This window comes from Thiomicrorhabdus cannonii (genome assembly GCF_013391695.1).
GTDB classification, from domain to species: domain Bacteria; phylum Pseudomonadota; class Gammaproteobacteria; order Thiomicrospirales; family Thiomicrospiraceae; genus Thiomicrorhabdus; species Thiomicrorhabdus cannonii.
Map to the genome: position 1 here is coordinate 1 of NZ_JACBGH010000011.1, position 57,671 is coordinate 57,671.

The following is a 57,671-nucleotide window of genomic DNA, read 5'->3' on the forward strand; positions in this document are numbered from 1 at the left end:
ACTATATTGAGTACTATAATCACAAACGCATCAAGCAGAAACTCAAAGGCCTGAGTCCGATAGAGTATCGAAATCAGGCCTTGGGTACCGCTTAACTAAAATGTCCAAGTTTTTGGGGTCACTTCATTTTAACTATTAGTTTGCCGGATCAACAATTGTAGTTTGTACATATCTACCTACACCACCAACAGATGTACTGACTTTTACTTCAATAACACCTGACTCAGGGTCAGCATTATCATCTGCAGACGTGAGCATAAAACTAAACTGCAATGCGGCTAACTGATTAGGAACAGCAGAATAGGGAATCGTCGAAAGGGTTCCGACCTCACTTGAAATCGAAATCGAAGCACCTGTAGGCGCTGACTGGCGCACAGCAACGGTACAAGCAGCATCATTCGGATCGGTCACACCAGCAATCCGATCACCAGCCGCATCCAAACACTTAGCTGCAGAATCCTCTACCAAAACCCATATATTTTTAACGTCCAGCCCAGCTGAGAAGTTAGATATAGCCTGACATCTTGTAACTAAATCAATTTTGCCATTTGCATCTAGGCACGATGTATTCACACCTACTAACTCATACATATATACGTTTGGTGAACTGCTCGCCATGATAATAATGCCATCATCACGAACATTCGTTAGGAAATTGGAGCGACCAGCAATATTATTAGCATCTACAGGACAATCCGTTGAATGATCACAAGGCACACCATTGTAAACACCGTCTGCGGCTGTATAAATAGCATTGTCATCATAATCTATTAATTTTTCATCAATACTGAAGCCATTACCAGAGGCCGGATTATACGTACCCGACTCATCATCATCACGAAACGCCTCACCAATATCATCAAAGACATCGCCGTCATCAAAAACGCCGTTTGCATTGTAATCATAAAAAGTCTCATGCCCGATGGCATAAGCCGATACGCTAGAACGATGATCGGCAGGACGAGGATTCTGACTTCGCCACACAACAGAACATGCACTATTTGAAGTAGTACAGGTCGAATCAATCAATCCACCTTCGGTTGTAAAATTCACCACTGTGCCATCAGGAACCGGATTATTAAAACGATCGCCTAGATTCACCGTTACAGTAACGGTTTCACCATCGTGCTCTAACCCCTCGACCGAAAATTTATCAAACGACAAACTAATACTGTTTTGGTCCGGAATACCCGTAGTAACAGTCAATAAATCAGATTGTACATAAATCAATTCGCCATCGGACAAGGTTACAGAAGCACCTACTCTCACAGGCGTTGAAATAGTCCCTGCCTGAATCGTTGTTGTAACCAAACCCGAAGCATTAGAACTGCCAGATGAAGGTGATAAAGACAAGCCGCCAACCGTCGTAGAAAGATTAAAACTGACAGTCGCGCCTTCTATTGGATTGCCGAACTTATCCACTACTTTAAAGGTCACCTGAGACGTCTCTCCATAACCTACGCCACCTGTTCCTTTTAGCGACATAAAGGTGGGAGACGCATCAATAAACTGGATCGAACCCGCAGAAGACGTATTGGCGCCACCATCACTAATAGTAGCTGCAAATTGATAGTTAAGAGAAGTTGAATTAGGGTAAGCCGTTGATGCTGCAGTTAAGGTACCCGGTGCCGTACCCGATGCAATATCTGGAGAATAAATCGTAACTGACGCTCGACCCGTATGATCAGTTAAGACGGATGTCTGAGAAAGTGTTCCCGACGTAGCAGACAAACTAATAATTTCATTTTCAACCGGCATATTTCCATCATCTAAAAATACAATATCAACTTTCGCATCATCGTTAGACGGAATGGTTGTAGACTCCTCTCCAGTCGAGGAGATAGTCATTTTCAAGTTAATACCTGGCTGATAAAACTGCGCCGAATCGCCACCTCCAGCACTGCCCCCACAACCACTAACCAACAGCATAAGGAGAAAAATACTTAACCATTTAATTGACTTAACCATGACGCTATACCTCTTTTCTAGCGATGAATGCCTGTGACAATGTTCCACTATCGATGTACTCAAGTTCTCCACCCATTGGAATTCCTTGAGCTAACCGCGAGACTTTAACGTCACAACGTTTAGCCATCTGTTGAATATAATGAGCAGTTGCCTCACCTTCAACTGTCGGATTGGTAGCAATAATCAGTTCCTGAACCTTACCTTCGTCTTTTTGCAACAAACGCAATTCTAACTGATCCAACCCCAGCTCTTGCGGCCCGATACCATCAATCGGCGACAAATGCCCCATCAACACAAAGTACTTCCCACGAAAGATACCAGACTGTTCAATTGCCATCATATCAGAGGGCGACTCAACAATACAAAGTTCTTCGCCATTTCTCGTACTAGAAGCGCATATTGCACAAATATCTTCTTCGGTGAAAGTTCGACATGATGCGCAATGATGTACCTTGGCGATCGCCGATTCCAACGCCTTCGCCAACTGCGCACCGCCCTCCCGGTTCTGCTCCAATACATTGAACGCCATGCGCTGTGCCGTCTTCGGGCCTACACCGGGAAGCACGCGGAAAGCCTCTATCAGCTCTGCAATTAACGGGCTATACATGCCGAAACATCCTGTTTAACAATCTCAACAGGCCGGCTTAAAAAGGCATCTTCATGCCCGCAGGCAGGTTCATACCGGCTGTCAAACCTCCCATTCTTTCCTGCGTCACCTCTTCGAGACGGCGCGATGCGCTGTTGACCGCGGCGGCAAACAGATCTTCCAGCATCTCTTTGTCATCCATCAGGCTGTCGTCGATTTCGACCTTGACCAACTCATGCTTGCCCGTCATCGTCACCTTGACCATGCCGCCGCCGGCTTCACCATTGACTTCCATGTTCGCGATTTCTTCCTGCGCCTTCTGCATATTCTTCTGCATCTCCTGCGCCTGTTTCATCAGGTTGCCAAGTCCACCTTTTCCACCAAACATCTTCTGTTCCTTTATATTGCTTTGATATATTGCTTTAAAATTGTCTATTAAACCGGTGCGATGGAAGCGGCAATCACCTCCATCCCCAATTCCGCCTGCAACATGGCCACGTTCGGGTCATTCTGAATCGAGACCACCGCCTGCTGCTGGCGGTATTCACTCTGCTGCAGCGCATATTTGGCCGGCGTATCATGCCTGTCAAACGAAGCAAATTGCAACTGAATTTCCCCGCCAAACGTCTGCTGAATGCACTCTGTCAAACGCAACACCGCCATGTCGGTTTTGGCAAACTGCTGTTCGGGATCGACGCTTAACTTCCAGACTTGCGGCGAATAACTCACCAACACGCTTTGGCGCGCCAGTTCGGCCGCCATGCCCTCCGGTTGAAGCCGCTCAAGCAATTCCAACCAGACTTGGGTGCGATTCGCATCGGTCAATGTATGATAGTCCAATCCCTGTGGCGCATTCAAAGGGTTCTCCGCTGGCGGTGCGGAATGCAACCCGGCCTGCTGAGTTTGCGGAACACTTTCCGAAACAGCAACGGCTTCAGCCTCTGATTCCGGCAACTCCATCCACGGCGGCAACGCCTCCTGCAAATCCGGCTCTTCCAGATCAGAAACAGGCGGAACATCATTCACAGGCACAGGCGACATGGACCATGCCGGCTGAACGGTTGACGCATCGGATGACCATGAAGGCTCTGCCACATTTTCGGTTTGAGGAGATTCATGGCGCGATTTGAGCGGCTGCTTCAAACGCTGCTTAATCAGCGATAGATGATCGCTTACCTCAACCGCAGGCGGCTCTTCAACGACCGTAACGACCTCCGCAGAGCGGGTTTCTTCTACCATGACCTCCGAGAAGACAGGCGGCACGGGTGGCGGGCTTTCACTAACGACTTCAGGATTTAACGGTTTTTTTTTTGAAATCAGATCACGCGCCGAAGACAGCCCAGCCAGCACCTCCTGCGGACTGAGCCCTTCCTCCTCGGGCAACGCAGGCGTCAGCCCGTGCTGCGCAACCACAGCGGGCTGAAACGCCAACATTCGCAACAATGCCATCTCAAACCCGATGCGGATATCCGGCGCCAGCTGCATATCCTGTTTGGCAAGCAATGCAATCTGATATAGCAGCTGCACCCGTTCAGGCGGAATTTGCCCGGCCAGCTCTTCTATCACCGCCTCGGGCAGCAAGGCACTTTCATCAAACTGCCCCAACACCTGCTTAAACGCCAAGGCATGCAAAACTTCAATCAACTGCGCCAGCAAGGCTGCGTAATCCACGCCCATCGAAGCTAGTTGCTGAATCACCTGTTTCAACATGGCGGGCGAATCCGCGGCCAACGCCTGCAAAATCGCCAAGGTGAACTGCTGATCCACCAGCCCCAGCATGGTTTGCACAGGTTCATAATGAATTTCGCCGCCACCGTAAGCAATCGCCTGATCGAGCAAACTTAACGAATCGCGTGCCGAGCCGTCTGCGCTCTTGGCAATCAGCGCCAATGCGGCCGGCTCAAAAGGCAGCCCTTCTTGCTGAAGAATATATTCCAAATGGTTTTGAATTTGGGTCTGCGTCAAACGCATCAGATTGAACTGCAAGCAGCGCGACAACACGGTAATCGGCAATTTGTGCGGATCGGTTGTCGCCAACAGGAATTTCACATGTGCTGGCGGCTCTTCGAGGGTTTTCAACAAAGCGTTAAAACTGCTCTTGGAGAGCATGTGCACTTCGTCGATCAGATAGACTTTGTAGCGGCCTTGGGTCGGTGCAAACTGCACGTTATCGAGGATTTCGCGGGTATCATCCACTTTGGTACGGGAGGCCGCATCCACCTCAATCAGATCGATAAAACGACCTTCGTCAATGGCGCGACAACTATCGCACACGCCGCACGGCTTGGAGGAAACCCCCTGCTCGCAATTCAATGCCTTGGCAAAAATCCTGGCGATAGTCGTCTTGCCCACCCCGCGGGTACCGGTAAAAAGATAGGCATGGTGCAAACGGTTTTGATCCAACGCATTGGACAAGGCCTGCATGACATGGCTTTGGCCGACCAATTCGGCAAAGTTTTTGGGGCGCCACTTTCTCGCCAGAACGGTATAACTCATGTAATTCCCGGTTTGCAGCAGACACTCAAAGAGCGTGTTTTAGTAAATCAAACGAGGTCTTATTTTAACGTGAATAGGCAAGAAAAGAGAGGAATTATCCAATCAATTTATGAGGATGGGAAAAGCGGAAACTTCGAAATAGTGGAGGCAACCCTACCCGCCTTACCTCGGCGCACACATCAGTCGGTACCGTTGCTTCCTTCCGGACCTGGCGGGGTTCCCGACCTAGCGTCGCGAGGGGACGGATAGAGTCACCATATTGGAAATGCATCAAAAAAATAATGGCGGAGAGCGGGGGATTAGAAGAAGCCCGTCTTGCCTAGCACACAGAGCACACCTTTAAAAACATACTCACTTTTGTACTCACTTTCAGAAAAGTCATTCCGAAACAGAACGGGAATTATACACAGTTCATGAACCTTAATCCAGCCGTTTTACAAATGATTGAATCGCACTCAACCACGTAAAACCCTCAATTCCTTCTGAAACAAGACTAAAGCCTTTCTTCCACAAAGACAAAATAAGACAATCTCTTAAATAACAATTGTCTTGTTTTCAGAAAGCATAGTTAAAAAGCTGTCCGTTGTTTTTATCTGAATATCAACTTGAAAAAAATTAGCTACATTATGAACATGCTCATTAAGAGCCATGCCTTCTTCAACTGATTCATCAAGGCTATCAATAACACTCAAAAACTGAGCTTTCTGATGCGCTAAATTCTGTATAGATTCAGACGCAAACATATCTGTATTCTCTTTTATATTCTGAACCCTGAGTTGAAATATTTCTTTAATTCGTGCTGCACGGATTTCACCTTTAACCGAGAAAATATCGATTTCATTCAAAATCCATACCACTAAAGTTGAAGCGATGCCTGATAAAATAAGTGTGGCTACCTCTCCAAAAACTGGAATTTTACTTAATACCTCTTCAAACTGAAAAATCAAGATCGGAGTTATTGATGTTGCTATCAGCTTGGTTATCGCATCGGCTTTTTGTAGTGAGCTGAGCTTATTTCCATTTGCATCCTTATCCTTCAATAGGATTTTGATTGCTTCCTTGATGGCGAAAAATCCATCAGAGATCATAGATAGTATTTTTTTAAAGAAACCTTTAACGAAATCTAATAACTTACTAATCAACACAGAGATTAAGTTAGTAAATATATTCTTCAAACTCCCTTTGAGGGTAGAAAGGATATTGTCTTTAATATAAGCAACAGCTCGACGAACCCTAAAAATAACAGCCTCTATTTTGTCGGCCGTATTTTGCTCAAAACCATACAAAACGCCTTTGGTTACCATCTGATTAACTTCAAACCAAATTGGCTTGAGCGAATGGATAATAAGATCTCCTAAAACCTCCAAGCCAACGTTTTTAGCCATCAATTTTGCAGCTTCTTTATTTGTGTCTTCTTCCGCTTGCCTCTGCAGCTCTAATGCTCTCCTTTTTTCTTCATCAGAAAGATGGGCCAACCTACCATTTTCAATCGCTTCTTTAAACGTAAAATCTAGTTTTGCCTGATTAACTGATGAACTAATGTATGCTTCATTGCTTGGAAGTCCTACTATTTTTTCTATATCATCACGATAAAGATATGGATTATTTTTAAATAGTTTTCTTAGATAATTAATGGGTAATACATGATCCATATTGGCTTGCTGGACGCCCTTCTGTTGAGCCCCAGCTCGAGTCAAGTCCAAATCCTCACCAGTAATTTCATCCTTGACAGTGGTTGTTTTTACAGTCTTTAGCTTTCCTTTTCTGTTCACATAAGTGACAGTTTGATCTCGAACAATGCCTTTGTCTTGTTCCGTATTAGATCTTGGCTTTGTATCGTAGAATTTATTTCTATGAAATCCGTTAGAGTCGTAATAGGTTTTCTCTCCTTGCATAGAAGCAACATCGTCGTTCCAAGAGGATTCACTAGATTCAGTATAAGAAAATGCCATAACCTCATTTACAATTCGCGAAGGTGTGATTTTAGTTTTTCTGAAGCCTCCATGCAGCTTTGGGTGCTTTACTAAACCGTCAGCCAAGCTTAAAAGCAAAGGCTGCATAAGACTGTCAACCAACGATTCTTTACTCTCAAGCTGTTCGTGAATTTGATTTAAAACTTCAAGGGAGTCATTTTGGTCATTGATTTCATAACTAATCAACTTTTTGCTCATTTGAAGAGGTGAGGTGTTATTTAATTCTTCTCTAAACTCATCAAGAGAGATTTTCTGTCCCGCTAACGTATGCATCCCCACTCCTTTAAGCAACTAAGATATTTAAATTTTTTAAAGGTTCTTTAAACATTTCAAGTGTCGAAAGATCCTGATGTATAACTTCACCTTGCTCGGTCAAATACCCCAATTTAGACATTTCTTTTAACACTATGGATAAATTGAATAAAACATAAAAATTCTCGAGATGAAAATTTGGCAACCGTTTAAAGCTTATTTTTCCATCGACCAAATCATCACCGCCTAAATGGGCTTTATTAATTTGAGCTATTACTCCATACTCAAATTTGGACAAAAGCGCTTCGTAAGTTTTCAGCAGTCTATCAAAGTACATGACAATCATCTCGAGTGAATCCTTAGCAACCCTCGCCTGATTTAACTGAGTGGTCATTTCCTGTATTTCACAATTTATTCTCTCCTCTTCAATCATAACTTCTTGAAGAGTTTCTTTAGCCTTCTTCCTTGAATAAAAACCCCAGGTGAAAATACTAAAAAAGTATTCTTTTAACGATAGGTTATTAAAATCAATTTTGAATAGCTCACTATCAGACCTAATGCCGGTAATTTTTTTTCTCTGGAAAATCGACTCATCAAAGAAGTCCAGAAAATTAACCCCATTTATCTTTACGTCATGAACACGGTTTACGATTGAAAGAAAGCTTTCAAAGTGACTTTGATAAATATCAATCTTAAATTGATTGATCGATTCCACTTTAATCGCCAAATCTTCAGCTATTAAAAGCATTTCTGATTCATATTCAGTCTTAAAACTTTCGTACTTTACAGAGATAGCATTCAATCTCTCTTGAGCCTCTAAAAAATCGGCCTTACCGGTAATATTGTTCCATACATTAGTTATCTGACGCCTTACCGAATCCGATTCACCTTCCGACTTTCGGCTTATTTTGCTTGATGGTCCCCACGCAAAAGATAACATTACACACCTACCTTTTAACCGATTAAGTTTAAGCCTTCTTCTACCAAATCATTCATTGCCTCTACCCAACGAATGATTCTTTTCAGCATAAAGCCGTCAACATCCAGTTTTGCTGCAAGCTCTCCAAAAAACTTGGACTCTTTTTCACAAACTTCATTATCCGCGCTAAGAACGCCATACAGTTCAATAAGGACAATTTTCTTAACTTTGTCTGTAGACTTAGTAAAAGCCTCAATAATTGCTTCTATTTGATCTTGCCGCGACGCAAGATAATCTTCTAAATGACACTCATATTTATAATTGAGCAATACCTTTTCTTCAGAATCCTTATATTCGCCATTTAACCCCATGGAATATCTGGCCAACTCTAAAAAATCTTTTTGCTCTTCTTCATTCAAAAAACTTAAATACAATTTCGTTCTCCAATAACTAAATACGTTGTCAATTTTAAAATTGGCTATTCAATCACTAATGATTTTTGTGAATTACTTTCTCAATAACGTTGCTATCATCGTCATACGTGTATTCCACAACTTGTTTAACTTCACCTGCTTCATCATATTCATATTCACGAGACAGATTTAAAGATTCAAACTCCATTCCAACTTCTACAGAGCCGTTTTTATAACTAGCTAAATACTTTAACGTACCGTTATCATTAGCATACGTTCTAGCTTCTGTAATATCGCCTTTTTCATCATAGTTAACCGTTGTTGTTGTATCCGCTATTTTGTCCACAATCTCCACAACTTTAGAAAATCCATAACGCTTAAGATAGTGCTCATCCTCTTCAATAAATTCTTTGTTCGCGCTTAACTTACTATCTAAACCAATCAAGTTTTCAACACGTAATCGGCTAATTAAGTTAACTAAGCTATTAACACCTTTATCCGTAGAGTCTCTCATTAATTCGCATGAAACGTTTAACTTGTCAAAGTCTGATTTAACTCCTGAAAAATAACCGTCCAATCGTGCATTTAAATCAATATTATTTTGATTTACGCGTTTCATCATCACGATAAACAAAACGACCAAAACAACAGAACACAACAGATTGAAAGCCAACACCAATTCAGACAACATCTAGACTCCTTAATAAATAAAATTACTGATTAAAAATGTAAAGCGATGCAATAATAAAAGCAATCAACCTTTTCACCGACAACGATATTAACTGCCTTGAATTCAACTAACAGTTGCAACACCCACTTGGCATTTGCATCTTTTTAAGACCTCCAACGGCGATTTAAAGCCATGCCGTTTTCGAAGTCGGTTATTGAGTTTATCTTCAACCGCTTGAATTTGTTCATTCGTTCCACGCTCCCAGCTATGGTAGGGACGCGCAAAATAACATTTGCAGCTCAAGGCTTCACTGACCTTATGATGATGCTCGAATTCCTTGCCGTTGTCCGCGGTGTTGGTTCTGACTACCCATTCCTTAAGGGCGCCCATCATCGCTGTCGCCGTCAATTCCGCTGTTGCTCTGCTGACTTTGAGCATTTTGAGTAGTCCCGTTTTCCTCTCTACTACAGTGACTAGCGCCGCCGAGTTTTGCGCACTTTGTGGCGTAGATGCTTATATAGCTCGCCACCTTGCGCTTTGTCTTGAGTAGATATGGTAAATCCACTCGTGACTAATTCGTTTTTTGTGCGCCCTCTCCAGGTAACCAGCGATCTGTTGAGGTGACCACTGATACTCCGTTAAATAGTGCTTCACCCGACCAATGATCCAGGTGTCACGCATACCGTACTTAGAGGCTGTCGTCTATGTACTGTGTATTACTCAGCCAGTTGAGCCCAGTATTTGTTGGGAGGGGGGCTGGATGTTGCGTTTATTATCTGAACTCAGGGATTTATAAGCTAATAACTAATCAACAGACCAGCCAACCTCACCTATTTTTTTAATGATGGCTCTAACTGGAGTTTTTGAACTGTTAACGACATCGCATTTTCATTCAAATTAGACACAACTATCTATATTTAAAAAAACTTCTAGTTACTCTTCTTACCCTTGCATCAAACGATTTAACCTCATCAAAATAACCCAATTTTTCAAGAATTTCTGCGACCTTATCCAACTCTGAAGTCGAGGCTCGATCATTTAAAAAATAAACAACCCCACCTTCTTGATCGGCTTTAAAGTAATGCTTCATTACAAAATCATATAAAGGCTTTTTAGTCGGTTCTTTACTTAATTTATAAAAGCCATATTGATACAACTTTTTCGGACACTTCGTTCTACTTACCGAGTTTTCGAACCTATCAGCTCTATCACTAATTTTCTTTAATGCAGCAACAAATCTGGAAACCTTATCCTCTGCTATCAAAAGTTTTTCACGATTTATTTCTGATTCTGCCATCGTTTCATTTAATTTGGACACTAGATAGTTAATATCCTCAATGACCTCTTTAATCGTTAAATGGGTTTGCTTTAAAGCCTCATTTAGCATCATCTGTTTGACTTTGAACTTATCTAGCTCGCTTACTCCAGAAACATGCCTAACCCCTGCATAAGTCAAGAAACCAACGGCACCCAATACAGCAAGCCCCCCAGTCACCCCCATTCCCAAACCAAGCGTAGCCAAGCCTGAAGTTACACCCGCTGCTGAAAGACCCACTACTGAACCCGATATATAGACAGCCGCAATCGGTGCCCCAACAGCTGCGGCAGTAGCAGCTAATTTCGAAGCACCTTCTCTGATCTTATTATCATCAACATTCTCATCTAAAATTTTGAATCCATCTAGCACCGCCTGATAAGCAAAATTAATTTCCTTTTCAGACAAGCCAAAAAGCTCTTTATTAAGGGCAACAAAGGACACATCACCATCAAAATTCTTTTTAGACGAATAATGAGCATTAATAATATCTTTAACCAGTGAAATCATTACAGATTGATGCTGGCTCGAATCACTTAACTCTTTTATCTCAGAAATCAGAGTCTTGGTAGCTATTTGTGTCTCTTCAGAAATACTGTCAATATACGTACGAACATCAAACCTAACTTCTTTGGAAAGCTGAAGTCTTGTCATCAACAACAAAATTTCTGAAAGTTCATCTGCATCAATATTTTTATCGTCATCAAACGTCATATTGACGATAACTTGCACATAAGCTCTCTTAAACTGATCTGACATTTCTGTGAGAACCATGACTTGAAGCTCTTCTTTAAATTGATTATTCATTTTTAAAACCCCATCCAAGTTTAATGCAACCATTACATATTACCACGTATTTATTAGCCAAAATTCTAATGGCGACATTAGTTGTCGCATGATTTTGTATGATTAACATCTAAACAACACTCTGCAAACAACCAAAATGTTCCATTTCGATCCCTTCAATGAAGGGAATAATATTTTCATAAAGCATTGGATTCTTTTGTTTTAGGATTTCTAATCCCGACTTTCTCTCCTGTGCAGTGGGCCGATTGACATAACTCAACGCAAGGCAATACAGCATCCACTCTGGTGTTGTCGTGTCGGTTGACTCCTTTATCACCAAAGGCACATAGGAACGGTCCCTTTTTACCTTCATCTGCCCTTCATTGAACGCCATCACACTGCGCACTCTTTCTTCAAAACCCTGTATGATCATGCCTGCTATCCTCAATGCGACAATTCACTCATAAAACCAATTCCCGTTCTTTTTACATAACCGGGCTTGAACTGGCACTCCTGCTCCAAAGCAGAAAGCAGCGTGCCTGGTTCAGGTAACATCCCGCCGATACTCAGCCTCCTCATAACAGCTGAAAAATCACCAGGAGTAAGCACTTTCATGCTTTTTAGTTGCTCCCATATACAGTCCTGATCGTACTGATGGATTTCGTATTGACGGAAGATCGCTTCAATCATTGACCAGGCCTGTTCAGTTTTTAGGGGCTTGAATTCAAGCTTAAAGTCAAAGCGCCGTAGGGCCGCTTGATCAATGTTATTCATTAGGTTGGTGGACGCGATAAACACCCCTTCAAAACTTTCCATCTGCGTGAGCAATTCATTGACCTGCGTGACTTCCCAACTCCTCACAGCGTTTTCACGGGATTGCAAAAAGCTGTCCGCTTCATCAATTTGCAGAACTGCCCCTTCTCTTTTAGCCTCCTTGAATGCACGTGCAATATTCTGTTCAGCCACACCCACATACGGAGATAGCAGGTCAGAAGCGCGCTTAATCAACAGCGGTCTATCTAACTCTTTAGCCAGGAAATTGCCAAAAGCCGTCTTACCGGTTCCTGGCAAACCATAAAGACAGAAGTGACCTCGCTGCGAGTGCTGCATCCCCATTACAAGCTGCTCGATATCCGCATCGGTATTCACGTAATCTAGGGAATAACCTAAACCGGTTTTTAGGCTTTTCAATTCCAAAGACGGGTGTCCCTGCGCTTCCAGCGTTGAATTGATTAGCGTAAGCATATGGTTTTGAATGGCCTCTCGAGGCTCGTCGGGCTTGGCTATGGTCTGCACCACTTTTACTGCACGACTAATCACTGCTGGCACCAACTGCTTATGATCGGCCAATTGCTGAATCCAATCCTGACTGACATCCACGCCTTGCAAGGCATTTTGGATAATCTCGCATCGCACGCTTCTGGGAGGAGTATCAATTTCAATCACCAAATCAAAACGGCGAATATAGGCTGAATCAATCTGCCCGATCGAATTACTGATCCAAAACGCAGGCACTGGGTTTTCTTCCAATAACTTGTTAATCCATCCTTTATTTCCACTTTGGCTTTTTCTCTCCATAAACAATGAAATGCTATGCGGGAATACATCCTCCACCTCATCAAAGAGCACCAAGCTTTGGGTATTTTTTTGCAAGGCGCACTGGGCTAACTTGTAAAGCTCGACTCTTCTTCCCTCAATTAATCCCTCTCGGCCCTTATCCTCACTAGTTATCTCATACAGGGGATATTCAAGAGATTCTGCAATCGCTTTAACCCACTCGGTCCTACCAGTACCTGGCGGCCCATACACTAGGACATTGGTTCCTATACGAGACCTCTGCCCCTTCAAATACCTTAACAAACGCTTAGATTGATCTCCTAAATGAGGGAAGTTTTCCAGGGTCAGCGATGCTGGCTTACTCAGAGAAAAATACCGTTTCAAAAGCTCGATAGGATCATTACACTCGACTGTTAACACATCCTCGAGTCCTTCTAGTAAATCCACCTTATTGCTTAAAGTGTTATGCATACGAACATCTATCCTCAAAAGTCCTGACGACGCTAACAAAGACTGACTATCAAGCGATAGTGCAATTTCTTTTTTAGATTGCCCCAATACCGTTGCGAGGATCTCAACCAGTTGCTGACGGTTCAATTCACCAATACTATTCATAAGGTCATTGAACTCATCATGAGACCTGAGCAAAACAAAAAAAACCAAGCAATAAGAAATCGATATCATTCAGACCGATTGACTCTTTTAACTTTTGCAAGTTCCCTGCCATTGCACCATTAAAACCGGGATTCAGAGCAGACAACCTCTTCTCTAGATGCTGTGACTGTATAAGCAGCTTGGGAAGTACTCCCGGATCAGACTCATCCACTTCCAACTGCATCAATTCGGCTAAGTGACCAATATCAAAACGAGTCAATTTGGATGAAAGTAGTTTTGAATAAAAGCGCTTATGGCTACACACTCTTGCTGTCCAAAGTGCATAAAGGCTTTCATGATCCTCAGATAATAGAAACTCTTTGGAACACAAATCTTCTTCAAACATTGCCCTCTCCCCTTGAACCATTGATTTAAATACAATGTAACGTGAGCGAAGACAAAAATTAAGGCCAGGAACGATAGGTTGCGACATTTAGCGTCGCTATCATTTAATCAGACAGGATTAACGAGAGGTCAGAAGGCGCTATGAACAATGTAGGTTCAGCATGAAGAACGCTTGATGGCACATATCCCAGCAAGCGCTTAAACAGAATTATTTACAAGATCGTTTGATAGGTAATTTTTTTAAATATGCTCTTATCGCAACGAGTCAATTTCGTTTTGAGTTTTTGGAGCACTCAATAACTCATCCTTTGCATCAGTAATTTTTTGCCGAATATCTATCTGCCAAATTCCATTCGTACCTTTAATCAGAAGATATAAAAAGAACAACGGTAGTATCAGCGTTTTAAAAATAAAAAGGGCCATTAAATTAATCATATTGGTTGCTGTATTTTCCAGACCTTCTTTGAGCTTTAAAATTTTATCGGCATCAAAAAATGAGGATACAGAACTACCCATCTTTGAAATTCCATTTCCAATAGCACTAAAAACGCCATTTGACTTTCCATCCAGAATATTTTGATTCTCTTGGATTTGATCATCAAGCGTATCCAGCTTATCCTGCAGATCGCTATATGTTTTATTAAGCACAGTTAACTGCTCGTCATACTTTTCCTGCTCTGCTCGCAATGCATCAATTTTTTCATTTTTCTGCGTCAAATTTGCCCACAGACTTTTTTCATCTTTAATCTGTTTTATTTGGCCATCAATACCTACAATTTTTTGATTGATTTCCGTTTTTTCCGATACGGTGGATGCAAGCTTACGCTCGATTACTACACGCTCTTCACGATCATTATTCAATTGCTGCTCAACCTTACTGCGCTCGTCATGTTGAGCCTGCAATTGCATGGCCTCCTCTTGCTTAGAGACAGCTTGCAAAGCACCAATATCTTTCTCTGAAACGGGCTCAATAAATGCCTTATCAACTGTCCCATTAAGAAAAAGCGCTAAAACAATGGCATAACGTACAAACAGCATAAAAATGAATGTCTTAGATATAAGCCCAAAATAGAGGGTTAATCTGTAATGAATCGCCAAAATCATCATCAAGGCCGAGAGTGTCAGCATGCTCTTGAAAAAGATGTCGGACGTAATCTCGATTAGCAACTTCTGAATAATCAAAGAACCAATAGAAAGCTTCATCATTGAAGAATATTGTTCGACCAAATCATTAAATGGGTCAAGGGCTTCACCGATGGCAATCGACATCCCAGCACCCAATGAAATTTGAACCTCCGTCGATTGAGCAACGGAAATCAAACCATTTAAGAGCTTTGCGACGCCAAACGCCAATGTTGATTGGAGCACAGCTCCATCAACATACTCAGTGGCTTGTCCGTCGAGATACCCTGTCCATGAAAAAATCACGGCAAACACAATAATTGAATATAGAAATAGCCTGCTTCTCATACTAGAGGATGCAACGTCACCGAAGAACTTATTCATTTTTAAACTCATTCCATTTATTCAAACGTACACATTTGAAGTATTTCACCGAGGGCAGTTCAGAACCGCTTATTATTGTCTCATACCGCCCACTAAAATACGCATAAGTTATTACCAGAATTCTTCGCTTATTCGTCTATTTCTAAATTGGATCAAATAAAATAGCGCCCTATTTGTAAAAGAGATTCCTATACCTTCGTATTTAAAATGTAATGCAGATACTCTAATACTCTCCTCCATTTCCGCATAGGAAATCTCGGGATAGTGCGCATGAATCTTGTCCATAAAAGGGCGCAATTCCTCCAAGAGGATTTGGAAAATGGCCTCATTCCGTGTGCTCTGGTAGTAATACACTAAGTCGTGCTGTTGCTTTCTGGATTCAAACTGCGCAAACATCAGTTCCTCGCCATCAAGTCCATCCATCACACTACTCATCTTCTATACCTATTGTTGAAAATCAGTTATGGACGATTGAAACTTTTGTAGAGTTCACACCCTTTGTTCCAACCTGTATCACAAAAGATACCCATTGTTTCTTTGGCAAACTCCTTTTGCGCGCCTTGTAATCCACCCGCTCTGTTTTCGAATTGCTCGATTAACTTATAGGCATCTGAATTTCGTTTGTCGTATGCTTTTTTCAGCCACTTAGCAGCCTCTACCTGACTAGCCTCTACTCCTGAACCGGAATGGTATAACACGGCAAGTCGATACATGCTTTCTGAACGCCCATTTTCAGCAGCCTTTTTAGTCCAAGAAAATGCTTTAGGCAAATCAATATCACCAGCTAGTCCGTCTTCGAAATAATAGGCTGCCCAAACCTGAGCATTCACATCACCTTTTTCTGCGGCCTTCAAAAACAGGGATAGAGCCTTTTTTTGGTCCTTTTCAACGCCTGTCCCCTCTCGATACAACAATGCCAACTGACGTAGTGCCAAAGGAATATCCTTGTCAGCGGCAGTTTGGATCAGTTGACTTCCTTTTTCAATATTCATTCTTATGCCATCACCTTGTACGTAGGCTCTACCCAAATAGGCCATTGCAAGGTAATCCCCTTTATCTGATGCTTTTTTGAACCACTCATTTGCTAAATGACTATCCGCAGCCTTGAAGTACCCTGCTAGATAAATCCTCCCCAAATAGGTCATTGCGGTCTTATTTCCATTTTTTGCAAGCTCCTCAAACTCAATGAAAGCGGTTTGCATGTCACTTGCGAGCTCCCTTGTATTAGAATTTTTTTCAAAATTCTGGAGTGCCTCGTTGTACACATTGATCGCATGATTAAGGTCGGATGCCTTGACGGGAGTGGCAAGAATGAATAGAGACAAAAAGATAAAACGCTTGATAGAAAACAACATAAAACACCTCCTTGGTTTAGTTTCAGGAAGTGTTTTACCCAAATTGCAAAAGTTTATCTATACGCTCCAAAGCAAGATGCGACAATAATCGTCGCATTTAACGAAATTGGCGTTGTCTATCCAATACAATTCAATTACAGTCACCCTAAAACTGAGAAAAAACCATGAACGATGCATGTTTCCGTAGAATTCAAACACTAAGATTCTTACCCACTGCACCAGCGCGGATTAGTGTTTCTCACCTTCACGACAAACTAACCGGCCAAGGTTTTGATATTGATAAACGCTCGCTGCAACGCGACTTGAACTCACTTTCAAAACTGTTTGCTATCGAAAATGATGGTAATAAGGATATCCCGGGCTGGTACTGGCGGAAGGATGCGGAAAAACTCGAACTCCCAGAAATGGAGCCGGCCGTGGCGCTGAGTTTCCGAATGGTGAAATTGTTTTTAGAGAAGTTCATGCCTCCGAGCACATTGGGAGACTTGGATGGCTATTTCAGACACAGTGATAATGTTCTCAACAATCTCACCCATAACCACTTAAGTGGTTGGAATGATAAGGTCGCCCTTTTATCCAGAAGTCAGCCTCTTCTTAGCCCTGCGATTGATCCGGTGGTATTGGCAGAAACCTACCAAGCCCTGTTACTAGAAAAACAAATCAAGGCTCATTACCAACCCAGGAATGAGGAACCGCGTGATTACATCATCAATCCACACGGCATTGTGATCGTCGATAAAATCATTTATCTCGTAGGTTCACTGTGGGAATATCAAGATATCAAGCAATTCGCATTGCACCGTTTTATCAGCGCAGAACAACTTGAATCCGACATGCTCAAGCAGGACAGCTTTAATCTAAACAACTACATTCATGCCGGTCACTTTGAGTATTTAGTGGACCAGAACCAATTTATCGAACTCAAGCTCAAAATTAATAAAATCATTGCTACGCATCTAAGCGAAAGCAAACTATCTAAGGATCAAACCATCACACGCACCGAAACAGAGATATTTCTTGAAGCGACCGTTAAGAATACCCAGCAATTGCGCTGGTGGCTAATGGGCTTTGGAAAGAGCATTGAAATTGTTGAACCCGAAAACCTGAGAAAAGAGTTTAAAAACACTTTTAAGGAATTATACGAAACCTACTCTGCAGACAGCGTATAAAATATAAATACTGGAGTCAATTTGAAGCCTGAATTTAAACATACTCACAATAGGAGAAATGCATGGAAGAGATGAACATTCGCAACATAATCCTGCTGATTGGACTAGTGATTGTTGTATTTGCTTCCTTTATGGGAGCTGGAGAAAATAGAAAAATTATTGTTTTTAAAGATTATGATGACCTTGGACTTTCTTTCCATGCACCCGTTTCCTATGCACGAATTCTACCCCAGTTTTAGCTTAACACTGACACCCGTCTAGAAAATCATTGTCGAGCCAACAGCACAAGAAATTTCCAATTGATAACATTCAATTAACAGGGAAAACAGGTGAGCCACTTAAAATCCATTATCGCCGTAAACTCCTATGCACCGAGCCGGATTAACCAGTACAAGGTTGATGGCGGCTGCTTAATTCAGGGTACCAACGGGGTCGGTAAAACTAGCCTGCTTCGCTTGTCAGCCATCTTCTTCGGAGTGAAGCCTGGCGACATTGCTCTTATTTCGGGCAAGAATAACCGGTTCGCTGACTATTACTTAAAGACGCCAAGCAGCTATGTGGTGTTTGAATATGAGAAGTCCGGTCTAGACCTGTTAGTGATCGCCTACAGCAAGGAAGGAAACGACCTGACGTATCAGTTTTGCGACGGCGCCTTTGAAGAGTCTCTATTTCTCGACACTAACAAGCGATTTATCCCTTTTCTAGACCTGAAGTCACACATCCAATCCACGACATCCAGACGCTTGAGCAATCAGTTCTCTTGGAGTCAGTATAAAGACATTATTCAATCCGGTATCCGTAAAACGGGTGGAGGCAAGGATGCTCAGGCCATAAATGAAGCCAAAATAAAATATTCACTTTGTGAGCCAAATCGTTCCGTTCTCGATATCGATAAAGTTGTCAGCTCTATTTTGAGCAACAAGCCAAGTCTGCAGTCGGTTCGCAGCCTGATAGCGCATGAGATTATCGGCCTAGAAGATATGATTTCGCACTCTGGTGTGCAGCGTGAATTTGAACCTCAAGAATTGATGAAGCAGCGCAAACTTTTACGCCAGGCTGAAAGCTTCATGCAAAAGCGCGATCTTTTGGCCGAAATGCAAAAGAACGACGCCCTTATTGCCGATTTAGATAAGGAAATGTCCGACCTAAAAGGTGCCGCTCTATTTAGTCTTGAGCATTTTTCAGAGTCCCTCTTAAGTCTGGAGCAGGAAGCAAATACCCTCTCTCATAGACTGGATTCGTTACGAAACACTTACAACGCAGACAGAGATGCTGCCCAAACCGCACTCTCAAGCAATCAAGGCGACCTTGAAGACACGCTTGCCCGACTTAAGATACTCGATGAACAACGCAAGCTTTATGACCAAAAGGATGTCAAAGGAAAAGCGCTACTGGCCAATGAGATGGAGTCTCTTAAACAGCAGCTCGACGCCCAAAAGAAAATCATTTCCGAAATTCAAACTCATTACGAAAATATTGTTCAGCGTTACAAAGAGAAGCTGGAAGCGTTGCGTAACGAGATTCAGAAACTTAAAAATGCCGCGCGCGAAGAACAGGTTATCCAAACAGAGGAACTAAACACCAAAAGTGCGGACATGATCAAAGAATTTAACCTTTCAAGAGATCGATTATCACAAACCTATCTGGACGAAAAAGACCGATTAAAAGGGATTCTTGGAGAGCTATCCATCCTGAAAGGTAAAAAAGAAACCGAATCAAAAAACCCTTTTAGCGAGGAAACCAAACGCTTATCAGCTTCAATTGAAATTCTGCAAAAGAAAATAGGTGACGGGCAGTCAGACCTGGCAAATGCACTAAAAGCTGTGTCAGAGCTAACCTCAGTGCAAACAGAACTGGAAAAAGAGCGCGCGAAAAAACTTCAAAACATTGAAGCCACCAAAGACGAAGAAAAGAAGCTCCAGCTTAAACGGGAGGATTACCTCAAATCCCTAGCCATTATTGAAAAGATGACCTATTTCAAAATGAGAGCGATTGACCCATCTCAGGCAGATATGGCTTTACGTGCACTGAATATCGAACTTCTGAAAAAGCCGATCGATGGTGACCTACCCTTCTCTCCCGGCCAAAACACGCTACTCGGCTTCGAATTGGATTGCAGTGACGTGCCGGCCGTCGAGATTCTTGAAAAAGCACAGCTCGAAAGAGTGATTTCAGACACCGAACAGGCCCTACTCGATAACAAAGAGAAGCAGGAGTCACTCGGCGCCGAAGCTTCAGTCCTTAATGGAAAGATAAGCGACTTGGATAAATCTATTATCGAGTCACGCGCAAAAGTTCAACAGATTGAAGCCACTTTGAGTCGACAACAAAAAGAGATTGGCCAAGAAAAGCACAAGCTTTCAATTGAGCTAGATAAGCTTAAACAAGGTTGCAAGGATGAAATTGCCAATATCGAAATCGAGATAGACAAAGTTAAAACCAGCATCGTTGATTTACAACAACGGTACCATTCCGACTTGAGTGCTCTGGAGAGCGACCACAACAATAGCCAGACAGAAATAAAAGGTGAAATCAAAAAAGCTAAAGAACGCTACTCAACCGAAGAAAAACGCCTTGACGACCAGCTTGAGGCCGAGGAAAAAGCGTTAAAAGAACTTGAAATGAAAGACCTTTCGGATGCCGGTGCTCGCACGGAAGAATATAAACAACAACAAGAAGTTCTCCACAACCTTCAGAAACGCTATAAAACAGCCTTAGAAGCGGCCGAATTGCTCAATGGATATCATCGCTGGTTGGAGCAGGAATATTCCCGTCACGAGAATTTAAATAGCAAGAAAGCAGAACTAAGTTCACTGATCCATGAACTGCAAAACAAACTTAATGCCCTCAAAACGCATTTCGATGTTGAATCCAAAAAAATTGCGGAACTGCAAAGCCAGAATGAATCTGCATCTAAGCATGCCAAAAACGAGATAACAACGTTGGAAGCTATCTTGACAAGCTTCCTTGCAGAGACCCCTTCTCCGTCGCAGAAGCCGAGCGTGATTATCCCGTCATCCGAACTAAAAGGAAAAGTGTCGGGACGCATCGGTCACCGGAAAGCTTACTTAAAATCTGGACAGGAAGCGTGTCACCGCATTCTGAGCTCACTAAAGCAAACTAAAGAGCTGGAAGATAATTTCAGCGAAGCTCTGGTTCAGCAAGGACTTAATGACTTCAATTCAGCGATCAATTGGCGCTCCCACATACAGCCCCTCGGCTACTTAATGGGTGAATACACTTCTGACCTAATCGCACTTATCAGGCAGCGGTACCAGATCTTGTCACAACGCCTAATCGATTTAAACACAAGACTTGACGACCAGGCACGTCGTATAAGGGATAAGGGCCGAGAGATTTCCGCTAAGATGAATGAAGCTGGCTCTTCGTTTTCGAAAATTGAATCGGTGAGTGCTGCCATCACGTCCAACATCGACAATATCGGCTTTAAGAAGAGTCTGGCCGCCGCCGCACAAGAGGCAAGCCTGGTTCAGCAATTAAGCGAACATGAAGCACCGCGAGACAGTTATTACGAATTAGTCTCCGTGGCAATTGGTGACATTCATCGTTATGGCAAAGAGCTACAAATCGAAAACTTCATCGATATCGAGGTAGCCGTCAAGAACCGGGGCCATACCGACACACGCATTGCCAGAAACGATAAAGAGCTGAGCAATATCGACAGTGAAGGCCTGAGCTTCCTGATTTTGGTTTCACTCTACATGGCCATCAAAAACACCTTTGAGAAAGGTAAAGATGTGACATTGCTTTGGCCAATAGATGAATTGGGTAAACTGCACCATGATAATATCGAAGTGTTAATGAGCATCTTAAAACGCGAACATGTTGAATTACTTTGCGCGGAACCAAGCACAAATCCAAAAGTGCTAAGCCTATTCAAGCACATTTACGAAATCATGCCATCTGGCAAAATTATCAAACCTGAAAGCAAGACTAAGGACTCTGCTGCAAGCATGCTAATAAATGTTCTCGGAGAGGTTGGCGTATGAGTGATACACGAGTTATCCGCAAACTGATGGCCGGCGAAGTCGTATGCTCGGTGACAGAAAGCGACGCTGTGGATTGGTTACAGGGAGCGATCGCAAAAGAATGCGTAAGTGAAGCTCTTTCTTATTGCGGCTTTAGATTGTCCTATGACCAGGAAGAGACTTATTTTTACGCCAGTTACGCTAACTTGGATGACAAAGAAGATGCCCGAGCGCTACGGTCCCGCCTACAAGAGGTAGTCGACCTGATGCACCCCATATTTCAGTTTATGGAATTCGTCTCAAAAGCGAACGGCGAAGACGTTTACCCGGATATCGGGCACGTTTACCAATTTACAACCCTGTTAATGAGTGTTGAGCATGACAGCTCCGTTGCAGAGTCTTTAAAATCCCTCTCGAACACCAAATTCTTCAAGACCGTGCGCTCAAAAAACAATCCTACCGACCGATTAAAAACAGTTCTACTCGAAATGGCTGAGCACGGCCTGTTAGCGACTGATAACGAAGCTTTGCGTTTTGTGGTCACAGGAAAGTTTGCGCACTATCTTGCACTGTACCAAACGATAGTCGAACTGGATGAACCAGAGCTTATGGTTGAATCACGGGGAGAACAACAAGGCTTGGGGCTGCTTGAATGACGGCCGACGAAATACGAAAACTAGGCGAAGCGATCACTCTTAACGCCGGTATGCTTGCGGAAATGGACTGGGTGGAAGAAACCCCTATCGAGATATTTGACGCAACACAATCACTCGGCCTGTTAAAGAATGCACGCATAATAGAGCCTATCGACGACAGTAGCTATTTTCCTGGCGAAAATTATGACCTGCTGAGAAAAGCCATCAACTCTTCAAATTATGAATTGCGCGCCATGCCGGATATTGTTGACTGGCTCAATAATCTACGCCACCTATCAGATCAATATGCAGCGGCATCCGACGAACAGCGACAGGATGAAGAGGTACAGGTCCGCAAGGCTATTTTCCGCAATATCCACCACATGTCGTCAGACCTGAAATCACTCATTCGGGAGATTGACTTAAAGGCGACGGCCGAGTTTGGATACTGCAAAACACTTGAAGCAAAAATACGCGAAAATCGGCACTACCAGGCAAGGACGCAAGACATCATAGAAAAGCTGGAGAGATTGAATTACAAGCAGCTGATGAAAATCTCTTCCAATTCTGAAGTCGAGCAAATCACACTTGGAAAGTTCTTTCCAAAAATAGAAGGATTGCGACAGGATCTTTTGCGGGTGCTGAATAAGCTCCAAAAACTAAGCCTGTCATTTCAGGAAACCGAAAGGCGCACAAAACGCCTTCGCCGAATACTGGTCGCTCTTGATGAAAAACAATTCATCTCGTCAAACGTGCTTGAGCGGATCGACTATCTGAATAGCGAACACCTTAATGCCATTTCGCCTAGAGCGATCGGAGTCTTGCGGGCGTCCTATGACTACAAGAACGGCACTGCCTTCAATAACAGCCGCTTTGAAGACATCTCTAGAAAGATCCGTTTACCCGAAAAAACCATTCGACAACTGGATGACTTCGAGCCAGCTTATCTCGATACACAGGATTCAGACGCCATTCCTGAAGAACCCATGTTTAAACAAGAGTTTCTTGCATGCAAAACGCGCTTTATTCAGCGATTGGTAAAGCAGAGCCATTCGATGTCTGTTGTAAACTTTTGGGAAGAGGATATTCAGACCAATACGTTAATCAGCGCAAATGCATGGTTGTGCGATATGGTGGCATGGTTGTCCGACGTCAAAGGCGGGCTTGACCCGAATTACGGCCGAATCGATATTGGTATTGTCGAAACACCTGTGTCTGCAAAATCAGACATTCATCTAATTTCTGATATTGAGGTGCATTTCATACCTGGAGAAGCTAATGCGATTAAATAAGCAACAGATTCTTACCCTTCAAGCAATCTGTCAAAAAGGTATTGCCTGCAAACGCCAAGCCTCCATCTGGCTGAGAGCACTGGCTGAGGAAGAAGGCTTTGGCAAAGTTTCCGGCCGTTCTATCGAAATAACCGCTGCTGATATTCGCAAAATAGTGACTTTTTTGGAAACTAATGGATATAGCGGACAAACTGACGAAAGTACGTTTTTGAATCGCATGACCACAGCGAAGGTATTTTCCAATGAGAAATTGACGAGGGGAATGATTACTTCTAACCGCATCCTACTAAAATCAGTTAAAAATTCCTTTTGCATCGACGGAAAAACTTTTCCCCCCGGCCATGCCATTGAGTTCAAAACATCTGAACTCACACAATGCGCTGTTTCACAAATAATATTGATTGAAAATTTAGAACCCTTTTTAGAAGCCGAACACTACCCCATACTGACTGATCTACTTAACGAAGATGCACTTCTCGTATACCGCGGCGGTCAGGGCTTGTTCTCTGCGCAAGGAAGCCAGGCATTTATTAATTCATTTAAAGGAGAAACTATCGGATTTTTCGACTACGATCCTGCTGGATTGTGTACGCTTGGCATTCAAGGTTTAAATCGCTTGATTCTCCCTGATATAAAGAAAATACCTATTAAAGAACTGCTTACCTCAAATAGAGAAGACCGTTTCTTTGCTCAAATTAAACAGTACCAAGGCACTCTTAATACCTTGCCACTTAAATCACCAGAACTTCAAGAGCACACAAAAGCCATAATCAATCATCGACTAGCAATCATGCAAGAAGCCTTACTAAGCCGAAATATCCATTTGGTTTTTTCTGGATTGGTAAAAATGAATTAACGAGTCTCCTAAAAACCGATAATATAGGAGAATACTCTTAGCCCATCTAAATTCTGAAAATTACCAACTATTCAAGACAATATAGCACTCATAAAAATACAGGGATTAATTTCATTTTTCATACGGCATGATTCGAATATCAGATTTGTTATTAATACCTCTAATATTTTCACCTTTAATAATAATAAAATCATCAAATAATGGTAAACTTTTAACCGTATATTCATGCCCATTTTTTAACTCAGGAGTATGCACATAAGACTCATGACGAACCGTAGCGTATGGATTACCCTCAAGTGGCACTACTTGACTGAAAATATACCTAATATAAGAACCGTGAGAATTATCAATCTCAACATGCCCAAGTTTTTTTAAAAAATCGATTACTCGATAGAAAATGGCTGATTCACGAAGTTGATTGGGACCATCTCTTTTGATATCAGTTTTATCAAATTTACATGAATATCCTGATGTGTAACTCTTCCCATTAAAATCAAAATATATAGGAGATCTAAGATAATTTTTTCTCTTATCTGTTTCTGCAGAAATAGCCAACTTTATTAAGTGGTATACTAATAAATTGGCTCCCTTTACAACCTCCGGATCACCCGCCAAATGAGTTAAAAAGTGTTTTGAATACCGCATACAAATGTTATATGCAAAACTCAAAGTATCCTTTTCAATATCACTAGACTTGCCCTCGAAATACTGAATTACTGCTGCCACACGTGAAATGTTATCCAACAATTTTGAGCCATGATCTTTATAGTATTCATATACTCCATTCTCACGCATTTCAGCTTCAATTTTTTGACCACATTGTCGCCAAAACTCTGCGGCTGTAGCACTAAACCGAATCTCTTTTCTTTCAGCTCGACGCTGCTCGCACCTCCAGCTATCCCTCATTAACGACTGTGCACGTACATTGAATGCATCCAAATGTGGCAAGTCTGAAAGATTTTTATAATTACGATACCCTGCTTTGGCAGGAGGCTTAACGACCAAAAATCGTGCTAAAAACCCCATTCCTCGTGCTTCTTCCCCCCTCTTATTCAAAAATCTTTCGATAACATTAGATTGCGTCATTAAACATAATGTCAATCGTGCATCGTAAAGGTGAAACCCTTCTTTACTCACACGATCGACAATGACCTCGCCACCATCCCAAAGCGAATTGATTAAATTTAACTCCCCAAAAACTCGCCCGTTAAAAATGCTATTAGCCTCACTTGATAGCAAACAGGCGTTTCTGGAGTGAGAATGCATCATCTCAATTAAGGCCTGGGGCGTAGAATCCTCATAAATAAACTTTAGATAAGGTGGCTCAATTGGCTGAGATCGCTGATGATCAACGTACATTTTCTCAACCACAGCCACCTCACCGTCTTTTTTCACAGTTTGTTTCAACAAACTGACTATGGCCGAGTTCTTGTGACCCCACGCTTCGTAATCAGCCTCGTATAACGGTCTTTGCTCCTCGTATTCTGTTAACGCCTCTTTTTGAAGCTTTCTTAATGAATTAAAAAATTGTTTCTCTACTGTTGTCTTACGCTCCCCGGATTCAGCAATGGTAAGTAGCATTAACGAGGCATTAACTCGATTCCCTGTTGGTTGAATAATATCCACTAGCCCCTGACACGAAGTCGCCATTGCGCCCAATGCAACAGTGACTGCCATCTCCCGGGTTACTTGCAATTCCTCCATCGCTTCCAAGACAGCTGACTCGAACAAACTGCCTTCTTTATACGTAGGCCACGCAGCATCTCTCCACCGGTGAACATGATCTAAAACCGATAAGTTTTCTGATTCTAGCTCCAAGGCTGCTTCGCGCTCATCCATTGAAACCATATTAATTTCTTGATTATGCATTTATTAACCTGCTATTTACGCTATCAATAGCAATAATAGCTAGAATAAATTACATTTGTTAAAATATTCTTTAAGAGAGATAAAAAAGAAGGCTTGTAACCTCATCCATTTATCTAAACTTATTACAATCACAAAACTGGCTTTGATTTTTAGCTATCGGGTAAAAGTAAAGCGTTGACGCAACTGATGCTGAACCTCCAGACAAGGCCAGTGAAGCAACATTTTGAAAGAGCTCCTCAACTTGCTTTTCCCAACGTGGGTTTTTTCCCTTAAGCGGATGGACGCTCAAGATTTTCAGCATGTGTTTTGAATGTTCAGAGCTCCAACGATAAACATCGGCAACTGCTCGATGTAAAAAAACCTCTACCTCACCTCCATTATTTTCTGCTGAATCAAACCAACGCTGTGCAACCAGATCAGGCAAAATGATTACACATTCAATGAACAGTCGGCCAAGCTCATCTCGCTTCCGTGCTTGAGCAGCATGAATCCTGAATAGCCCCTTATCCCAATGAAGCGGCAGCCCGCTTTTCTCGTATGGATTGTGAAATTCCTTGAACAAAAGACTATTGAGCCTCTGAAAAAATCGCTCCGCGTAGGTATAGCGTTTACGATTGCGTAAAAAGGCATCTTCATTTCCAATATTTAGCCTTAAACGTACCGCAAACATGTCATTCATTCCCGCCTTGATGGCAGGTCTGTAAATCCGCTTACGAAACTCGGGATTCAAGTCCATTAAACGCCCTGACAGTGGAAAATCCAAAAATCCATAGAGACGATGCAAATGGGATTCGATATACGAGCCAGCATCATTAGGCAGTCTAAAATTAGCATAGGAATTGCCATCCAACAGCTTTAAATTTGGATTACCTTGATGGAAAGTGGATTTATCATAATCATAGGGCTTTGAATCGACGGGGATAGTCTCTGAAGCCCTAAATGGATGGATGCCCTTGTTAAACAGTTTGGTAGATGCCTTACAGATGTAAGATGCCCAGCAAATGATGCTGTTAATCTTAGCCATTCTTCTCACGGGATCTGACATCCCACGTGGCGACCAAATGCGGGAAAAATGCACATACCGTCTTCCAAACTCTCTCAACTGCATCTGAGCGCTTTGCGGTTCAAACACATCCAAATCTGAAGCGACCATAGCAATATCATTAGATTTAGTGCCCATAAGTGCGCTCGCCCAGGCCTCATGAATCATATCTTTGAGTAAACGCAATTCTTGTTCATTTTCACCATGACTCTTTAAATTCCCAATAGACTGAAAGCGCTGTCCGTTAAAAAATAATAATGCGTGAATATGCATTCCCCCGCCTTTCCCCTTTCCACCAAACTCTATTGATCTGGCATAATCTACATCCAACATGCGTACCCTGGGTTTATTACCAATAGTCGTTACCCGATTACGATCACGCTGGCGAAGCGCTTCCATCTTGGCTTCTAATGAATCAATAAAACGCGAAAAATAATCCTTCGAGAAGTAGGCGTTTTTTATATACGACTCAGCACCATCTTCACTCACTATCTTTATTCGATTTAATCGTCTGTCCTCACTCCAACCTTCTGGAAAAAGCAACTCACAACGCACCGTCACAGACTTAGGCGCTTTTGTTTTTATCAAATGAATTAGCTGCATTAAATGCTTGTATATAAACGGTCCATTAAGTTCTTGCAACGGATGCGATCCAAGATAGGAGTCGTAGTAAATTCTGAGATCCTTGTTGTGCTGATGCGTGGTCCGCTCTTCAAGATATGCTTTTGGAAATTTAGTTACCTTTTTTGCTTTAGTTTTCATTGCTAGCCCTTTTGTTGGCTTAGAAGGCCAACAGATCTTTATCTGTTAATTCAGGCTGAGCAGATAGATACTTTTATCAATCAGGATAGAGATGACTTGGATCGATAGTGGGGAATTTAGTATGAATTAACTGGATGATAAATCTTAATAATAACCTCACCACCGCCATCTCTTACTACGACCATTTCTTCATCGAATTCTTGGATTTTTTGAATTAAAAGCGACGTTTTTCTACTCAGCGTTATTTCGAGTCTTAAACTCATATCAATCCCTGAGTATGTAAAAAAATACTGCCACCCAGCTCTCCTTGCCTTACGCCCCTCAAAATCGAATCCAAACCAAACTCAGCCACATATTACTCCTGTGAAGTCGGAAGCCCTTTTCCGGCTGATTCAAACATAGGAGGAAATCATGGCAATTCATTGTCCAGCCTGCGGTTCACAGCAGGTCATCTCTAAAAACTATGGTCGGAAGGCCGGTGGCTTTGTCGGCCTGATCGGCGGTGCGGCAGCCGGTTTTGTCGGTGCGGCGAATGGCGCACGAACGGGTGCTACGATCGGCATGGCGAGTGGGCCGATTGGTTTATCGGTGTGTACGCTTGGCGGTGCGATCTTAGGCGGTCTGCTGGGTGCGGCTTCCGGTGGTGTCACCGGCGCCAAACTCGGCGAGAAGCTCGACAAGTCCTTTTTGGAAAACTACCGCTGTCAGTTCTGCGATCACACCTTTTCCAAATCCAAGCACTGACCCACAAGTTCACGTTCAGAAATTACTATTCACTTTGGAGAACATACTATGACAACAACCATGTCGCATTCATCGACACACTCTGTCACTCACCCCGTTTCCCTTCCGGCAACGGATCTCAAAACCCAACGTGCACACGGCCAAGCTAGACGCATGCTTGCCACCCGTAACCTCAGCAACGACCAGTGGTTGAAAGCACGACTGCAAGGCATTGGCAGTTCGGATGCAGCGACAGCCGTTGGACTGAACCCTTATAAATCGCAATTGGAATTGTGGATGGAGAAGACTGGCAGAATCACCCCTGCTCAACCCAATCCACTGGAAGACAGCCCTCTGTTATGGGGAACCGTATTGGAGCCGATTGTGGCGGAACACTATACCAAACGCACCGGGCGAAAGGTGCGCCGGGTGAATGCCATTTTGCAACACTCAGAATACCCGTGGATGCTGGCCAACTTGGATCGTGAAGTGGTCGGTGATGATGAGGTACAGGTATTGGAGTGTAAAACCGCCGGCCTGTTCGGATCGAAACTCTGGCGTGATGGCGTGCCGGAGTATGTGCAATTACAGGTTCAACATCAGTTGGCGGTGACCGGTCAGAAAGCCGCCGATGTGGCGGTCTTATTGGGTGGGCAGAAACTGCAAATCTACCGCATAGAGCGCGATGACGCCTTGATTGAACGGCTCATCAAACTCGAAAAGGCATTTTGGCAGCGTGTTTTGACCGATACCCCGCCACCGGCGGATGCCAGCTCATCCAGTGAAACCGCACTGCGTATTCTCTATCCCACTGACAGCGGAGAAGTACTGGATCTCTCTGAAGATGTAGACGCCAACCGTTCGTTTGAAGCGATGCTGGAAGTACGCGAACAACTGGAGCAATTCAAATCCATGGAAGCGGAACTGAAACACCAGCTGCAACAGCGCATGGGTGACGCCAGTGTGGTGCGTTTTGCCAGTGGTCAGATCAGTTGGAAGCAATCGGCTGATTCCACCGCTTTCGATGCACAGCGCTTTAAAACTGACCACCCTGAATTGTATGAGCGTTATCTCATCACCAAATCCGGTAGCCGGCGATTCCTGGTGCAACCCAATTGAAATCCAAGTGAAATCCCTGTTTATAAACTCTTTAGAACCCAGCCACGTGCTGGGTTTTTTTATGCCCTTTTGAAGGAGAACACCATGTTAAAAGGTTTAATGATGACCCCGCCGGTGATTGGAAGAATCAGTATCGGCCAAGTGGTAGAAAAGAACGGTAAGCGTCTGCCACAACGTGATGACCAATTTACCCTGACCACCCAGATTCAAACGCCTGACGGGTGGATTAAACATCCTCTGGATGAAAAGCTGCGTCAGAACAGTGGTCGTAAGTTAAGAGAGATTCCGGTGCAGTTGATCTTCAACCAGCCGGAGTTGAACCTGCGTGCCGAATACTGTCTTTTCGACCGTCAAAGCGGTCGCCCTGTGTGTGTTGGCAATGGCGAGACCTGTCAGCGCCATAGCGGACACGGCATGGAAACACTGCCCTGCCCGAGTCCTGAAGCGTGCGATCTGGCGCAAGGTGGTTGCAAACCTTATGGCCGATTGAATGTTCTGGTGCAATCGGATGCACCGGATACAGACACCGACCCGATCAGCAGTTTTATCTTCCGCACCTCCGGTTTTAACAGCATCCGCACCTTAGCGTCACGTTTGAGTTACTTCCATGCCCTATCCGGCAATCGACTGGCGTGCTTGCCGTTGGCGTTAAAGCTTCGAGGCAAATCGACACGACAGAGCTTCGGGCAACCGATCTATTACGTGGATCTGACGCTACGCACCGGCCTGAGCCTGGAAGAAACCCTTGAATCCGCCAAGCGGATTGAGCAGGAACGGCTCCATGTGGGCTTTGACCAGAAAGCGTTGGATCTGGCAGCAGAACGCGGTTTTAGAAACGGACGCTTTGAAGACAGCGAGGAGGATTTTGAGGCGATTACCGAGGAGTTTTATCCCGAGTTAAACCAGCCGCAATCCCTTTCGCAAACTCAACAGGCCGGCTCAATGCCCAATGCCACGCTGACGCAAAAGCTCGAACAGCAGGTTCAGCATGTTCAACAAGGACAACAAGCCCAGCAACTCAATCACTAACGCTTAAACAAATTAATGACCATTTAAAGGAGAACTCAAATGGCAATGAACATTCTTACCCCAGAAAAACTTTACAAAGCCGCCCCGGCGATTTTTGCAGAAGCGCCGGATAAAGCGGTGTCTGACCGTTATGGTTTTGTACCCACGATTGAAGTAGTCGATGCCTTACAACAAGAAGGCTGGTATCCGGTCAGGGCATTACAAACCAACGTCCGTGATCCAAAACGTCAGGAATTGGCGCGCCACATGGTGCGCTTTAGACAAGACCCGGATCGTCAGATCAATGTCGGCGATTCGATTGCTGAACTGGTGCTAACCAATTCACATGATCGCAGTGCGGCTTATCAGTTGGATTTAGGGCTATTCCGACTGGTGTGCTCCAACGGCTTGGTGACTCCTGCCGGTGAATTGGGCGGCATTCGTGTCAAACACGGTAAACAGATTGTGGAGAACATCATCGAAGGTTCGCTCAATCTCGCAAATGAAATCCCGCATATCTCCGAACAGGTCGATCACTTGCGTTCAACCTTGGTATCGAGAGAAGAAGCGGAGTGGTTTGCAAGAGCGGCACTGCATATCCGCTATGGCGATGAATGGTTGGAACAAAGCCCGATTCGTTCGGTGGATTTACTGCAAGCCCGCCGTCGCGACGACCAAGAATCGAGTTTATGGAAAGTGTTTAACCGCGTGCAGGAAAACTTGATTAAAGGTGGCGTGCAAGGCCGTTCAGCCAATGGGCGCTATGTCACCACCCGCCCTATCAAGTCGGTGTCGGAGGACGTGCGTCTTAATCGTGCGCTCTGGCAATTGACCAAAGAGTTCCTGCATTTAAGAGACAAGGTCACGCCGATGCTGGCGTTGCCTTATTTGGGAGAAAAACATGCTGCCTTATCCGTTTAAGACAGCAGAAACGAATGGCGCGTACCGGCTGGATAAGCCGGTCACGGCCGCTGAGATTCTGCGCATGGCCAATTATCTAGCCAAACAAAAACTAAAAAAGGGAGCGAGCCTTTCCAGTCCGGAAACCTGTTCCAGTGAACTGAAAACCCTGCAGCAAGAACGCGAACATGAGGTGTTTGGCGTTATCTTTTTGGATCAGCAACACCGCATTATCCGTGTCGAAGAAATATTCCGAGGCACCATCAATGCCGCGGCGGTGATTCTCTTTCATAACCACCCTTCCGGCATGCCACAACCCAGCGAATCTGACCGCGCCATCACCAAAACGATTATGCAAACGCTGCAATTGATTGATGTGCGTGTGCTCGATCACCTGATTGTGGGTACGGAAGGCTTCACGTCTTTTGCGAAACAGGGGCTTCTTTAGCCCCAATACGCACCAACAGTAATTTCTTACATACAAGGTGAATGATTTGGAACGGAATAACGCCGTTCGGGACTAAACAATCAAATGAGGAAATCATCATGCAAAACACAACCATTCAACATGAAACTTTTCTAACCAGCCGCCAAGTGACTGAGCGCATTGCCCTTTCCAAAAGCGCGATTTATCGCCGCATGGATCCAAAAGACAAGCTGTTCGATCCAACCTTTCCGCGCCCCATCAAAATCAATGAAACTACGCGTCGTTGGCTTGAGAGTGAAATAAATGCTTGGGTTACCAATCTAATCCAAAGTCAGCGAGAAAATGCAGCTTGAATCATCGCAGGCCTAGTTCAAAAATATATTGTGCTACTCATCTTTAGGCGAAGGGTAGCACACCATCATTACTGCCTATTTTTTACCAAACCCTCACTTCACCCATTTCTCATTGCTGAAAACAATCTCTTGTTGTTTCGCCTTCAGATTTCTAACGTGCTTATAATTCTTGCCCTGTGGTGTTTCAAAATCGACACCTGCATCAATCTTCTTAATAACGGTCGTTACAGAACGATCTACAATTTTCTCCTCCCCCACCTCATCCAGCTCTTTTTGAATCACTAAAACTGCTTCAATGACAGTTCCATGTTGAAATGTATATTTTCCCAACAAAACATCTTTTTTAAAGTCCGAATCCTTCATATTGAACGTTATAGGTTCGTCATTATAGATTCCACGCCATTTTGTCTTACCGTCCTTTAAAACTGGAGAAACAATTTCAATAATGGCTGATTCATCTGTTTCATCAGGAAGATTATTTGAATGCAAAATAAAGCGACCAAAATCCTTTCTAGAAACAACCAGCTCATCATTGATGGGTATGTCATGGGCGTCTAAAACAGTAACTCCGATGTCAGTAACTTTATCTACTGCCATAGCAGAAGCGTAAAAGTTAGACCTTCTCTTTTTAATTTTGTTGTTATTCTCAAGTTCACTAACTTTTTTAGCCGAATCGTAAGAGGTCTCATCGGAAACGCCTAGCTGTTTCAATTCCGCTTCAAGCTTCTTAATTGTTAATTCCTGAATTATTTTTTCATTTTCAGTTGGAAAGCTATTAATAGTTTGTACGAAAGTCAGAACTAATGTTAATACTGCAACAATTAACAGAACATCATCCTTACTCGTAAATCTCCACCTATTTCTTACCCCCCCTTCAACCAGAGCTTCCGATTCAACAATAACATCGACATTTAAATACCTAGCAATTTCTTTAACAATGCCTAACAACTCAGTTTCACACTCAAGCCGTGCAAAAGCATCAAAGGAATGAGAACACTGATCAAGAAAATAATGAATCTCGAATTTACGAGCAAAATCTTCGTTTAATACCATTCAATTAAATCCCTTTAACCCGTAAAATTTCTATATAACTGTTATGCATTAGCCGTTATCAACTCTATCTCTTCCTTGGTCAGATCGTATAGTTCGAACACCCGTTGATTCATGTCTTCTTCGGAGGCTTTGATTTGAGCATGCAGGGTTTCGAGATTATCGTCGAGGTTATTGAGTTGTTGGATTAGGCTGGAGTTATTGGTGGATTTTAGGTTGAGCAATTGACCCACCAGTTTTTCGGCGGTGACGCTGGGGGTGATATTGGTGGTGCGAATGACTTGTCGCCATTGCGGTACGATTAAGGCGGCTTCTTCATCGCTAATGTATTGGGTGATGACTTCGATGCCGTTGGCGAATAAACTAAGTTCGCCGTCTTGAAATTGCACGACGAGCTTAGTTTTGGCGTTAAGTTGGCTGGCGAGAGGTTGCAGGTTTTTGTCCAACACTTTTTGCGCCTGTTGTTTCGCCCATTCGGTGAGATCTTTGCCTTTTAAGCCGCTGGCTTTGGCTTGGTCTGATTTTTTAAGGTCGTTGATGGATTTAATATCCGTCCAAAGCCATGCTAAATCTTTGGGGTCGGCGAGCATTTGCGCTGAAGCTAGGCGTTTGTCGAATTGGGCGAGTTTATCGCGGTATTCGGAATGCAAATTTTGTAAGGTTTGCGCCAGTTCACCAATCTGCTTTTTTTGTTGTTCATTGGCATTTGGAATAGGCAATGGAGCGAGATATTGCGTTTCAATATCAAAAAACCCACCCGCCTTGGGTCTAGCAATTTTTTTGAAAATATAGCTGGCCACAGGCGCATTTAATATTCCTAACAAGTAGATTAAGTCATTTTCCGTTTCTGTATGAACCGTATAGACTCGCTTATCATCAGCGGCGAAAAGCCCCGCTTCATCATAAGCCACTCTTAATTCAGGTGCTGTACCAGCAACAAAAAGTTTTTTCTCACCTTGTTTAGTCAAGTTTTTAGGATATACATACCCCCACCACTTGGAATCATTATCCATTTTTGGATATTCCCTATTACGAAGCCTATGTTCTTGTGTTTTGAGATACTTCCATACAACAGGGTATTTATTTTTCATAACATCTTCTGAAAATAAACTTGCCTTTTCATTTTGAAGATCATAAGGAATGATTATCGAGACATCCTGGTTAAACAACACATACCTAGATACGTTTTTTCCTGAAATTAAAGGCCTAACAACTTCTGATTCGGTTATGAATACATTTTTCGGAACAATAAAACGTTGATCATCTTGATTTAAATGGTAAATATCGTTTGCACTGGTTACCAAACCTTGTGAAATTGATGTAGTCATGCTCTTCAACGATGGACAGTTTTCAAATAGTTTTTTTAGCAAAAGACGTTCAATTTCCGGCATAAACTGCCAGGACTGGTTGGGGTCGAGTTGGTTATAAGGCAAAGGCATGATGTCGTCCCAATGCAGACCTGCTAAATCGTCCGCACCTTGCGGGGCAAAATGTAGTTTGATGCCGTCATTCGCTTGGCCGGTAAAAAACTGCAAGGCGGTGTAGGTAATGGCTTCGTCAAAGATTTGGTAGCTTTTGAAGTCAATCCATCGATCCATTTGCTGAGTTTCGTGCAAAAAGGCTCTTAGCCCTGCGCCGTATTCGTTCACCGCCCAAACACTCGGTGCGATAAAGCCCATGCGCCCTTTTGGGTTAATCAGTTGCACCGATTGTTCAAAAAACGGTAAATAAATATCATAGTTGCCGGTTTGGGTACTGCGGAATTTTGGAACTTGCTTTTCAATAGTTTGACCGTTTTCGTCGGTCAGGGTTTCGATTTTCGTGGCTTTAACCCAGTATTCAGTCGCTTCCGGCGCGACCTTTTTCATGTTTTGTAGTTTGATGTAGGGCGGATTGCCGATAATCACGTCAAACCCGCCGTTGGCGAATACGTCTTGAAAGGCTTGGGCGTAGCTAAAGGGATTGATTTTAGCGCGTTGTGCTTCGCTCAAATCCGGCAAGGCGGTTTGAATATCCCAATCGACCAAACTATTGCCGCAAAGGATATTGTTATCCAGCGAAGATAAGGGTTGGCCGGGCATCACCGTGTGCAACCAAAGCGCGAGTTTGGTGATTTCAACCGATTCGGGGTTAATGTCCACACCGTAGAGATTGTTAGACAAAATTGAGCGGTAAATTTGTCCTTTATCAAACACTTCTGTTTGACGATATTCGTAACTAATCCGTGCTTTTTCTTTGGCTATAGCCTCATGTTCTTTCAGTAGACGTTTGAGCGCTTGAATTAAAAATGCTCCACTTCCGCAAGCTGGATCGAGCACTTGCAATTGATTGACTTTTTCTTCATAGGTTTGAAGCAGTTCAAAGTAACTTTTAGCTGGATAATTCTTAGACTGATTAAACCTTCCGTTTTTTGTATGTGCAGCGTCGATTTCTTGATCGGTTAAATCGCTATAGGCATCAAAGCCGAGTTCTGTTTGAAGCTCACGCAAGCGTACCCCAAGGGTTTGTTCTACCACATATTCTGTCACCCACTCTGGTGTGTAATAAACCCCATCAGTTTTGCGCTTACTGAGTTTCATCAGAGAAACTTCATTAGCTGCCTCAGCTTCCATAATTTCAAGATCGGTAATAGATTGCTCAAAAATACGTCCCAAAGTGTAAAGGCCGATGGTACGTTCACCGCCATCTTCAATACCAAAATTGTAATTGGCTGAGAAATACAGCAAAGTGCATTTTTCCGTTTTCAGTGCATTCTCACTGGCACCTTGCATGGGCGTAAAGAAAATTTTATTAGGTACAAAAAGGGCATCTAAATCATCATCTTGTGAGAATAAACCGCCATTGAATTTATTGATATCGTGATTCCAGAGGGTGCCACCCAGACGCATTGTTTTAAATAGTCTAGATACTTTTTCTTCAAAGAAATCATTTGCTTCTGGGTTGTATGATGCGTCTTGACTACCTTCAATCATTAGATCTCTCATGAGATTAACAGGGTATTCAAGATGCGCGCCCATGTCTTCACAAAACAAAATAAACAGTAAGCGATCTAAGAGTTTTTGAGTTAAACGCACCAATTGGCGTGGCTCGTAGACTTGGGAATTAGCACCTAAAAGGGTTTTAAATAGGAGTTCGCGATAGGCGCGATATTCAAAATAAAAAGTTTTTTCAAGTGCTTTTTCTTGAATTTGCTGAGCACTGAGAAGCTTGAGCAGAGGCGATTCATTTCCTCTATTTAATAACATTTCGGCTTGAAACATTTTTTTAAACAAAAAACGCTGCTGCTTTCCAGATTCCGTTTCAGCCAGAAGACTCCTTGACTCTTCTTGGTATGTTTTGGCTTTTAGAATAAAACGCTGATATTGCCCAGGCATTTTCGCTTTCCAATACAAACGAAATTCGTTCATATCAGTGACGATGCCCCAAGTTGGTTGAATTTTTTCGTGACCGTAGGGTGTGTATTGCAGACGGGCAAAATGCAAATAATCGGCACATTGTTGCACTGGCGAACGGTCATTGTCTTTGCGGTGCTGCTTTTGCTCTAAACCCGAACGAATATCTTTAAACTCACAAAGTACCTGTGGTGTTGCAGGGTGATCTAACAATGAGAACCATCCTAATGCTAAATCTGCATACCCTTTTCCTCCGCGCTGTCCGGCACCATCTATCGGGAACTGCGGATAAAGCGTAAAACCATCAGCTTTATTTTGCTCACCTGACCCTATGAAACTCCAAAGATCAACAAAAAACAGCTGCACAAAACGCCCTTCGGCAGCGGTTTCTTTTTGAAAATCTTTATTGGCCCAGTTTTTCAATTTCTCAAGCAATCGTGCATCTTCGTCACCTTGGCAATAAACTTCATACTCTTTGGCCCAACAAGACATCAAAAAAGCGGGGCTAAAAAGATTATGTGATTGTTCTGTTTGTAAGATGTTTTTTTTCATTCCATTTAGAGCTTAAATTCAAGAACGCTGTTCTGTCTTAATTAAAATTCTTTGATTCTACACACGCAACACAAGGCTACAATTTATTACGCATTATAATAGCCAAAATACCAATAAAAATTAGTAAATCCTTTCAAGAGCTAAGTTCAGGCATAATTCTCTTCATGAAGCCATCAAAAAGTGGAACAGTGAATGCGGTATCACCATGTGATGGGCTATAAACCATCCCTTTAGTAATTAGCCTTGCGCGAATCGGTGCAACTGCTGAGGATGGCTTACCCAAAATATCTGAAATATCACTTGATCGATGCGGCCCCTCGCCTAGCTCAGCCATTGCTCTCATATAACGCTTTTCTGCTGGCGTTAAACGATCAAACCGCACTCTAAAGAAACTCTCATCCAAACCCGCTAACGCTACGTCAGTCGCAGCCATTACATCTCGCTTCATAATCGGAGAGTTATAAGCCAAGTCCCAAACATGCTTTCCCCATTCCTGAATAAAATACGGGTAGCCTTGTGTTTGTTTAATAATCTCGAGAACTGCGTCCTGCTCTATTTGCGCTGATTCTTGTTTAAGAGGAATCACAATCGCTTGGATTGCTGCTTCTCTCTCTAAAGCGCCAATTTGGACAAATTCAAAAAGTCGCTCAGCATAAGACTTTGCCTGTCCCATTTGTCCAAGAAGCTGCGGAAGCCCCGCCCCAATCAATGTAACAGGCAATTGACGCTGACTCACGCGGTGCAATGCGGTAATTAAAGCAGCTAATTGCGGTTCTGGAATATACTGCAATTCATCAATAACTAAAACGACTGGTTTCTGATAGTACTTAGCAGACTCTCCAACGCTGACCAATAAATCCGTCAAATCCGCTTCAAAATCACCGCTGTCCGCCAATCCCCTTTCTGCTTCAAAATCAATATTTACTTCAACGTCGTCAAACCTAATTTTCGCAGCACGAATAAAACTAGCCAAAGCCCCTTTCGCCTTATCCAAAGCTTCATTAACTGCAGCTCTTGCCTGCTGAATCTTACTCATTCTGATGAGTGCCGTCCGTAAAGAAGGTCCCAGAACAGCTGCCAATGACCGATCCTCGGGAGCCTCAATTACAACAGGCATATAGCCCTCTGCCTCCGCTATATCGCGAATTTTGTGCAAAAGCACAGTCTTACCAACTCCGCGCAGACCATACAAGATAACGCTTCTTGCAACTCTACCAGCTGCAATGCGATGCAGAGCAATAGAAGCACGTTCAATAATCTCATCACGTCCAGCTAGTTCAGGAGGCGGTGTACCGGCACCCGGGGCAAAAGGATTTAATCTTGGATCCATAACGGAACTCCACTTAATTATCAAATTATTAGTTAATTAACATTTTTTGTTAATTATAGATAACTTTTTTATAAAAAACAGTACTATCTCGCATAGCTGAGAACAACAAATATTTAACATCACTTTTAAATCGAAAAGGCGATTAGCCATGAATAGTCTTATCAGACAATGTTAGCCTCCAATCGCCACAGCCCATAACCCGCCCTGGTAAGGCCTGAGCTGGCCAAACGCCATCTGGAACAGGATGGCACCTATGCTGACCTGATTGAAGCTCTTTGGCGTGAAGAAGTGCAGAGTCAACAGACCCGCATGCAGGCTACCCTGTTACGGTTCGCCGGTTTACCGTCGATTAAAACCTTCGAGGAATACGACTTCCGCTACGCCAGTGGCGCACCCAAATCCCAGCTTCACGAACTCAATGGGCTTGGGTTTATCGAGCGGCGTGAAAATATCGTCCTCATTGGCCCAAGTGGTGTGGGTAAAACCCATCTGGCCATTGCACTGGGCTACCGGGCAGTCATGCATCAACAAAAGACGCGCTTTATCAGTGCGGCGGATTTAATGCTGCAACTGTCCACCGCCCATGCGCAAGGCAAACTTAAAAGTTACCTGCAACGGGTCGTACTCAGCCCTAAACTGCTTATCATTGATGAGATAGGCTATCTACCTTTTGGACGAGAAGAAGCCAATCTGTTTTTTAACGTGATTGCCAAGCGTTATGAAAAAGGCAGTACGGTGTTAACAAGCAACCTGCCATTCAGCCAATGGGCCAGCACGTTTGCGAATGACACCAGATTGACCGCTGCCATGCTTGATAGACTGTTGCATCACTGCCATATCGTACAAATCAGTGGCGAAAGTTATCGGCTTAAGGATAAGAAGAAAATTGGAATCGCTCCGACTGTGAGCACAAACTAAACCCGCTTAGGGGGTCAAATTTAAATTGCCGTTGACACCTTTTTTCTATTTAGAGTCTAGTTAGACTAGATTAACAATTGTCTCTATCAACGAAATCTGGAGGCTTTCAAACGCTCCTCACGTTTTTCATTGATCGCCAGCTCATCATTCAAAGCCATTACCCAAAGCTTTTGATTGATATCACCAAGGTTGGTTGGATGATATCGATCATCGTATTTGCGACATATGCGTCTATCCCGCAATTAAATATCTATTGATTCATTTTAGAAATAAATACGACATGAATGTAGTAGACAAAGTAAAAACTGCGACATTAAATGTCGCGTTAAATTTAAACTGTGATGACAATAACGCCCCAATGCACGTATCATTTCATCGAAAACCACAATTCAGGGATATTGCATCCTAGAATGGATACTCTCATTAACAATTTTTCAGGAGTTACATGCTGATGACTGAACTGTTAAACCAACTCAAAATACTTTCTAAGATCTACCCTTTAGAAGGGTACACATGGGGTATAGATAAAAACTGTCCCCTATTAATCCCTGAGGGCATGAGCGAATTTGAACAGAATGTATTTCTTAAAGAGAATTTTGCGCCACTCTTAGATCATGACACAAACCTTGATAACCATTATTGGATAATCAACGAATGGGGAAAGATCCGTTCCTTTAAACGAACACCGAATAATGACAGCAAAATATTAGAATTTAATAAACGGCTGCAATCAGGGAAACTAACACGTACAAGCTTTGATTTAATTTCATCGCTATCCAAAATCGCGTCATTCAAAGACCCCATGAATTTTGCCATATATGACTCCAGGGCTGTATATGCCCTAAACTGGCTATTGTTCAGGTATTCTCCGGAGTTGAAACTCTTTCCACAACCCGCTGGCAGAAACAGTGAAATGTCTAAATTTGATCAAGGAACTATTTTTAGGCTATCAGGACAACCATTTGAGTACGAGTCACATAAAGATGCCTACCATTCCTACTGTGACCTTCTGAAACAACTTTCTCATGAAGTATATGGGGACAAAAGACCATTCAATATCGAAATGCTGCTATTTCAAATTGGCCCAGAGCATATCGTAAACGATATTAAAAACAGCGTAAAACTGACGATAAACTAATCCATAGAGAGATAAATAACCCATGCTACGGTCAGAATGTTGATAAGAGCATATCCAAGGACAATACGCCAAAACCATTTTCTAAGCCAAATGGTCGTTTCTTTCGAAGTCATAATTTAACTCCTCGTTTTGTGGAGCTGACCGATCGCCAGCAATGACGTTATCTAATGATTTCATTGTAGGCAAAAATGAAACATGGACATAGGGAAGCAAAGCGTGAATTGCGACACTTACTGTCGTAGTCTTCACTAAATACACTTGGAATACTCCCTAATTTCACTAAAATTACGAAAGAAAATTAACTTATAGATGGGATACTGCCTTGATTTCACAAAAATATTTATCCAAGGAAATGCCAATTGATGACGTTGAATATTTCTGCACCAACTTTTCTGACTACTATGCACAGATCAAAGTTATTGCCAGGCTTGATACGCTCGATGAGATATTTATCTCAAAGCGTTGTGAACAAGAGGAACCTGAAATATGGCACATCACGGGATATGAAGTATCGGGCACCTTAACAGTTTTCCATTGTGATGGTGACTTTTCAGCACACTTCAGAAATTTCTTCAACACACAAAAAGAAGCTGAAGATTGGCACCGGTACCTAACGGATAATCACGCATACTACCTATTAGTTGAGGGGTACTATGGCATCTATTTTGAAGAAAAATCCATGGATGTTTTGGATCCAAAGATAACTATCAGCGAAAGGGCAATTCCGCCTCTTGAACCGTACAACTTCACACGAAAATCTGATGGCCAAACATGTTTGGACTTTGAAAATATTTCCGATTAAAACAAGCGATAGCATACAAATCACAAGCACGAAAACCGTGGATAGACCTTCCACTTAACCGCTGAATCCCTGCTCTTTATCCAACGCTTTTAAAATATCAACGTCTTTCAAAATATCTGCAGGTATATGAGATCTCATCCAGTTATCGGATACACCTGTACGTTCTATAATTTCCAGTACAAAATCCTTATCCGTCTTTAACTCATTTGCGGCATGCTTTAAAGCCCAAGGGTTTTGCATCACAGCTTTCATAACCAAACTTTTGTCGGCTTTGAACTTCGCAACAGCATGCATTAATGCCCCACCAAATTGGCTTACAGCCTCCGTAACAATCTCTTTATCTCCTTTAAGAGCCTCACTCACAAACTTGAGCGACGAACCATCTAGCTTGACCGATGCCAAAACAACCTCTCTGTCTGCTCTTAAATCACCTGATGCAAAACTAAGGATGCTTTCTTCAACTCCTTCAGACCACACCAAATAATCCCTCTCCTCACCAAGTGGCGCATAATATTCATGCTTACGAGTAATCAAAAAGGGATCTTGATACATAAAACCAAATTCTGTTTTCGCTTCTTCTTCATCAGACACAATAGCCAATGGCTCTTGGTTGAGAAGAGCCGTTAACACAACCTCTTTATCAGCCTGAAGTCTTTTGGATGCATACTCCAAAGCCCAGCCAGTATCGGTGACCGCCGTGAGCACAATCTCTTTATCATCTGCCATCTCACTACTTACGTATTCAAGTGCAAGACCATTACAAAATACGGCCTGCGATATAAAATCCCTATCGAGATATAACGCCTCATCCACTAAACTTAATGCACTCTCATACGCCGATATTGCTTGGAGAGATACTGCTTTATCCGACCTTAATTCCTGGGACGCATACTCAAGCGCTCTACCCCAATTGGAAACCGCGGCCATGACCACTTCCCTATCAGCTCGTAACGCTTCAGATGCATATTCAAGCGCGCCACCATGTTTGGAAACGGCAGCCATAACTACTTCTTTGTCGGCTCTTAAATCAAAACATATGTTCTCTAAGCGAACCAAACGGTTAGATAACCCATATAACGCGATATCTTTATCATCAATAAATGCAGAACGATCTTCATTTTCGGTTAAGACCTGCTCAAAACATCTCTCTAACTCGTAAGATGGCTGATTGAGATTTCCGCCAACTTCAATGTTAGAAAGCAACTCCTTAATTTCCTGCATCAAATCCATATACACAACCTCTTGAATAAGCGATCACGCCGCCTATTAACATTCATTTTTCGTTTGAGAACTACTTTCAAAAACAATCAAGCGACTTTTATCAGATCCAAGAGCTTTTGATAAATCCTTACCATCGCCAAAGTATCCAAATGACAATAAGCTAAGAGATCTTGCCTAATCAGCTCTCGTTTAGTTGGGTCTTGCAAACGATGAAGATTTGCAAAAGTGTCCATCGCCATGCCCCCGTGTTGGATAGCGAGTTTCTTGTAGTCCAACTCAGGATCATTAGGAAACATTGATGGCAGCACGGATTTAATAGAAAAACTGCCATGAAAATTAGGATGGTAATATCCCAACTTGCGGAAAGGTACAATCAAATCAGAAAAGCGCGGAATTAAAGCCAGCAGATCCTCGGCATACTCTGGAAAATCTCTTGCCAATTCTTCGATACGACTAATTTCAAAATTTTGATAATAAGCGATGATGCTTCCTTCCGTACCGAGCTCATTTAGCATTCGGATAACAAGCTCACGCCTTGGATCACTATTTTCATCCCCTAAATATTCATAGTGTTCCAACTCTCCGTTTTCATGCAGGACATGAAGCGAATATTGAAAAGGCATTTGCATATATGGCTTTTGACCATCAAAACGCGGAATGGCTTCCATAAAAGTTTCGAAATCGAAAAAATAAAGCGGGTAGCTGAGTCCTTGTATAAAACCGTCTATGACCTCTTTATTTACAATAGGCAGCCCTGTTTGTACGGTCTGAACCTGAATGGTTTGAATACGATTTAAACGTTTTTTGTCGATAGCATCTTCATAGGTTCTGATGCCTTGGTGATACCATTCAAATTGTTTCTCTTTATCCAGCCTGTAGAGTTTAAAAACAGAGTGAGTTGGTACGTCTTGCCAGCACTGTTTTTTGAAATCGCATGCAAAAGGATCGTTGCAATGGACACCTATTTTTGCAGTTGGTTCCTCAGACTTGAGCATCTGCTCCATGTAGTCAATTCTTTGAGGAATTTCTGCCTGACGCTTTAGGACATCCTCGGTGATATCCTCGATATGAAACAGTTCATTAACATCTAGCTCGCCTTGTCGCGCGTAGCGCTTATTCAAATGAATAATATGAGCCTTGCTTACATTAATTGCATTTGAAATGGCATACCATTGCACGGCTACATCATTCAGATGGTATTCTTTTACTTTAGTTGACGCTTTAACCTCGTAGATATTCCAAGTAGCCCCATTTCTGACCAAAATGTCGGCCATGGCAAATATGCCATTTTCCTTAAAAGTAGCCTCATAAATGACATCTGCGCCACTTTCAATCAACTCGGCCGTTTTACTGACCATTCCCTGAAAATCTTCCTTATCAAACTCAATCCCAATACCCCCCGGGAATAAGTTACAGGCTAGATCACCTACGCTATACCCTGTATCAATAAAGGCCATGTCTTCAGACGCGATTTGGCGCAATTCCGGTTTATTCTTGATAAACCATAAAGATTTATGACATTGCAAACCACGTACATACTGGGATTTAGAGAGCATAGATTTCTTCAATTTTCTTTAAGCTTGCGACAGTGGCATCAAAATCCAGTGTTCCATCCGGCTTAGCCACCCTAAAGTCATCTTGAAGAATGGCTGCAGTCATAAATTTTCCATTACCGAACCGTTGAGGCTTCACCACCGAGAATCCACTATTTTCAAATTTTCTCTCGAGTTCATGACGCCACTGTGAGCGGAGTTTTTTTCTTAGCGTGTCTTCAATAGCTTTAATTTTGAAGCAAAGTTTTCCAATCGAAGGTTGCTGTTTTTTAGCGGCCGTTCCCTCTACTTGGAGTTTTATCGGACAAGGCTCATCTGTCTTACGCTCTGCCCACCAGAAACCATAAAAACCACCGGATGGATTTGGGACATACTTCCATTGTCCTGCTGGAAATTCATTTTTTAACGCCTGAAAAAAGCCAATCCATTGTTCTGCTCGCCAAGCAACAAGTGGGCGTGTCGAAAAGGCATTAACATTGTCCTCAATCGACTGCAAATAACTTTTAAATGCCAGCATGATGCAATTGTTACCACCATACCCATTCAACACACCTAAGAAGTCTTTTCTTAAATAAGGCTCAAATCCGTTATGTTCTCGAACATAATCCATATCGCATTGATCATGTGTTTTAAGGTAGATAGGAATAATGTTTTTGAGTTTTCCTGTGTCTACATATTTTTTGAACGCATATTGATAATACTTGTTAAGCTGATTGGAGTGGTTTCGGGTAACCGTTTTATCTTCGATTAACAGATAATATTGGTCATTAACAATGGCGCCTACATCAATGTATTGGTCTTGCGGCTTGATCTTAATGGTTTCAACCGCATCCAACTCTATTTGATGTTTCTCAAACAACGATTTGACAAAATGATTTGCAACCAGATGTAAGTCCTTATCCTCATTCGCATGGGTTGGATCACTCCACGCCAAAAGCCAGCATATGAAAGCATCCTGAGACAATTCACTGGTTGCATAGTTAAATATGTTTGGTGTTTTCAAACCCCTTCCTTTCGAATTTCAAATAAAGTCTGACAAACTCACGCCAGCTAACCTTGCCCTATTTCGCATCTTACTTAATGCCTTTGATTCGATTTGTCGGATACGTTCACGCGTCACATCGAACATTTGGCCGACTTCTTCCAAGGTCATACTGCTGGCACCGCCAATACCATAGCGACAGGCTATCACTTTCTTTTCTCGATCAGTCAGGCCTGAAAAAATAAAACGTACTGGATCATTTTGATTATTCATTCTTAAAACCTCGCCCAAGTTTAATGCAACCATTACATATTACCACGTATTTATTAGCCAAAATTTCACTGGCGACATTACTTGTCGCATCTTCATATGGATTGCAGCTAAACAACGCTCTGCGAATAGCCAAAATGCTCCGTTTCAATCCTTCCAATCAATGGAACAATTTTTTCATACAGCACTGGATTCTTTTGTTTTAAGATTTCCAATCCTGACTTTCTTTCCTTTGCGGTAGGCTGGTTGACATAATGTAACGCCAGACAATGCAACAACCACTCAAAGGTTGTTGTGTCGATCGTTTCCTCTATCACCAAAGGCACATAAGAACGATCCCTTTTTATTTTCATCTGCCGTTCATTGAACGCCATCACACTTCGAGTTCTTTCTTCAAAACTTTGTACGATCATGCTTGCTATCCTTAATGCGACAATTCACTCATAAAACCAATTCCGGTTCTTTTGACATAACCGGGCTTAAACTGACACTCCTGCTCCAATGCAGAAAGCAGCGTGCCTGGTTCAGGTAATATCCCGCCGATACTCAGCTTCCTCATCACAGCTGAAAAATCGCCAGGAGTAAGCACTTTCATGCTTTTTAGCGTCTCCCATATACTGTCTCGATCGTACTGATGGATTTCGTATTGACGGAAGATCTCTTCAATCATTGACCAGGCCTGTTCGGTTTTTAGGGGCTTGAATTCAAGCTTGAAGTCAAAGCGCCGTAGGGCCGCTTGATCGATGTTCTTCATCAGGTTAGTGGACGCGATAAACACCCCTTCAAAACTTTCCATCTGCGTGAGCAATTCATTGACCTGCGTGACTTCCCAACTTCGCACAGCGTTTTCACGGGATTGCAAAAAGCTGTCCGCTTCATCAATTTGCAGAACTGCTCCTTCTCTTTTAGCCTCCTTGAATGCACGCGCAATATTCTGTTCAGCCACACCCACATACGGAGATAGCAGGTCAGAAGCGCGCTTAATCAACAGCGGTCTATCTAACGCCTTAGCCAGGAAATTGCCAAAGGCCGTCTTACCGGTTCCCGGCAAACCATAAAGACAGAAGCGACCTCGCTGCGAGTACTGCATCCCCTTTACAAGTTGTTCAATATCGACATCAGTATTCACGTAATCGAGCGAATAACCTAAACCGGTTTTTAGGTTTTTCAATTCCAAAGACGAGTGTCCTTGCGCTTCTAGCGTTGCATTAATTAGCGTAAGCATATGGTTTTGGATAGACTCTTGAGGTTCGTCTGGTTTGGCTATGGTCTGCACCACTTTTGCTGCACGACTAATTACAGCTGGCACCAACTGCTTATGATCAGCCAGTTGATGTATCCATCCTTGACTGACATCCACGCCTTGCAAGGCATTTTGGATAATCTCGCATCGCACGCTTCTGGGCGGCGTATCAATTTCAATCACCAAATCGAACCGGCGAATATAGGCTGAATCAATCTGTCTGATTGAATTACTGATCCAAAAAGCGGGTACAGGATTTTCTTCCAACACTTTGTTAATCCAGCCTTTATTGCCACTTTGGCTTTTTCTCTCCATAAACAATGAAATGCTATGCGGGAATACATCCTCCACCTCATCAAACATCACCAGGCTTTTAGCTCTTTTTTGTAAAGCGTGTTGTGCCAACTTATAAATCTCAACTCGTCTACCGTCTAGTAGTACGTCCCCATCCTTATCTTCACTGGTAATTTCGTACAAGGGAAACTTGAGCGTCTTTGCAATCGCCTTGACCCACTCTGTTTTTCCCGTGCCAGGCGGACCGTATACCAGGATGTTGGCACCCTTACGTTTACGCTGGTGACTTAAATAACGCATTACCCGCTCAGTTTCTTCCGCAAGATGGGGGTAATTCTCAAGTGATAATGATGGCGCTGTGCTGGGATAAAAATATCGGCTAAGAAGTTCAATCGGATTGCCAGACTCAATGGTTAAGACATCCTCTAAACCTGCGAGCAAATCCACCTTGGAACTTAGATTGTTTGAGTGACGCATATCCACTTTCAACAATCCCGATTGAGCCAATATCGATTTGCCATCCAACGATTGACTAATATCTTTTTTGGACTCACCCAATACGACACTTAGTACTTCGACAAGCTGCTGAAATGTTATCTCCCCAATACTGTCAACCACATCCTCAAAATCATCATTGGATTTAACTAGCACAAAGAAACCGAGCAACAACGCATCCATCTTTGAGAGCCCAAGCGTGCTTTTTAATTTTTTTAAGTTGATTGCGATGACACCGTTGAATCCAGGGTTAAGAATTGACAATTTTTGTTCAAGCTTCTGTGCTTGTATCATCAATTTTGTCAAAACAGCCGGATCTGACTCATCAATCTCTAACTGCATAATCTCAGCCAAATCAGAGGGGGCAATACGACGCAACTTTGACGACAGCAGCTTTGAATAAAAATGCTTATAACCACACATCCTTGCAGTCCAAAGTGCATAAAGGCTCTCATGATCATCTGATAGTAAAAATTCGTTAGAACACAAATCTGCTTCAAACACGCCCGTCTCCCCAGCTAATTGACTTAAATACAATGTACATTCAAGTGAGACAAAATTTAAGATGACAATGAACTGGTAGCGACACTAGTTGTCGCACCCATTGAAAAAAGACTTGTTTAAGTGCCTGAATACTCTTACAGTGACACAAAACTTATGGACATAATCCCAATGAATGACGCTTGTTTCCGTAGAATTCAAACACTAAGATTCTTACCCACTGCACCAGCGCGGATTAGTGTTTCTCACCTTTACGACAAACTAACCGGCCAAGGTTTTGATATTGATAAACGCTCGTTGCAACGCGATCTGAATTCACTTTCAAAACTGTTTGCTATCGAAAATGATGGTAATAAGGATATCCCGGGCTGGTACTGGCGGAAGGATGCGGAAAAACTCGAACTGCCCGAAATGGAGCCGGCCGTAGCACTGAGTTTCCGAATGGTGAAATTGTTTTTAGAGAAGTTCATGCCTCCGAGCACATTGGGAGACTTGGATGGCTATTTCAGACACAGTGATAATGTTCTCAACAATCTCACCCATAACCACTTAAGTGGTTGGAATGATAAGGTCGCCCTTTTATCCAGAAGTCAGCCTCTTCTTAGCCCTGCGATTGATCCGGTGGTATTGGCAGAAACCTACCAAGCCCTGTTACTAGAAAAACAAATCAAGGCTCATTACCAACCCAGGAATGAGGAACCGCGTGATTACATCATCAATCCACACGGCATTGTGATCGTCGATAAAATCATTTATCTCGTGGGTTCACTATGGGAATATCAAGATATCAAGCAATTCGCATTGCACCGATTCATCAGCGCCGAACAACTTGAATCCGACATGCTCAAGCAGGACAGCTTTAATCTAAACAACTACATTCACGCTGGTCATTTTGAGTATTTGGTAGATGGCGAACAATTTATCGATTTAAAACTCAAAATCAACAGGGTGATTGCAACGCATTTGAGTGAAAGTAAGCTATCGACAGATCAAAACATTACAAGAACTGAAGATGGCATATTTGTTGACGCAACGGTAAAAAACTCTCAACAATTACGCTGGTGGCTAATGAGTTTTGGTCACGGCGTTGAGGTACTTGAACCAGAGAGTTTAAGACAAGAATTTGCTACAACAGCCAGAAAAATGTACTCGCTTTACTTCAAAGACTAGCCGTCAAATTTTGACGCAAACTTAGGTTATGGCGCTGGTTCCTATGCCATTCAAACGAGCTGTGCTTTATTCAAAATATCAGGTGCAAACTATGCAATTTGTTAGCAACACAAAAAGTAGAAACCATAAGCATGCCATTTGTGAGCTATTGGAGTGGGCTGATAAATGTGTCCTCTGCACCAGCTTTTTTGATCGAAGAGGCTTTGGTCATATCTCAGACATTATTTCTTCGGGCATAGAAAATAGAGGATTAGACATAACAATCTATTCAAACGGAGAAGACGGATATACAACACCGAGCGCCATAAAAGCCGCTGCAGCCCTTAAGGGCGTGAAGCATAAACTAATAAACGGCAGAAGACTTCATTCCAAAATCTATTTTTTTGAAAAAGGTGATACTTTTAAAGCCATGATCGGTTCAGCTAACATCACCCATAACGGCTTAGTAAGAAATATTGAGTTCTCAGTGGTAACCACGGGCAACATTGGTTCAATAGAACATCAAGAAATTCAAAACAATCTGCTACAAATCGAAAAATTGAGTGAAAACAGTATGTAAACTTCTAACAACACAACCCCCCTCCTTGCCCTAGACGAACTATTTGAAGAGGTTCAAATATAAAGTTTTATTACGACCATCACAACGAACAATGAGCATTTGCAACTTCACCCAATTTAGCCCGCAATATGGCTTCACACAAAACTCCCCCCCTATTTAAAACTTTCCCGAATATCCGCAATAGTCATAAATAGTTTATTCGGTTCATCCGCAAATGCTGTAAAACCGTACTTTTGGTAAAAGGCCTCAACCCCTGCTTTTGCATCCACAACTACTAGCGGAAAACCAACGGTATCACTGGCTGACAAGAGTTTTTTCAAGGCATCAACCAACAACCATTCACCAACTCCCTGCCCTTTGAAATGCTTATCAACTGCTAATCTCGCAATTAAACCAGCCGAAGTAGAGTGTCGATGCTTGGTTTGAAGCTTATTTGGCAAAGCACCCAAATCAATGGTTGCCATGGTCAGCGTATAAAAACCCACAATCTGAGAGTGATCTGCCTCGCACTCTAAAACAAATGTCCGTGTGTTATCCCTTTTAGATTGCTGGTTGGCAATCACTTTTAAATAATTATTCAGCGCATCGACTCCACAATCAAAACGCTTCCGGTCATGTTCGGTATTGGATAATAAAACCGTCTGCATCAGACTTGCGTTGCCTCATATCGTGCAAAAGCGGATTTCAATTTTTCATTAGCTTGTACTGGCTTATCCAAGACTGTCATCAGCATCGCCGCATCCTGCTCCGATAATTTCAAGACCTCCTCTCTTTCAATAATTTGCTTGGCTTTTTCAATGGCACTATTCAGAACAAAAGAATTAATGCTCGTCACGCCACTGAGAGCAGCAGCTTTGCTAAGCAATTCTTGCGTATCTAAATCAACTCTTGCAGTGATGCGCGGCAAACTCATGGTTCCCATAAACTACTCCTTCTAATCACGTGCCATTTTGACACATAAGAATTATCCCACACCTCAAACCCCAAAACAATGCGTGCCATTTTGGCACACCTTTTTTATAAGTTTACCTCGCCTATTTTTTTCTGGAGGTAAGACCGTATTAACAGGTATCAAAAAGTCTCATCATAGGACACAGGCCTAAAACAAAACACAGCTGTGGATTTTCTATTAATTTTGATGAGGGTTTCCAAAATGGAAAAACAGCCAATTATTCTGATGACGCTTAAGGACATCATTAAAAAAATCGCACTAAGCAGAAGCACCATTTACAGAAAGTTGAATCCTAAAGACAAGTCTTATGATCCAACTTTTCCAAGACCGAGAAAAATTGGCAAAACTGCCAATCGGTGGGTTTTAGCAGAGGTTGAAGCATGGCTTGAACTCCAACTAATTTCTAACCTAGAAGCAGGTTGAACGTCGAAAAGAAAGGGCAAAACTGCCCTTTCAAACATACCATTATAGATCAGTTCGGGCCGTCGCTTCAGTGACTTAGCGCATCGCGAGCAATCCGTTTATCTCGCTCAGTCGGATCGGATTCGAAGTTAGCACGATCGGTTTTAGTCGCTAGCAGTTAATGCAAACAGCACTGTTTGTATTTTTTGCCGCTACCACAGGGGCACGGTTCATTGCGTCCCACTTTTGGCGGTACACGCATCGGTTCCGGGCGTAAATGTTCGCGTTTTTCTAACCAATAAGCGTGGAGTTTACGCACAGCCGGCTCAATATCGGCGACTGTTTGCTGATGTTCTTCAAGGCTAAGCTCACGTAAAACGTCAAAATATTCCTCACGCCCGTGCAATGCAATCGCATCTAGCCAAGTATTGACCTCATCAGGCAATTCAGGCCAATTTCCCAAATCCACGCCACGCATAAAACCAAAACACCATTCTTCAACAATATAGATCGTTTCTTTCCTTAACGGATTAATATTAAAGAGTGCTTCGAAATCTTCTGGCTGCTCCATTAGCATACCAACAATAAAGTTCATGTGATGGATCGCGAACTTAAAAAACTGCTGCATTTCCGCATCGCTTTCCCACTCCGGCTGGTTATGCTCACCACCCCATAAAGCCGGAAACCACTGGCTAGGCAGAATCACCTCGGGCCCGGATACAATCGCTGTAAAAAAACCGTCTAACTCCGACACGTCCAAAATAGAATCATCATTGCCGTATTTCATCAATATATCGTCAAGCCAATCAAATTCGGCTTCACTCAAAGGCTCAATCGGGATCATTTAAGCTCCTTTTCACAATGCTCAATACATATATCCAACTTTTTCGAGCGCACTGGCAAAACCGAAAAGTCAACTTTTCTAGGCACACCCCGCTCCGCAACAACAATATATTGCCCCAACGCCTTTTTACGCCTAACCTCTCTGGCAACAGCCTGCCTCATTATTTCTACCGCATCAAACTTTGGTAGGTTGCCGACTTTTATACTCACTTTGAAATCTTTATCAGCACACACTCAAACTAAATCAGCCAGATAAGCAGACCAACTCGCCATCATCTGCCGTCTAACATCCAAATACTCCGCCTTGTTATAAGTCCCACGAATCTTATTGCGCTCTTCATGAGACAACTGTTTTTCAATGGCATCAGGAGACCACCCCTGCTCGTTAAGCAACGTACTGGCGGTATGCCTAAAACCATGCGTCGTTAACACATCCGCGCCAATATCAATTGATCGGAGTGCAACGCGCAAACTGTCCGGCGTAATTGATCGTGTTTTTGATCTTTGACTTGGAAAAACAAACGGGCTATCCGTTCTCACTTCGTGGCATTGCTTGAGCAGCCCTTCGACATAATCACTGATGGGCACCAGATGCTCACGCTTCATTTTCATTTTTGACGCCTCAATGCGAATCAGCCTTTGGTTAAAATCGACATTATCCCATTTAATCGATACCAATTCGCTCGGCCGCAAAAAGACGTGTGGTGCCAGCTTAAGCGCCATTCTGACGGCAAAACCTCCATTGTAATTTTCAATTTTTTTGAGGACACTAGCCAACTCATCGTTGGAAGTAATATGCGAAAACGGCTTAACCACTTCTTTCTTGAAAACATCCTGCGGCAAATCACGGGTGGGATCAAATGGACAAGCTCCCATCCCTACCGAATAACGAAATACCCGACTGGCATAACCACGCACCTTCTTCAGCATATTGAGCGTGCCCCTGGCTTCAATGCGCTTGAAAACCTCCAACATATCCATTGCTGTAATTTTTGAAATATCACGCGCCTCCAGAAATGGCAGTAAATGATTTTGGCAACGCTCATTCAAGTCATTGGCATAATTTTCAGTCCACGACTCAACGTTGTGTTCGTACCACTCCCGATACATCATCCCAAACGTTTTGATGACAACCTCCTGCGCCACCTGTTCAGTTTGGCGTCTTGGATCAACACCGGACTTTAACTGCTCTTTAAATTCATCACGAATTCGGCGTGCATCCGCCAGTGAAACCTGCGGATAATTTCCAATCGCAAGCATCGTCGCTTTGCCATCAATTCGGCAGCGGTAACGCCAAGACTTCACGCCATTAGGTTTGACCTCCAGCACCAAACCATGCGAATCCGTTTCACGATACAGCTTGTCTTTAGGCTTAAGATTTTTGATTTGTGTATTATTCAGCACCTTGTACTCACTTTTGTTGTACTCACACAGATACATACTCACTTTTATACTCACAAAAAAGCGGCAAGTAAAGAAATAGATCGGTTTAAGACGGGATGACTTGTGAAAGTGAGAAAGGGCTGTAAGCCTCTATTTACGCGGATTCCGGACATAAAAAAACCCGTCTGGGACGGGTTCTTTTTTCTAATATGGCGGAGAGCGGGGGATTCGAACCCCCGATAGGGATTAACCTATACACACTTTCCAGGCGTGCGCCTTCAACCGCTCAGCCAGCTCTCCGTAAGAATGGCGGATTATACTGATTCCGCCATTTAATGTCCACAATTTAACGAGTTGCTAAATTAAACTTTTTGCCAACCGCCCCAAAACAACCAACCGACATAGCGCATTTGTTGCATCTCACAATCCAAGCCCTCATAAGAACGCTCCCAATCTAGGAATGGGCCAAAGAAAAACGCCATCATGCGTTGGAAGAAGTTCATGTGCATTGCACTCCTTCTTTCAATATCTAAACAACTTTCGTAACGCACTCCGCTATCGTTATATGCTAGACAGCGAGACATTGCCACATTATTTTTATCCGTTCCATTTACGCAGGTGCCTTGATATCCTACATAAACGCTATCTTGCAAGACAACATCATTGGAATTGCTTGCACTGTCGCAAGAGGGATAGGTCGTAGGAAACATCATAAAACCAGGTTTTTCGCAGATATAGCTCGAACGTATGGACGAGTTGAGATCTGAGCGCTCATAAGCACCAAGGTTATTATCTTTTGCCGGCAAATCTGCGCCCGGGCAATTAAAAAAACAAAACATACTACTAAACATTGCGGCAAATCCGGAAGTATTCTTTAAAGGATCATCCCCTTTTACCACTGCCACAGGCTTGTGCGTCAGAATCCGCTCAAATTGTTCACCATCATAACTTTGCGAATAAAACATCCAAAAGTTCACTGTTGTGGGTGGTCGCCCAACCCAAGCGTCATTAAACCTGACATAGGGATATTTCGTTTGCTCGACTGAACCTGGTTTGTCTTTGGTATAACCGTAGTTGCAATAGTGTTTACGCGCATCCGAATCTTTAACAACTATCGCTTCGGCTTGGACCGTAGGAATGCCTGTCAAATCAGAGGCCACTAAATCCTGATTCAGACAAGCCTCATATCGATTCTTACAATAACAGCCCGAATCGCTCTGTTGATCATTTGCAGACAACCCCAAAATCGCCTTACCCTGCGGGGTAAAAACAGGGACTCCTCCAACTCTGAAAGGTTCACTACTTACAAGCTGTATCGCCACCGCACTGAAATCAGGCGGCGTTTGTCCAGCAGCGACATCTCTTGGCGCCGTTTCATTAGTGGTTAAAGGCACGAAATGCCCGCTATTATCCAAATTGCCAAAGGTGATGTGTTTCGTGAGATTACCCGTGTCCTCATCTAACGTCATCCCAACCTGATTCAACATCAAATCAACCTGCGATCTGGCCTCTTCTTTTTCGGCCGCCGACATATTCGTCGTCAACGCCAATTCGGTTCTTAATGCCATATAAGCGGCAGACTTGGCATAGTTATCCAACTTGCGATCCAATAGTTTCGCATTACCAAAATCAACTATTGTTTTAAACGCACCCAGTGAAACCACAACAGCCATAGCACCTAACAGGGTCATCGCACCACGCTGTTTTTTTAAATTCATACGCTGTAACCACATAGCGATAAATCCTTTATCTATGAAAACCTAAACTCAATCAATTAAGCGTATTAAGCAGTTTAAGGTTGTCACGCGCTTTGCGATTGAGTGGATCAATCACCAATGCACGTTCAAAATACCCTTCAGCTTGCGCGTATCTCTTTTGCAGTAACTGGCTGAAACCCAAATTATTCAACCCACTAACTTGCGTTGACTTGGCATTGCCCACAACCCAATTTTGGTATATCGATTCGGCCGCCGCATAATCACCTTCCATTAAATAGAGGCGCGCTAACTCGCTCTCATCATCTAGGCTACTATCTTTTAACTGAACAGCCGAACTCCGAGCTACACGGGCCATCTCAGTTTTGTTTTGCGCTTCATACACTTGGCCCAACAGACGATATAACCGGATATCGTCATCTCGCTCGCGACGTAATTTTTGCAACAGATTTTCCGCCGCCGCATAGCGCTTACGCTCTACTTGCAGCCTCGCTAGATCCAACGCAAACTCATACTCATCCTTGACATCCAACTCGGTTGCCAGGGGCGCAGATTGCGACTGCGAAAACTTGCTGTAATCAATCTGCGGCTTGTTGGGCGCTTGTGAACAAGCACTCAATAAAATCAACAGGCCGGGTATCAGCAATCCTTTCCAAAATCTAGTTTGTAGAGACATATCTGACTTCATTAAAACCCTCTCCCGAGCATGACCATTTTTTCTCCCAACAGTAAAATCAGATACGGCACCATCAAAAACGGCATAATCACAATCGCCATTTTGGCGGAGGTTTTGGCCGCTTTTTCTTCCATTTTTTCTTCACGCCCCTGATACATGCGACGCGTAAAGCCACTGATCGCCTCACTGATGGAACTGCCCAGCTTTTCGTTCTGGATCAGCACCTGCACCAGCGTCTGAATATCCTGCGTGGGATTACGCTCCGCGAACTGGCGCAGCGCCTCGATACGCGGCACCCCCAACTGAATTTGATCCAACAGATATTCAAATTCATAGCAGATTTCAGGGTGCACCTCTTTCAACTCGTGCGCCACGCGTTTAAGTGCCACCAGATAACTCAACCCCGCGTTCATACAGATATTGCACATATCCAAAAAATCGGGCAGATGTTCGCTGATTTTAGCCAAGCGATTTTTGCCCATCGCAATTAAAATTCGCTCCGGTGCAAGCAGGGCAATGATTCCCGCAACCGCAATCCACACGGGGTCCATGCCCATCCAACTCCACGCCACCAGCATCGTTAGCAAGACAATCAGCAGCGCACTGTATTTGATAAAGAAATAGGCTCCAATATAACGCTCATGGCGGAATCCGGCGCTGACCAACTGCTTATGCAGCGTGGCGATCTCCTTGGCATTCTTTGGCCCCAACGCGCGCCCCAAGGAGCACCACCAGCAACCCGAAATATGATGTTGCTGCTTTACATAGTCGTTCGCCAAGCCCACGCGGGCTTTCAAGCGCTCTTTTTGCAACTGCACACTTTGCAGGCGGACCACTCTTTGCGCAAGCAACCAACTGGCAAAAAACGCCAAGGCGCCCACAGACAACAGCAACAAAACCAAATCCATCGCCTCAGAACCTCATTTTGAGCATACGTTGCAGAATCAAGCCACCCGTCACAATCAGTGTCAGCGACACCACAAACAGTTTCACACCGGTGGGATCATGCAGAAAAAACTGCATGGATTCTTGATCGAAAAAATACTTGTAACCGATATACAGCACCGGCGCACCGCCGATAAACCAGGCGGTAAAACGCGACTCGGCCGTCAAGGTTTTCAGCTTGGCCTGAAAATGCTCGCGACGGCGCATCAATTTGGCCAGTTCCGTCAAAATCATCGACAACTGGCCGCCGGTTTCGCGCTGAATAATCAGGGTAATGACAAAAAACTGCGCTTCCGGCAGATCCACCCGGCGCTGAAACTCGCGCAGCAGATCGCGCATACTGATG

Annotated in this window: 53 protein-coding genes, 1 tRNA gene, 1 other RNA gene and 2 pseudogenes (1 of these 57 running past the window's edge); 19 read left to right on the forward strand and 38 right to left on the reverse strand. The window is 43.1% G+C overall.

Features of this window, described 5'->3' with window-relative positions; all coding sequences use genetic code 11:
• Nucleotides 1-95 (forward strand): IS3 family transposase (locus tag HZ297_RS10170; RefSeq protein ID WP_178862052.1); only part of this gene is annotated, 95 nt, incomplete at its 5' end.
• A gap of 40 nt (nucleotides 96-135) precedes the next feature.
• Here HZ297_RS10170 and HZ297_RS10175 read toward each other — a convergent pair.
• The 17 genes and pseudogenes from HZ297_RS10175 to HZ297_RS10255 form a co-directional block, all read right to left on the reverse strand.
• The gene (locus tag HZ297_RS10175) at nucleotides 136-1,968 is read right to left on the reverse strand and encodes an Ig-like domain-containing protein (protein ID WP_178863438.1); all 1,833 of its coding nucleotides are present in this window, start codon (nucleotides 1,966-1,968) and stop codon (nucleotides 136-138) included.
• 4 nt (nucleotides 1,969-1,972) lie between these two features.
• Nucleotides 1,973-2,575 carry a recombination mediator RecR gene (gene recR / locus HZ297_RS10180; RefSeq protein ID WP_178863440.1) on the reverse strand — a complete coding sequence of 201 codons (603 nt, stop codon included), beginning with the start codon at nucleotides 2,573-2,575 and terminating at the stop codon, nucleotides 1,973-1,975.
• 37 nt (nucleotides 2,576-2,612) lie between these two features.
• Entirely contained in the window at nucleotides 2,613-2,942 is a 330-nt protein-coding gene (locus tag HZ297_RS10185) for a YbaB/EbfC family nucleoid-associated protein (RefSeq protein ID WP_178863442.1), read from the reverse strand.
• Nucleotides 2,943-2,989: 47 nt separating this feature from the next.
• Complete coding sequence (gene dnaX / locus HZ297_RS10190; RefSeq protein ID WP_178863444.1) at nucleotides 2,990-5,050, reverse strand: DNA polymerase III subunit gamma/tau; 2,061 nt, start codon at nucleotides 5,048-5,050, stop codon at nucleotides 2,990-2,992.
• Nucleotides 5,051-5,201: 151 nt separating this feature from the next.
• Nucleotides 5,202-5,298, reverse strand: an RNA gene (gene ffs / locus HZ297_RS10195) — signal recognition particle sRNA small type.
• Nucleotides 5,299-5,583: 285 nt separating this feature from the next.
• Nucleotides 5,584-7,296, reverse strand: coding sequence for a hypothetical protein (locus HZ297_RS10200; protein WP_178863445.1), 1,713 nt, complete (start codon nucleotides 7,294-7,296; stop codon nucleotides 5,584-5,586).
• Nucleotides 7,297-7,306: 10 nt separating this feature from the next.
• The gene (locus HZ297_RS10205) at nucleotides 7,307-8,215 is read right to left on the reverse strand and encodes a DNA repair protein (protein WP_178863447.1); all 909 of its coding nucleotides are present in this window, start codon (nucleotides 8,213-8,215) and stop codon (nucleotides 7,307-7,309) included.
• Nucleotides 8,216-8,229: 14 nt separating this feature from the next.
• On the reverse strand, nucleotides 8,230-8,628 hold the full coding sequence (locus HZ297_RS10210) for a hypothetical protein (protein WP_178863449.1): 399 nt from the start codon (nucleotides 8,626-8,628) through the stop codon (nucleotides 8,230-8,232).
• A gap of 55 nt (nucleotides 8,629-8,683) precedes the next feature.
• A complete protein-coding gene (locus HZ297_RS10215) occupies nucleotides 8,684-9,298 on the reverse strand; it encodes a hypothetical protein (RefSeq protein WP_178863451.1) in 615 nt (204 codons plus the stop codon).
• A 102-nt stretch (nucleotides 9,299-9,400) separates the two neighbouring features.
• Nucleotides 9,401-9,760, reverse strand: a pseudogene (locus tag HZ297_RS10220) (IS30 family transposase); the annotation flags it as partial.
• Nucleotides 9,761-10,184: 424 nt separating this feature from the next.
• Entirely contained in the window at nucleotides 10,185-11,432 is a 1,248-nt protein-coding gene (locus tag HZ297_RS10225) for a hypothetical protein (RefSeq protein WP_178863453.1), read from the reverse strand.
• A gap of 76 nt (nucleotides 11,433-11,508) precedes the next feature.
• Nucleotides 11,509-11,811, reverse strand: coding sequence for a hypothetical protein (locus HZ297_RS10230; protein WP_178863455.1), 303 nt, complete (start codon nucleotides 11,809-11,811; stop codon nucleotides 11,509-11,511).
• Between the two features lie 11 nt (nucleotides 11,812-11,822).
• A complete protein-coding gene (locus HZ297_RS10235) occupies nucleotides 11,823-13,550 on the reverse strand; it encodes an AAA family ATPase (protein WP_178863457.1) in 1,728 nt (575 codons plus the stop codon).
• 16 nt (nucleotides 13,551-13,566) lie between these two features.
• Nucleotides 13,567-13,935, reverse strand: a complete 369-nt coding sequence (locus tag HZ297_RS10240; RefSeq protein WP_178863459.1) for a hypothetical protein — start codon at nucleotides 13,933-13,935, stop codon at nucleotides 13,567-13,569.
• 251 nt (nucleotides 13,936-14,186) lie between these two features.
• Nucleotides 14,187-15,440 (reverse strand): hypothetical protein, encoded by a 1,254-nt coding sequence (locus HZ297_RS10245; RefSeq protein WP_178863461.1) that lies wholly within the window; start codon nucleotides 15,438-15,440, stop codon nucleotides 14,187-14,189.
• Nucleotides 15,441-15,551: 111 nt separating this feature from the next.
• Nucleotides 15,552-15,875, reverse strand: coding sequence for a hypothetical protein (locus HZ297_RS10250; protein ID WP_178863463.1), 324 nt, complete (start codon nucleotides 15,873-15,875; stop codon nucleotides 15,552-15,554).
• Between the two features lie 26 nt (nucleotides 15,876-15,901).
• Nucleotides 15,902-16,795: a tetratricopeptide repeat protein gene (locus HZ297_RS10255; protein ID WP_178863465.1), complete on the reverse strand. Its 894-nt coding sequence runs from the start codon at nucleotides 16,793-16,795 to the stop codon at nucleotides 15,902-15,904.
• A gap of 164 nt (nucleotides 16,796-16,959) precedes the next feature.
• On the opposite strand from HZ297_RS10255, the gene HZ297_RS10260 reads away from it, so the two are divergent.
• From HZ297_RS10260 to HZ297_RS10285, 6 genes are all read left to right on the forward strand, one after another.
• Nucleotides 16,960-17,964 carry a helix-turn-helix transcriptional regulator gene (locus HZ297_RS10260; protein WP_178863467.1) on the forward strand — a complete coding sequence of 335 codons (1,005 nt, stop codon included), beginning with the start codon at nucleotides 16,960-16,962 and terminating at the stop codon, nucleotides 17,962-17,964.
• Nucleotides 17,965-18,026: 62 nt separating this feature from the next.
• A complete protein-coding gene (locus HZ297_RS10265) occupies nucleotides 18,027-18,203 on the forward strand; it encodes a hypothetical protein (protein WP_178863469.1) in 177 nt (58 codons plus the stop codon).
• 90 nt (nucleotides 18,204-18,293) lie between these two features.
• On the forward strand, nucleotides 18,294-21,974 hold the full coding sequence (locus HZ297_RS10270; protein WP_178863471.1) for an ATP-binding protein: 3,681 nt from the start codon (nucleotides 18,294-18,296) through the stop codon (nucleotides 21,972-21,974).
• Nucleotides 21,971-22,609: a hypothetical protein gene (locus tag HZ297_RS10275; RefSeq protein ID WP_178863473.1), complete on the forward strand. Its 639-nt coding sequence runs from the start codon at nucleotides 21,971-21,973 to the stop codon at nucleotides 22,607-22,609. The genes HZ297_RS10270 and HZ297_RS10275 overlap by 4 nt, the downstream gene beginning before the upstream one ends.
• On the forward strand, nucleotides 22,606-23,880 hold the full coding sequence (locus HZ297_RS10280) for a hypothetical protein (protein WP_178863475.1): 1,275 nt from the start codon (nucleotides 22,606-22,608) through the stop codon (nucleotides 23,878-23,880). Before HZ297_RS10275 ends, HZ297_RS10280 begins: the two co-directional genes overlap by 4 nt.
• Entirely contained in the window at nucleotides 23,867-24,736 is an 870-nt protein-coding gene (locus HZ297_RS10285) for a DUF7281 domain-containing protein (protein WP_178863477.1), read from the forward strand. Before HZ297_RS10280 ends, HZ297_RS10285 begins: the two co-directional genes overlap by 14 nt.
• Nucleotides 24,737-24,847: 111 nt before the next feature.
• Here the strand turns inward: HZ297_RS10285 and HZ297_RS10290 are convergent, their stop codons facing one another.
• Nucleotides 24,848-26,605, reverse strand: coding sequence for a YfjI family protein (locus HZ297_RS10290; protein ID WP_178863479.1), 1,758 nt, complete (start codon nucleotides 26,603-26,605; stop codon nucleotides 24,848-24,850).
• Nucleotides 26,606-26,714: 109 nt separating this feature from the next.
• Nucleotides 26,715-28,409 carry a YagK/YfjJ domain-containing protein gene (locus HZ297_RS10295; RefSeq protein ID WP_178863481.1) on the reverse strand — a complete coding sequence of 565 codons (1,695 nt, stop codon included), beginning with the start codon at nucleotides 28,407-28,409 and terminating at the stop codon, nucleotides 26,715-26,717.
• Nucleotides 28,410-28,820: 411 nt separating this feature from the next.
• Here HZ297_RS10295 and HZ297_RS10300 point away from each other — a divergent pair, with 411 nt between their 5' ends.
• The 6 genes from HZ297_RS10300 (at nucleotide 28,821) to HZ297_RS10325 (ending at nucleotide 32,939) form a co-directional block, all read left to right on the forward strand.
• Nucleotides 28,821-29,153, forward strand: coding sequence for a hypothetical protein (locus HZ297_RS10300; RefSeq protein ID WP_178863483.1), 333 nt, complete (start codon nucleotides 28,821-28,823; stop codon nucleotides 29,151-29,153).
• Nucleotides 29,154-29,201: 48 nt separating this feature from the next.
• Nucleotides 29,202-30,251: a YqaJ viral recombinase family nuclease gene (locus HZ297_RS10305; RefSeq protein ID WP_218644614.1), complete on the forward strand. Its 1,050-nt coding sequence runs from the start codon at nucleotides 29,202-29,204 to the stop codon at nucleotides 30,249-30,251.
• An 84-nt stretch (nucleotides 30,252-30,335) separates the two neighbouring features.
• The gene (locus tag HZ297_RS10310) at nucleotides 30,336-31,280 is read left to right on the forward strand and encodes a recombination directionality factor (RefSeq protein ID WP_178863485.1); all 945 of its coding nucleotides are present in this window, start codon (nucleotides 30,336-30,338) and stop codon (nucleotides 31,278-31,280) included.
• Nucleotides 31,281-31,319: 39 nt separating this feature from the next.
• Nucleotides 31,320-32,180, forward strand: a complete 861-nt coding sequence (locus tag HZ297_RS10315) for a DUF932 domain-containing protein (protein ID WP_178863487.1) — start codon at nucleotides 31,320-31,322, stop codon at nucleotides 32,178-32,180.
• Entirely contained in the window at nucleotides 32,161-32,607 is a 447-nt protein-coding gene (locus HZ297_RS10320) for a JAB domain-containing protein (RefSeq protein WP_178863488.1), read from the forward strand. The genes HZ297_RS10315 and HZ297_RS10320 overlap by 20 nt, the downstream gene beginning before the upstream one ends.
• A 98-nt stretch (nucleotides 32,608-32,705) precedes the next feature.
• The gene (locus HZ297_RS10325; protein ID WP_178863489.1) at nucleotides 32,706-32,939 is read left to right on the forward strand and encodes a helix-turn-helix transcriptional regulator; all 234 of its coding nucleotides are present in this window, start codon (nucleotides 32,706-32,708) and stop codon (nucleotides 32,937-32,939) included.
• Between the two features lie 93 nt (nucleotides 32,940-33,032).
• Here the strand turns inward: HZ297_RS10325 and HZ297_RS10330 are convergent, their stop codons facing one another.
• From HZ297_RS10330 to HZ297_RS10340, 3 genes are all read right to left on the reverse strand, one after another.
• A complete protein-coding gene (locus tag HZ297_RS10330) occupies nucleotides 33,033-33,992 on the reverse strand; it encodes a hypothetical protein (RefSeq protein WP_178863490.1) in 960 nt (319 codons plus the stop codon).
• Nucleotides 33,993-34,033: 41 nt separating this feature from the next.
• Nucleotides 34,034-37,933, reverse strand: a complete 3,900-nt coding sequence (locus HZ297_RS10335) for an Eco57I restriction-modification methylase domain-containing protein (RefSeq protein ID WP_178863491.1) — start codon at nucleotides 37,931-37,933, stop codon at nucleotides 34,034-34,036.
• Between the two features lie 133 nt (nucleotides 37,934-38,066).
• A complete protein-coding gene (locus HZ297_RS10340; RefSeq protein WP_178863492.1) occupies nucleotides 38,067-39,263 on the reverse strand; it encodes an ATP-binding protein in 1,197 nt (398 codons plus the stop codon).
• 213 nt (nucleotides 39,264-39,476) lie between these two features.
• On the opposite strand from HZ297_RS10340, the pseudogene istB reads away from it, so the two are divergent.
• The 3 genes and pseudogenes from istB to HZ297_RS10355 all read left to right on the forward strand — a co-directional run.
• Nucleotides 39,477-40,181 (forward strand): annotated as a pseudogene (gene istB, locus HZ297_RS10345) (IS21-like element helper ATPase IstB); the annotation flags it as partial.
• A gap of 451 nt (nucleotides 40,182-40,632) precedes the next feature.
• Nucleotides 40,633-41,319, forward strand: coding sequence for a hypothetical protein (locus tag HZ297_RS10350; RefSeq protein ID WP_178863493.1), 687 nt, complete (start codon nucleotides 40,633-40,635; stop codon nucleotides 41,317-41,319).
• Between the two features lie 322 nt (nucleotides 41,320-41,641).
• Nucleotides 41,642-42,121 carry a hypothetical protein gene (locus tag HZ297_RS10355; protein ID WP_178863494.1) on the forward strand — a complete coding sequence of 160 codons (480 nt, stop codon included), beginning with the start codon at nucleotides 41,642-41,644 and terminating at the stop codon, nucleotides 42,119-42,121.
• Nucleotides 42,122-42,175: 54 nt separating this feature from the next.
• Here HZ297_RS10355 and HZ297_RS10360 read toward each other — a convergent pair whose 3' ends face one another.
• The 6 genes from HZ297_RS10360 to HZ297_RS10385 all read right to left on the reverse strand — a co-directional run bounded on the left by HZ297_RS10360 (nucleotide 42,176) and on the right by HZ297_RS10385 (nucleotide 48,683).
• Nucleotides 42,176-43,351 (reverse strand): DUF4116 domain-containing protein, encoded by a 1,176-nt coding sequence (locus HZ297_RS10360; RefSeq protein WP_178863495.1) that lies wholly within the window; start codon nucleotides 43,349-43,351, stop codon nucleotides 42,176-42,178.
• Nucleotides 43,352-43,428: 77 nt separating this feature from the next.
• Nucleotides 43,429-44,898 carry a DUF2779 domain-containing protein gene (locus HZ297_RS10365; protein WP_178863496.1) on the reverse strand — a complete coding sequence of 490 codons (1,470 nt, stop codon included), beginning with the start codon at nucleotides 44,896-44,898 and terminating at the stop codon, nucleotides 43,429-43,431.
• Entirely contained in the window at nucleotides 44,888-45,898 is a 1,011-nt protein-coding gene (locus HZ297_RS10370; RefSeq protein WP_178863498.1) for a PD-(D/E)XK nuclease family protein, read from the reverse strand. The genes HZ297_RS10365 and HZ297_RS10370 overlap by 11 nt, the downstream gene beginning before the upstream one ends.
• Before the next feature lie 18 nt (nucleotides 45,899-45,916).
• Nucleotides 45,917-46,183 (reverse strand): sigma factor-like helix-turn-helix DNA-binding protein, encoded by a 267-nt coding sequence (locus HZ297_RS10375; protein WP_178863500.1) that lies wholly within the window; start codon nucleotides 46,181-46,183, stop codon nucleotides 45,917-45,919.
• A 74-nt stretch (nucleotides 46,184-46,257) separates the two neighbouring features.
• Nucleotides 46,258-46,560: a hypothetical protein gene (locus HZ297_RS10380; RefSeq protein WP_178863502.1), complete on the reverse strand. Its 303-nt coding sequence runs from the start codon at nucleotides 46,558-46,560 to the stop codon at nucleotides 46,258-46,260.
• An 11-nt stretch (nucleotides 46,561-46,571) separates the two neighbouring features.
• Nucleotides 46,572-48,683, reverse strand: a complete 2,112-nt coding sequence (locus tag HZ297_RS10385) for an AAA family ATPase (protein WP_178863504.1) — start codon at nucleotides 48,681-48,683, stop codon at nucleotides 46,572-46,574.
• Between the two features lie 168 nt (nucleotides 48,684-48,851).
• On the opposite strand from HZ297_RS10385, the gene HZ297_RS10390 reads away from it, so the two are divergent.
• Nucleotides 48,852-49,850 carry a helix-turn-helix transcriptional regulator gene (locus tag HZ297_RS10390; RefSeq protein WP_178863506.1) on the forward strand — a complete coding sequence of 333 codons (999 nt, stop codon included), beginning with the start codon at nucleotides 48,852-48,854 and terminating at the stop codon, nucleotides 49,848-49,850.
• A 28-nt stretch (nucleotides 49,851-49,878) separates the two neighbouring features.
• A complete protein-coding gene (locus HZ297_RS10395) occupies nucleotides 49,879-50,409 on the forward strand; it encodes a restriction endonuclease PLD domain-containing protein (RefSeq protein ID WP_178863508.1) in 531 nt (176 codons plus the stop codon).
• Between the two features lie 152 nt (nucleotides 50,410-50,561).
• On the opposite strand, the gene HZ297_RS10400 is transcribed toward HZ297_RS10395, so the two are convergent.
• Nucleotides 50,562-51,056 (reverse strand): GNAT family N-acetyltransferase, encoded by a 495-nt coding sequence (locus HZ297_RS10400; RefSeq protein ID WP_439333574.1) that lies wholly within the window; start codon nucleotides 51,054-51,056, stop codon nucleotides 50,562-50,564.
• Nucleotides 51,056-51,331 carry a type II toxin-antitoxin system TacA family antitoxin gene (locus HZ297_RS10405; protein WP_178863510.1) on the reverse strand — a complete coding sequence of 92 codons (276 nt, stop codon included), beginning with the start codon at nucleotides 51,329-51,331 and terminating at the stop codon, nucleotides 51,056-51,058. Before HZ297_RS10405 ends, HZ297_RS10400 begins: the two co-directional genes overlap by 1 nt.
• Nucleotides 51,332-51,562: 231 nt before the next feature.
• Here HZ297_RS10405 and HZ297_RS10410 point away from each other — a divergent pair, with 231 nt between their 5' ends.
• A complete protein-coding gene (locus tag HZ297_RS10410) occupies nucleotides 51,563-51,784 on the forward strand; it encodes a helix-turn-helix transcriptional regulator (protein WP_178863512.1) in 222 nt (73 codons plus the stop codon).
• A gap of 157 nt (nucleotides 51,785-51,941) precedes the next feature.
• On the opposite strand, the gene HZ297_RS10415 is transcribed toward HZ297_RS10410, so the two are convergent.
• The 8 genes from HZ297_RS10415 to HZ297_RS10450 all read right to left on the reverse strand — a co-directional run.
• Nucleotides 51,942-52,607 (reverse strand): YecA/YgfB family protein, encoded by a 666-nt coding sequence (locus HZ297_RS10415; protein WP_218644615.1) that lies wholly within the window; start codon nucleotides 52,605-52,607, stop codon nucleotides 51,942-51,944.
• Nucleotides 52,604-52,816 (reverse strand): hypothetical protein, encoded by a 213-nt coding sequence (locus tag HZ297_RS10420; RefSeq protein ID WP_178863514.1) that lies wholly within the window; start codon nucleotides 52,814-52,816, stop codon nucleotides 52,604-52,606. Before HZ297_RS10420 ends, HZ297_RS10415 begins: the two co-directional genes overlap by 4 nt.
• 24 nt (nucleotides 52,817-52,840) lie before the next feature.
• Nucleotides 52,841-54,046 carry a tyrosine-type recombinase/integrase gene (locus HZ297_RS10425; protein ID WP_246261917.1) on the reverse strand — a complete coding sequence of 402 codons (1,206 nt, stop codon included), beginning with the start codon at nucleotides 54,044-54,046 and terminating at the stop codon, nucleotides 52,841-52,843.
• 153 nt (nucleotides 54,047-54,199) lie between these two features.
• Nucleotides 54,200-54,289: transfer RNA gene (locus HZ297_RS10430), tRNA-Ser, on the reverse strand.
• Between the two features lie 62 nt (nucleotides 54,290-54,351).
• Entirely contained in the window at nucleotides 54,352-55,722 is a 1,371-nt protein-coding gene (locus HZ297_RS10435; RefSeq protein ID WP_178863518.1) for a hypothetical protein, read from the reverse strand.
• A 37-nt stretch (nucleotides 55,723-55,759) separates the two neighbouring features.
• Entirely contained in the window at nucleotides 55,760-56,392 is a 633-nt protein-coding gene (locus tag HZ297_RS10440; RefSeq protein WP_178863519.1) for a tetratricopeptide repeat protein, read from the reverse strand.
• On the reverse strand, nucleotides 56,392-57,288 hold the full coding sequence (locus HZ297_RS10445; RefSeq protein ID WP_178863521.1) for a type II secretion system F family protein: 897 nt from the start codon (nucleotides 57,286-57,288) through the stop codon (nucleotides 56,392-56,394). The genes HZ297_RS10440 and HZ297_RS10445 overlap by 1 nt, the downstream gene beginning before the upstream one ends.
• A 4-nt stretch (nucleotides 57,289-57,292) precedes the next feature.
• Nucleotides 57,293-57,671 carry the 3' portion of a type II secretion system F family protein gene (locus HZ297_RS10450; protein WP_178863523.1) on the reverse strand. Its footprint extends 563 nt past the window's final position, so 379 of the gene's 942 nt are visible here — the last part of the coding sequence; its start codon lies off the right edge, out of view — the gene reads right to left on this strand; it ends in the stop codon at nucleotides 57,293-57,295.

What these genes read in the sequence shown, in the direction of transcription:
- HZ297_RS10185 (WP_178863442.1), bottom strand. Translation starts at nt 2,942, where the DNA reads ATGTTTGGTGGAAAAGGTGGACTTGGCAACCTGATGAAACAGGCGCAG.
- HZ297_RS10440 (WP_178863519.1), bottom strand. Translation starts at nt 56,392, where the DNA reads ATGAAGTCAGATATGTCTCTACAAACTAGATTTTGGAAAGGATTGCTG.
- HZ297_RS10320 (WP_178863488.1), top strand. Translation starts at nt 32,161, where the DNA reads ATGCTGCCTTATCCGTTTAAGACAGCAGAAACGAATGGCGCGTACCGG.
- HZ297_RS10260 (WP_178863467.1), top strand. Translation starts at nt 16,960, where the DNA reads ATGAACGATGCATGTTTCCGTAGAATTCAAACACTAAGATTCTTACCC.
- HZ297_RS10255 (WP_178863465.1), bottom strand. Translation starts at nt 16,795, where the DNA reads ATGTTGTTTTCTATCAAGCGTTTTATCTTTTTGTCTCTATTCATTCTT.
- HZ297_RS10375 (WP_178863500.1), bottom strand. Translation starts at nt 46,183, where the DNA reads ATGGTTGCATTAAACTTGGGCGAGGTTTTAAGAATGAATAATCAAAAT.
- HZ297_RS10240 (WP_178863459.1), bottom strand. Translation starts at nt 13,935, where the DNA reads ATGTTTGAAGAAGATTTGTGTTCCAAAGAGTTTCTATTATCTGAGGAT.
- HZ297_RS10280 (WP_178863475.1), top strand. Translation starts at nt 22,606, where the DNA reads ATGACGGCCGACGAAATACGAAAACTAGGCGAAGCGATCACTCTTAAC.
- HZ297_RS10390 (WP_178863506.1), top strand. Translation starts at nt 48,852, where the DNA reads ATGAATGACGCTTGTTTCCGTAGAATTCAAACACTAAGATTCTTACCC.
- HZ297_RS10310 (WP_178863485.1), top strand. Translation starts at nt 30,336, where the DNA reads ATGTTAAAAGGTTTAATGATGACCCCGCCGGTGATTGGAAGAATCAGT.
- HZ297_RS10275 (WP_178863473.1), top strand. Translation starts at nt 21,971, where the DNA reads ATGAGTGATACACGAGTTATCCGCAAACTGATGGCCGGCGAAGTCGTA.
- HZ297_RS10205 (WP_178863447.1), bottom strand. Translation starts at nt 8,215, where the DNA reads ATGTTATCTTTTGCGTGGGGACCATCAAGCAAAATAAGCCGAAAGTCG.
- HZ297_RS10285 (WP_178863477.1), top strand. Translation starts at nt 23,867, where the DNA reads ATGCGATTAAATAAGCAACAGATTCTTACCCTTCAAGCAATCTGTCAA.
- HZ297_RS10435 (WP_178863518.1), bottom strand. Translation starts at nt 55,722, where the DNA reads ATGTGGTTACAGCGTATGAATTTAAAAAAACAGCGTGGTGCGATGACC.
- HZ297_RS10405 (WP_178863510.1), bottom strand. Translation starts at nt 51,331, where the DNA reads ATGGGAACCATGAGTTTGCCGCGCATCACTGCAAGAGTTGATTTAGAT.
- HZ297_RS10225 (WP_178863453.1), bottom strand. Translation starts at nt 11,432, where the DNA reads ATGGTTGCATTAAACTTGGATGGGGTTTTAAAAATGAATAATCAATTT.
- HZ297_RS10340 (WP_178863492.1), bottom strand. Translation starts at nt 39,263, where the DNA reads ATGGATCCAAGATTAAATCCTTTTGCCCCGGGTGCCGGTACACCGCCT.
- HZ297_RS10235 (WP_178863457.1), bottom strand. Translation starts at nt 13,550, where the DNA reads ATGAATAGTATTGGTGAATTGAACCGTCAGCAACTGGTTGAGATCCTC.
- HZ297_RS10360 (WP_178863495.1), bottom strand. Translation starts at nt 43,351, where the DNA reads ATGGATTTGATGCAGGAAATTAAGGAGTTGCTTTCTAACATTGAAGTT.
- HZ297_RS10395 (WP_178863508.1), top strand. Translation starts at nt 49,879, where the DNA reads ATGGCGCTGGTTCCTATGCCATTCAAACGAGCTGTGCTTTATTCAAAA.
- recR (WP_178863440.1), bottom strand. Translation starts at nt 2,575, where the DNA reads ATGTATAGCCCGTTAATTGCAGAGCTGATAGAGGCTTTCCGCGTGCTT.
- HZ297_RS10265 (WP_178863469.1), top strand. Translation starts at nt 18,027, where the DNA reads ATGGAAGAGATGAACATTCGCAACATAATCCTGCTGATTGGACTAGTG.
- HZ297_RS10330 (WP_178863490.1), bottom strand. Translation starts at nt 33,992, where the DNA reads ATGGTATTAAACGAAGATTTTGCTCGTAAATTCGAGATTCATTATTTT.
- HZ297_RS10400 (WP_439333574.1), bottom strand. Translation starts at nt 51,056, where the DNA reads ATGCAGACGGTTTTATTATCCAATACCGAACATGACCGGAAGCGTTTT.
- HZ297_RS10295 (WP_178863481.1), bottom strand. Translation starts at nt 28,409, where the DNA reads ATGAAAACTAAAGCAAAAAAGGTAACTAAATTTCCAAAAGCATATCTT.
- HZ297_RS10245 (WP_178863461.1), bottom strand. Translation starts at nt 15,440, where the DNA reads ATGAATAAGTTCTTCGGTGACGTTGCATCCTCTAGTATGAGAAGCAGG.
- HZ297_RS10380 (WP_178863502.1), bottom strand. Translation starts at nt 46,560, where the DNA reads ATGATCGTACAAAGTTTTGAAGAAAGAACTCGAAGTGTGATGGCGTTC.
- HZ297_RS10200 (WP_178863445.1), bottom strand. Translation starts at nt 7,296, where the DNA reads ATGCATACGTTAGCGGGACAGAAAATCTCTCTTGATGAGTTTAGAGAA.
- HZ297_RS10305 (WP_218644614.1), top strand. Translation starts at nt 29,202, where the DNA reads ATGACAACAACCATGTCGCATTCATCGACACACTCTGTCACTCACCCC.
- HZ297_RS10250 (WP_178863463.1), bottom strand. Translation starts at nt 15,875, where the DNA reads ATGAGTAGTGTGATGGATGGACTTGATGGCGAGGAACTGATGTTTGCG.
- HZ297_RS10365 (WP_178863496.1), bottom strand. Translation starts at nt 44,898, where the DNA reads ATGCTCTCTAAATCCCAGTATGTACGTGGTTTGCAATGTCATAAATCT.
- HZ297_RS10350 (WP_178863493.1), top strand. Translation starts at nt 40,633, where the DNA reads ATGACTGAACTGTTAAACCAACTCAAAATACTTTCTAAGATCTACCCT.
- HZ297_RS10335 (WP_178863491.1), bottom strand. Translation starts at nt 37,933, where the DNA reads ATGAAAAAAAACATCTTACAAACAGAACAATCACATAATCTTTTTAGC.
- HZ297_RS10410 (WP_178863512.1), top strand. Translation starts at nt 51,563, where the DNA reads ATGGAAAAACAGCCAATTATTCTGATGACGCTTAAGGACATCATTAAA.
- HZ297_RS10230 (WP_178863455.1), bottom strand. Translation starts at nt 11,811, where the DNA reads ATGATCATACAGGGTTTTGAAGAAAGAGTGCGCAGTGTGATGGCGTTC.
- HZ297_RS10325 (WP_178863489.1), top strand. Translation starts at nt 32,706, where the DNA reads ATGCAAAACACAACCATTCAACATGAAACTTTTCTAACCAGCCGCCAA.
- HZ297_RS10215 (WP_178863451.1), bottom strand. Translation starts at nt 9,298, where the DNA reads ATGTTGTCTGAATTGGTGTTGGCTTTCAATCTGTTGTGTTCTGTTGTT.
- dnaX (WP_178863444.1), bottom strand. Translation starts at nt 5,050, where the DNA reads ATGAGTTATACCGTTCTGGCGAGAAAGTGGCGCCCCAAAAACTTTGCC.
- HZ297_RS10290 (WP_178863479.1), bottom strand. Translation starts at nt 26,605, where the DNA reads ATGCATAATCAAGAAATTAATATGGTTTCAATGGATGAGCGCGAAGCA.
- HZ297_RS10175 (WP_178863438.1), bottom strand. Translation starts at nt 1,968, where the DNA reads ATGGTTAAGTCAATTAAATGGTTAAGTATTTTTCTCCTTATGCTGTTG.
- HZ297_RS10300 (WP_178863483.1), top strand. Translation starts at nt 28,821, where the DNA reads ATGGCAATTCATTGTCCAGCCTGCGGTTCACAGCAGGTCATCTCTAAA.
- HZ297_RS10315 (WP_178863487.1), top strand. Translation starts at nt 31,320, where the DNA reads ATGGCAATGAACATTCTTACCCCAGAAAAACTTTACAAAGCCGCCCCG.
- HZ297_RS10445 (WP_178863521.1), bottom strand. Translation starts at nt 57,288, where the DNA reads ATGGATTTGGTTTTGTTGCTGTTGTCTGTGGGCGCCTTGGCGTTTTTT.
- HZ297_RS10425 (WP_246261917.1), bottom strand. Translation starts at nt 54,046, where the DNA reads ATGTATCTGTGTGAGTACAACAAAAGTGAGTACAAGGTGCTGAATAAT.
- HZ297_RS10415 (WP_218644615.1), bottom strand. Translation starts at nt 52,607, where the DNA reads ATGATCCCGATTGAGCCTTTGAGTGAAGCCGAATTTGATTGGCTTGAC.